The sequence below is a fragment of the Clostridium sp. D33t1_170424_F3 genome (genome assembly GCF_015667585.1).
Lineage (GTDB): Bacteria > Bacillota > Clostridia > Oscillospirales > Acutalibacteraceae > Anaeromassilibacillus.
Genome location: NZ_JADPEG010000002.1, coordinates 115,344 through 173,014, shown reverse-complemented (window position 1 = coordinate 173,014; position 57,671 = coordinate 115,344). Strand labels below are relative to the sequence as shown.

The following is a 57,671-nucleotide window of genomic DNA, read 5'->3' as shown; positions in this document are numbered from 1 at the left end:
GAGGGCGTTCTGGAATCGTTCAGCCTTCCCGGAAAACATGAGATCGACCCCACGTCCATTATGGCAATTTTCTATTATTTTCTATTCGGCATGATGCTCTCGGACGCAGCCTATGGACTGCTGATGGTCATCGGCTGCGGTCTGGCATTGTGGAAATTTAAGAACATGGAGAACGGGATGCGCAAGTCGCTGCGGATGTTCTTTTTCTGCGGCGTTTCCACCACCATCTGGGGCTTTCTGTTCGGCGGCTTCTTTGGGGACGCCACAGCGGTGATTTCCCGCACGTTTTTCGGAAAAGAGATCGTCCTTGGGCCGCTCTGGTTTGAGCCGATCAAGGAGCCCATGCGCATGCTGATGTTCTCGCTGCTGGTCGGCGTAATTCATCTGTTTGTCGGACTGGCAATGCAGTTTATCCAGCTCTGGAAGCAGAAAAAGTACAAGGATGCGCTTTACGACGTCATCTTCTGGTATATGCTTCTGACGGGTGCGATTGTGTTTATGCTGTCCAGCCAGATGTTTGTGGACATCGCACAGCTTGGTTTTATCCTGCCTCCCCTTGCGGGGAATATAGCCGCCGCGGTGGCGGGCATCGGCGCGGTCGGCATCGTCTTTACGGCGGGACGTGAATCCCGCAACCCGGCGAAGCGGCTGCTCAAGGGCTTGTACGGCCTGTACAACGTGACGGGCTATCTGAGCGACATCCTCTCCTATTCCCGCCTGCTGGCGCTCGGCCTGGCCACCGGCGTAATCGCCACGGTGATCAACCAGATGGGCAGTATGGGCGGCGGCGGAGTCGGCGGCGCAATCCTGTTCATCATCGTCTTTATTCTGGGCCATGTGCTGAATATCGGCATCAACCTGCTGGGCGCGTATGTGCATACGAACCGTCTGCAGTTTGTGGAATTCTTCGGCAAATTTTACGAGGGCGGCGGACGCAAATTTTCGCCCTTCGGCATTCATACAAAATATTACAAAATCAGGGAGGAAAAATAATCATGGAAAATTTCGGTGTTGTTCTGGCTTTGCTGGGTGCGGTTTTGGCGGCGCTTATGGCCGGCGCAGGTTCTGCGGTCGGCGTGGGACGCGCGGGCGAGGCGGCCGCGGGCGTTGTGACGGAGGACCCGTCCAAGTTCGGTAAAGTTTTGATTTTGCAGCTGCTGCCCGGTACGCAGGGCATCTACGGCCTGCTGATCGCATTTATCACATTGTCTCAGATCGGTATCCTCGGCGGAAACGTGCAAATGTCCCTGGCAAAGGGCTTCCTGTATCTGCTGGCCTGTCTGCCGATGGCAATCGTCGGCTACTGGTCCGCTCTCAAACAGAGCCGTGCGGCGGTCGCCTGCATCGGCCTGGTATCCAAGCGCCCGGACCAGCTGGGCAAAGCGATTATCTTCCCGGCCATGGTTGAAACCTATGCGATTCTCGCGCTTCTCGTTTCCATTCTGGCAATCACAGGCATCGGCGGCCTGCCGGTATAAGAACCAGCGCCCCGATTGGGAAAAATGAATTGGAAAAGGAGCGCTGCTCATGACTGGACTCGAAAAGATCATCAAACAAATTGAGGACGATGCCGCGGCGTCCGCTGCGGCTGTGCTGGAAGACGCGGAAAATCAGGCGTTTCAAATTCGGCAGGACGCAAAGGTTCAAGGCGCGGTGCAGGGGGAAGAGACCATTAACCGCGCGAAGGACGAGGCAAAGGCGATGCGGGAGCGCGCCGTGTCCGCCGCTGCTCTGCAAAAGAGAAAAAGCGTCCTTGCGGCGAAGCAGCAGATCATCGGCGAGACGATGGAGCGCGCGCTGCAGGCCGCGGTAGAGCTGCCGCCGGAGGAATACTTCTCCAATATTTTAAAAATGGTAAAAAAATACGCCCTGCCTCAGGACGGGGAGATTTTATTCAACCAAAAGGACTTGCAGCGCCTGCCGAAGGATTTTGCCTCCCGGCTGGAAAAGGCGGTCCCCGCCGGCGCAAAGCTGACGCTCTCCGGGGAGACGCGGAACATCGACGGCGGTTTTGTATTGACCTACGGCGGGATCGAACAGAACTGCTCGTTCTCGGCGCTGTTCGACGCCGCGAAGGAAGGTTTGCAGGACGAAATTCACGCGCTGCTCTTCCCGGGAGGGCACTGATATGGCGGAAAAGCAGTATACCTATGCGGTGGCGCGCATCCGCTCCAAGGAGATGTCCCTGCTGAACGGGATGTTTCTGGAACAGCTTCTTGCGGCGCGCACCTATGAAGAGTGCCTTCAGCTTCTGGCGGACAAGGGCTGGGGCGACGGAAGCGCGCAGAGCGCGGAGCAGATTCTCACGGGCGAACAGGAGAAAACCTGGGCGCTGATGGAAGAACTGGTGGACGATCTCTCCGTGTTCGACGTATTCCTCTATCAAAATGATTATCATAATCTGAAAGCGGCGATCAAACTGGTCTTTACCAACACGGAAATGCCGGAGGCCTTTTTTACCCACGGCGCCGTGGAATGGGAAACGATATTGAAAGCCATTCAAGAGCAGGACTACACCCTTTTGCCGGAGGCCATGCGCGCCCCGGCGAAGGAAGCGTTCGACCTGCTGCTGCATACGCGCGACGGACAGCTTTGCGATGTGATTATTGACAAAGCGGCGCTCGACGCGATCCATGCGGCGGGGAAAGCCGCCGACAACGCGGTAATCAAAGAATATGCGGAATTGACAGTGGCCGCGGCGGACATCAAGGTTGCGGTGCGCGCGCAGAAAACCGGCAAATCGCTGGACTTTGTCCGGCGCGCATTGGCGGACTGCGATACGCTGGATACCGCGAAGCTGGCGCAGGCTGCGGTGGAGGGGCAGGAAGCCATCTACAGCTATCTGTCCGCAACGCCGTACGCCGACGCGGTGCAGGAGCTGAAGGAATCGCCCTCCGCCTTTGAGCGCTGGTGCGATAACCTGATTATCCGGCGCATCCGCCCGCAGCAGTACAATCCGTTTACCCTCGCGCCTCTGGCGGCCTATGTGCTGGCCAGGGAGAACGAGATCAAAACGGTGCGGGTGATTCTCTCCGGCAAGCTCAACCAGCTGCGGATGGAATCCATCCGGGAGCGATTGCGGGAAATGTATGTGAACTAGGGGGAGAGCCATGTATAAAATTGCAGTGATGGGGGACCGGGACAGCATTTACGGCTTCGCGGCTCTGGGGCTTGACACCTATCCGGTGGCGGACCCGGTGGAGGCGGCGCGCCGGCTGCGGTCCTTCGCGGAGCAGGACTATGCGGTGGTGTATATCACCGAGGCGCTGGCGGCTTCCCTGGAAACCGAGATCGACCGGTACCGCGAGCAGATGCTTCCCGCAATCATTCTGATTCCGGGCGTGTCCGGCAACACGGGCATGGGCGTCCGCGCGGTGAAGAAAAGCGTCGAGCAGGCGGTCGGCTCCGATATTATCTTCAATCAATAAGTTCCTGCCGGGGAAGCCCGGCGGGTTTCGTCAGCACTCTGGGGCGCAGTCCCACAGAAAGGAAAGATCAGAACAATGAGCAAAGGAACCATTAAAAAGGTTGCCGGACCGCTGGTCATCGCCGAGGGCATGCGCGACGCGAACATGTTCGACGTGGTGCGCGTCAGCGAACAGCGGCTCATCGGTGAAATCATTGAGATACACGGCGACCAGGCTTCCGTCCAGGTTTACGAGGAGACCTCCGGGCTTGGCCCGGGCGAACCGGTGGAATCCACCGGCGCGCCGCTCTCCGTGGAGCTCGGTCCGGGCCTGATCGGCAGCATCTTCGATGGAATCCAGCGCCCGCTGGAGGAGATCATGAAGGCGACCGGCAACAGCCTGAAGCGCGGCGTGGAAATTCCCGCGCTGGATCATAAAAAGAAATGGCATTTTAAACCGCTGAAAAAGGCGGGCGACAAGGTGACGGGCGGCGACATCATCGGCACCGTGCAGGAGACGGAGATCGTCCTGCACAAAATTATGGTGCCGAACGGCCTGATGGGCAAGCTGCGCTCCATCAAGGAGGGCGACTACGCCATTGACGAGACCGTCGCAGTGGTGGATACCCCGAACGGCTTGAGCCAGAATATTGCATTGATGCAGAAATGGCCGGTCCGCGTGGGCCGTCCATATCAGCAGAAGCTCTCCCCGGATATGCCGTTGGTGACGGGCCAGCGCGTCATTGATACGCTGTTCCCGATTGCAAAAGGCGGCGTGGCGGCAGTCCCCGGCCCGTTTGGCAGCGGAAAGACCGTTGTGCAGCACCAGCTGGCAAAATGGGCGGAGGCGGACATCGTTGTCTATATCGGCTGCGGCGAGCGCGGCAACGAAATGACGGACGTTTTGAACGAGTTCCCGGAGCTGAAGGATCCGAAGACGGGTTTCTCTCTGATGGAACGCACCGTGCTGATTGCCAACACCTCCGATATGCCCGTTGCGGCGCGTGAGGCGTCCATCTATACCGGCATCACCATCGCGGAATATTTCCGCGATATGGGCTATTCCGTCGCGCTGATGGCGGACTCCACCTCCCGCTGGGCGGAAGCGCTGCGTGAGATGTCCGGACGTCTGGAGGAAATGCCCGGTGAAGAAGGATACCCGGCGTATCTGGGCAGCCGTTTGGCGCAGTTCTACGAGCGCGCGGGCCGCGTCGTGACCGTCGGCAGCGAAAACCGGGAGGGGGCGCTCTCCGTAATCGGCGCGGTTTCCCCTCCGGGCGGCGATATTTCCGAGCCGGTCTCGCAGGCGACGCTGCGTATCGTCAAAGTCTTCTGGAGCCTGGACTCCGATCTGGCGTATAAACGCCATTTCCCGGCGGTCAACTGGCTGACCAGCTATTCCCTCTATGTGGATACCATGCGGAACTGGTTTAACGATAAAGTGAATCCAGACTGGATGAACCTGCGCGGCCGTTTGATGCGCCTGCTGCAGGAGGAAGCCGAGCTGAACGAAATTGTACAGCTGGTCGGTATGGACGCGCTTTCCGCGCCGGACCGCCTCAAGCTGGAGGCTTCCCGTTCCATCCGCGAAGACTTCCTGCATCAGGATGCTTTCCATGAGACGGACACCTATACGCCTCTTCCCAAGCAGTTCACAATGATGCAGCTGGTGCTGGATTATTATGACCAGGCGGTGGAAGCGCTGGACAAGGGCGTTTCTGTGGACGATCTGGTCAAGCTGCCCGTGCGTGAGCGCATCGGCCGCTTCAAATATATTGAAGAAAAAGAGATGCAGAGCGAATACCAGGCAATTTTGAAAGCGCTTTCCAAACAGATTGAAGAGCTTTCGCAAAAGGAGGACTTCTAAATGCCAAAGGAATACCGGACGATACAGGAGGTTGCGGGTCCTCTGATGCTGGTGCGCGGCGTGGAAGGCGTCACGTACAACGAACTGGGCGAAATTGAGCTGTTCAGCGGGGAAAAGCGCCGCTGCAAGGTCCTGGAGATCGACGGCGGCAACGCGCTGATGCAGCTCTTTGAAAGCTCCACCGGCATCAACCTGAGCAACAGCAAGGTGCGATTTCTGGGCCGCAGCATGGAATTGGGCGTTTCCGAAGACATGCTCAGCCGCGTGTTCGACGGCCTGGGCCGTCCGATCGACGGCGGCCCGGAGATTCTGCCGGACAAGCGCATGGACATCAACGGCCTGCCGATGAATCCGGCGGCGCGCAACTATCCGCAGGAGTTTATTCAGACAGGGATCTCCGCCATCGACGGCCTGAACACGCTGGTGCGCGGGCAGAAGCTGCCGATTTTCTCCGCCAGCGGTTTGCCGCACGCCAATCTGGCGGCGCAGATTGCGCGTCAGGCAAAGGTGCGCGGGACAAGCGAGCCGTTTGCGGTTGTGTTTGCCGCCATGGGTATTACGTTTGAAGAGTCAAACTTCTTTATTCAAAGCTTTAAAGAGACAGGCGCGATCGACCGTACTGTCATGTTTGTCAACCTGGCGAACGACCCGGCGGTTGAGCGTATCGCGACGCCGCGTATGGCGCTGACCGCCGCGGAGTATCTCGCGTTTGAGAAGAATATGCACGTGCTGGTTATCCTGACGGACATCACCAACTATGCCGACGCATTGCGTGAAGTCTCCGCTGCGCGCAAGGAAGTACCGGGCCGCCGCGGCTATCCGGGCTACATGTATACGGACCTTGCGTCGCTCTATGAGCGCGCCGGACGGCAGAAGGGCAAGAACGGCAGTATCACAATGATCCCGATCCTGACCATGCCCGAAGACGATAAGACCCACCCGATCCCCGATCTGACGGGCTATATCACGGAAGGGCAGATTATCCTGAGCCGTGAACTGTTCCGCAAGGGCGTCACGCCGCCGATCGACGTACTGCCGTCCCTGTCCCGTCTGAAGGACAAGGGTATCGGCGAGGGAAAAACCCGCGCCGACCATGCGAATACGATGAACCAGCTTTTTGCGGCATATGCACGCGGCAAGGAGGCCAAGGAGCTCATGACCATTCTGGGCGAAGCGGCTTTGACGGATATTGACAAACTGTATGCCAAGTTTGCGGACGCCTTTGAACAGGAGTATGTCTCCCAGGGGTACGACGCAAACCGCGATATCGAAGAGACGCTGGCCATCGGCTGGAAGCTGTTGTCCATCCTGCCCCGCAGCGAGCTGAAGCGTATCAAGGACGTCTTCCTTGATCAGTATTACGAGGCAAACTGAGTTTGCATGCACGGCCCGCCCTGAACCACCGTGAAAGTCAAAAGCGGTACCGGGCGGGACGGAAAGACAAAGCTCCCGGGCAAAGGGAGTTTGCATGCACGACCCGCCCTGAACCATGGTGAAAGCCAAAAGCGGTACCGGGCGGGACAGAAAGACAAAGCTCCCGGGCAGGGAGAGTTTGCATTCAGAGCTTTTTTAAAACCTGGGAGTGCCCCATCAAGTAACCAATTGCATCGTCAGGGGGGATGAAGACTTTGGCTGCTACCCATGTAAACCCGACGCGTATGGAATTGACGCGTCTTAAAAAGAAACTGATTACGGCCGTACGGGGCCATAAACTGCTTAAGGACAAGCGCGACGAGCTAATGCGCCAGTTCCTCGACCTGGTACGGGAAAACAAAGCTCTGCGTGAGAAAGTGGAGGCCGGCATTGCCGCCGCCAACCAGAATTTTGTGCTGGCACGCGCCGGCATGCAGGATCAGGTTCTCGACGTGGCGCTGATGACGCCCAAGCAGGAAGTATCTCTGGAGTGCGGAAACCGCAATGTCATGAGTGTGGAAATCCCGGTGTTTACCTATCAGACGCGGACGTCGGATGCAAACGACATCTATTCTTACGGCTTCGCCTTTACGTCCAGCGATCTGGACGCGGCGGTAAAGTCCCTTGCGGACCTGCTGCCGGAGATGCTGCGGCTGGCGGAGTGTGAAAAGTCCTGTCAGTTGATGGCCGCGGAGATTGAGAAGACGCGCCGCCGTGTCAACGCGCTGGAGCACGTGATGATTCCGCAGATGCAGGCGAATATCAAGTATATTACCATGAAGCTGGATGAAAACGAGCGCAGTACGCAGATTCGTCTGATGAAGGTCAAGGATATGATGCTGGAGGAAGCGCACCATTACAGCGAGCATATATCGGAACCGGCGTAAAAATTTCTGAATTAAGCAGCAAACCGCACGGAATTATTCCGTGCGGTTTTTACTTTAGTATAATATAATAAGAATAATACAAATTGTATATAGAAAGTCAGGGTCATAATTAAAAATGGCTGTCATGACGCAGATATTCTCAAGTATTGAAGAAGAGTAAATCATTCAGCAAACCGCCGGTTTTGTAGGCAAAGGCGGATGGCCTCCAATTGCATAAGACGTCAGTTATACCGATCCCCATAAAATGCTTTTGCCAGCTTTGTACAGGTTGTGACAAATTCTGTTTTACCGGCGGTGTAGGCGTCGCGGTCGTGCTCGTACTGCATCCATAAATGCAGTTTTAGCGTTTCATAAGCTTTGGCGGTATCCGGGCGATCATTCAGGTAATCCCGGAAATACAGCTCGTCGTGATCGCCCTTGTACCGCAGATGCAGGTGGAAAACCTTCTCCGCAAAGCCGTTGGGTGTGTATCCCCTATTAAAAGATGCGCGCGTATTTTCCGCGTGCATCGAAAGATAACCGGCTTCTCTTAGAATGGGAGACAGACGCTCCATTTTACAGTCGTTTGTTATTTCAATAAGGATGTCAATAATCGGCTTTGCCCGGATGCCGTGGACAGCGGTGCTCCCAATGTGGCTGATGCGGATAACGGTTTCCTTGGGCAAAAGCGTTTGCAGACGCTGCGCTTCTGCATCATACCAGTCACGCCAGATTGCCTGATGTTCTGTCAGGAAGATGGGAAACAACTCCCAAAGCTCCCGCAGGGACATTTTGGAAAGGTCTTTTTTCATATGCTGCTCCTCCGCCGGCGTTTGTACGTAAATTGGCGAATAAAATCGGGCGGATGAACCGATTAAAGTTTTCCGTCCTTTCTCTTTTGCAGTTTTGTGTATTCCAACACGGCTTGACGTCTTCGTTCATTCAGAGAAAATATGTCGCTGCTGAATTGTTCAAAGGTGCAGTGCTTTGTCAGGTAAATATTTTCCAGCGGTTTGTCCGCATTCGCATGGCGGCCGATCAGATAATCCGCAGAGATATTATAGTAATAGGCAAGCTTGATAAAATGCCGGAGCGGCAGCGCGGCGCTTCCGGTTTCGTATCGGGAATATTGCTGCTGTGATACCCCCAGAACCTGTGCGATCGTACGCTGCGTCAGGTCGTTGTCTTCTCTTAGTTCCTTTAACAGTTCGCGTGTTGTCTTCATATAAAATACATTTGTGAATAATGCGCTTTTATGCTTTCAAAAATCGTGTTGCAGCACGGGGCTCAATTGATTAATTGCGGAAGCCATAATTCATCCTGCATCTGGATAAAACCGTATTTTTCATAGAGAGGCTTCCCCATAGCAGTCGCTTCCAGAGAGATCAGGCCGGCGTTCCGCGTCTTTGCTTCCTCGACCAGCAAGTGCAGCGTATTCCAGGCGATACCTTTGCGCCGGAAGGATGGATGCGTGTACATATTCATAATATACGCTTTCAGGCCCGTCGGATTGTGATACGTTGGCATTACACGGTAAAAGCTGACGCCGCCCGCGCCTGCGACCGTTTCCCCGTGAAAAACCAGATAAGCGAGATGGCTTCCATCGGAGAGGCTGGACAAGTAGTAGTCACGGGAAGTTTGTTCGACCAATGAGAGGTCTTCTGTCTCTGAAAGCTGGTTTGCCGCTCTTAAAACCTGTATGCGCACTTTGGTCAGCAGCTCTACATCTGCCAGAGTGCCCCTTTGATATGTAAATTCCATACTGTTTTGCTCCTCAGCGCTCTTTCATTTGCCCACTCCGGTACGCTTTTAACAGCTCCGTCAGTTCTTCAATCTGCCGGGCGATACTTTTGCCGTTGTCGGTATCGTTTACGGTCAGACGGCGCGGCATGATTTCCACAATCTGCATGGAAGGCGCGTTTTTAGAAAGGTTCTGTTTTGCCAGTTCATATGGCTTGTGCTGGGCCAGCGCCAGATGATGCGAGTTGAAAATCAATGTGTAACCGCCGATGCCGGTCTGCTTCTGATACGCTTTGGAGATGCCGCCGTCGATGATAAATAACAGGCCGCCCGCCTTGATCGGACTTTCTCCCTGGCGGATTTTGACCGGAACATGCCCGTTGACAATATGGGAACGGGCTGGGTCCAGGCCGAATTCCCGCAGGATATTTTCGCAGGTGGACCGGTTTTCGATCAGGCTGTAATAGGGATTGCGTTTCTCAATATGGGTTTCCGGTTCCAGAATGAAGTAGCGCTCAAAAGCGGCAAGCTTGCTTTTGCCAAACAGCGGCGATTTCGGCCCGCACCAAAGGTACCATAGAAAGTCGCTGGCGTTTTGCTGCTCGGCAGAACCGGATACAGCGAAGTAGGCGCGATGCACCTGATCGTCAATGTAATCCAGCAGCTCTCTGCCGCAGTGGGAAGCATCTCCAAACGGGATGCAGTCAAAAGCGCCGTCTTCTGTCATCGGAATGCAGCCGTGATACAACAAATTGGAGTTGACGCATTTGTACATGCTGCCGTGGGCGTACAGATATTTGATGTGCTTGGCCAGCCGTTCACTGTGAGCAAACGAAACGGCGAGCGTGTGGATCAAATCTTCCTCCGCCTGCGTCAGCTCCAGCGGATGTTCCGGAGAAACCGTGGGGAAGAGACGGTCCGTCAGTTCGTAGGTTTGTCCCTGAATCAAGATGGTTCCTTTACGAAAATCGATTTTATCCAGAAGGACGCGGTCTTCCATTTGATATTCGGGATGGCGGGCGATGAGCTGTCCTTCCAGCTTAAACTGGATGATGGCAATCGCCTTGTGCATTTTGGCTGCCAGCGGAATGTCCACCGGGTCGTATGTATTTTCATCCAGGATGTGCGGGGTGAAGATGGTGCAGGGATCGTCCTGATAGACCTCCGCGGCAAACATGGAGAGCGCGCGCAGATTGATGCCGTAGCCGTCCTCCAGCAGGTCAAAATTGTTATAGCTGATGCCCAGACGCACCACGTTGGCGACCAGCGCCAGGTTGCCGGTTGCCGCGCCCATCCAGGAGATGTCATGGTTGCCCCACTGAATGTCCACATCATGATAGCCCATCAGCTCGTCCATCACGATGTCCGCGTGCGGACCGCGGTCGAAGATGTCGCCGATGATGTGCAGCATGTCAATGCTGCATTGCCGGATCAGGCGGCTGATAGCGATGATGAAGGGTTCCGCCATATCAGTGCGAATAATGGAATGAATGATCTCCCCGTAATACTGCTCCTTGGTTTCCTCCGTATCGGCGTGCAGCAGCTCGTCGATGATATAAGCGAACTGTTCCGGCATTTTCTTGCGCACCTTGGAGCGCGTATATTTGGAAGAAACAGTCTTACAGACCTGCACCAGCCGGTAAATGGTGATGCGGCACCACTCGTGGTAGGCGTCCGTTCCCTTTTCTTTAGCGCCCAGAACGGGTTCCGGCTTATAAATCAGGTCCGCCAGCTCTTCCCGGTCCGAAAGTCCCACCGATTTTTGAAAGAGCCATTCGATTTTGTCGCGTATGATGCCGGAGGCGCTGTTCAGCAGATAGCCGAAGGCTTCGTATTCCCCGTGCAGGTCGCTGAAAAAATACTCCGTGCCCTTGGGCAGGTATCGGATGGCGTTCAAATTGATGATTTCCGACGCGGCAGCGTCGGCGTTCGGGTATTCCCTTGCCAGCAGGCGCAGATAGTGCGGGTCCACCATGTGCGGCACACCTCTTTTCCATTTTTCTTCATGCTAACACAGGCATTCTGAAAAAGCAAGAAAATGCGTGCGGCGCGTCAGGGGAGACATGCGTCAGAGGCCTTTGCAAAGGGATGGAAATCCTTTTTTCCGGAGGGGAGCGCCGGCTCCTGGAACTCCGTCATGTTTTCCCAATAGCGGTTCGGCATATGCGTCATGCGGCATTTCGGGTTGTAGCGGCCCTCGATTCCGATGGTGTCGTAAAAGCGCTTCCACAGTCTGCGGAACTGTGCCTCTGTGCCGTCCGCTTCTTCCAGCGAAAACCGTTCCAATGGAAAAATCTCTGTTTTGCCCGGCTGATGAACCAACGCCATTTGATGTGTTTTGTCGTAAATCAGAAAGGTTTCCGCGTTGTACCGGCTGCAAAAATGGTCCCTCATCAATGGCAGCACCCAGTTTTTCGGCGTTATGATGGAGGCAAGCGTCCCGTTTTGCTCGGAAAAGCGGACGAAACCGCACAGCATATGCGCTTCATGCGTCGCAAACTGTACCGCTTTGCGCAGGGAGTGGACTGTTTCGTCCGCCAGCCAGTTGACGACTGCCGCGCCGTGCCGGTATCCCATGCGGATAAAACGGTAGAGCAAAAGTTCTTTTTGCGGCAGGCAGGTCAAAAAGCCCAACTGGACCAGTTCACAGGCTTCCTCAGAAATTTTGTTTACCAAAGATGCAAAGACGCGCTCCGCATGCGCCGGATCGGTTTCGATCTGTTTCTCCGGGTACAGGGAGCACTGCGGTTCCTCACATGGGTAGATCAGCGTTGGAACCTCACGCTTGGTGTAGCTTTCAAAGACGCAGCAGAGAAAGCCCTCAAAACTGCCGTCATAGCAATAGGAAAGGTTGGTTCTGGTGTTCATTGGCTATTCCTCATTGTATCAGTTTACCGGAAAATCCCTCCGCGGGATGTCCCTTATTGCTGGATGTGCCAGAGAAAAAAGAAAGCTGTTCCGGCACATCCTCCGCAAGCTTTTGTTTTTCCTCTGAGATGAGGGCGCGGAGCACAGACTCCGGCGTAAATTTAAGTCCTTCGCGCATTTTTCCGGAGCAGGTGATAAAATACTGTGCGCGTTTGAGCACCACGCCGATTTTTTTCAATCCTGCAAAGTCAAGGGAGCCGCTCTGCCGTGCTTTCCGGATGCGCCGCGCGCTGCGCACGCCGATACCCGGGACGCGCAAAAGCAGTTCCAGCGGCGCTTGGTTGACTTCCACAGGGAATTGCTCCATATGGTTCAGCGCCCAACCGCATTTGGGGTCCACCAGCGGATGGAAGCTCTGGTGCTCCTCGTCGAGCAGTTCGTCTGCGGTGAAGCCGTAAAAGCGCAGCAGCCAGTCCGCCTGATACAGGCGGTGTTCCCGCAAAAGCGGCGGCTTGGTCCCCATCGGCGGGAGCAGCGCGTTTTCCGATACCGGCATATACGCCGAATAAAAAACCCGTTTCAGCTGATACTTTTTGTACAGTCCCTCCGTCAGACGCAGGATTTTCCAGTCGGTGTCGGGCGTTGCGCCAATGATCATCTGGGTGCTCTGGCCTGCGGGCGCGAATTTCGGCGCGTGGCGGTATTGAATCAGATCGTGCCGGTTTTCCTGGATTTTTCCAGAGATCAGGCCCATCGGCTTGAGGATCGACGTTTTGGATTTGTCGGGCGCCAGCAGCTTCAGGCTGGTTTCAGACGGCAGCTCAATGTTGACGCTCATGCGGTCCGCCAGCATCCCCAATTGGCTCAACAGTTTTTCATCCGCGCCGGGGATGGCTTTGACGTGGATATAACCGCGGAAGCGGTACTCTTCCCGCAGCAGCTTCAGCGTCTGAATCAACAGCTCACAGGTATAGTCCGGATTTTTCAGAACGCCGGAGCTGAGGAAAAGCCCCTCTATATAATTACGCCGGTAAAAGCCGATGGTCAGGTCCGCCAGCTCGCGCGGGGTGAACGCGGCGCGGGGCGTATCGTGGGACCGGCGGTTGACGCAGTATTTGCAGTTGTAAATACAGGAATTCGTCATCAGCACTTTGAGCAGGGAAATGCACCGCCCATCGGATGCAAAGCTGTGGCAGATACCCGCTTTGACGGCGCTGCCCAGGCTGCCGGCTTCCCCGCCGCGGTCCACGCCGCTGGAGGTGCAGGCGACGTCGTATTTTGCCGCGTCGGTGAGGATCGTCAGTTTTTCCAATGTAGTCATAAGAACCTCCAAATGGAGAATGTAAAACATTTGTTCGATAACATTAGTATAAACGTCATGCAAATGGAAGTCAAGAGGAAATTGCATCCAAACAGGGTTTATGTTATTATATCGGTTAGGTTCACCATTGTTTTTCAAACCATACACGGCAAAAAGGAGCTGGCAAAAATGAGTGAAAAGGGCGAGCGGGCAAAGAAGCTGTTTGAGCAGGGTTACAATTGTGCGCAGGCGGTTGTCGGCGCGTATGCGGACGAGCTGGAGCTCGATTTTGATACAGCCATGAAACTGGTATCCGGATTTGGCGGCGGGATGGGGCGCATGCGCGAGGTCTGCGGCGCGGTGTCCGGGATGGTGTTTGTAGCAAGTATGAAAAAAGGTTACAGTAACCCGAAGGCAGTGCAGGAAAAGAGAGAGCTGTATGCGGAGATTCAAAAGCTTGCGCAGAAATACCGGGAAGAAAACGGATCCATCGTCTGCCGCGAGCTGCTGACGGGTGTGAGCGATGCGGGAACAGATCCGAATCCCAGCGCCCGTACAGGGGAATACTATAAAAAACGCCCCTGCGGTGAGCTGGTCAAATGTGCTGCGGAGATTTTGGAGGAGCTGTAAATGAAAACCATTACTTTGTATCGGACAGAATGTTTCCATGCGGAAGACAGCGCATTGCTGGGCGTGGATTACTCTTTGGTGCCGTGGGATGAAGAGGACATTTGCTGCCGGGGAGAGGACGACGGCGGCAAAGATTACGTACTGCCGGAAGGATATGAGCTGAGCGCGCAGGACGGCGTGCCGATTCTCCTGAACCCGGAAGGAGCGCGCTGCGGGCTGCAAAATCATAACGATTGCCCGCTTTTAGTTGACGAAAAGAAAAAGCTTGCGATTCTGCTCGAACGGGATAAAAAAATCCTGCGTCAAAGGGAGCGGGCCAAGCTGACGCGTGCGGAGCTTGCCGAACGCCTGGAGGTATCGCAGGCGGAGTTGTATCAATGGGAGCACTGCGAGGCGGAACCGAGCGTTCGAGTACTGAAGCGGATCGCGGATGTATTGGAATGTGAAATTTTAGAGCTGATATAAATATTCCTCCGGTGCGGTGGAGCAGGAGAAAAAACAAAAGGCTGCGGGAATGTCTTCCCGCAGCCTTTCCGCGTTTATTGCGGAGAATCTATATTGTTGTCCGGTTTCCGTGTCCGGGCATTCTAATGCGGTAAAGATTTAAACAAAAACTATTAATATATTGAATATAAATAGTGAAATATGTTGACTGTTTTAGTTAAAAATACTATAATAAAATTGGGCTAAAAAATTCAGGAAAGAATATGGGAAAATGTTTAGGAGGGAACAAAATGAAAAAGAGGTTTTCGCGTTCGTTGGTCAGCATGGTGTTGTGTTTCGCAATGGTGGTGGGGATTTGCTTTGTCCCGGCTTCAGCGTCGGCGCGAATTGTATCTGATTCGGCGAGAGTTTGGGTGAACGGTACAGAAATTATGGTGAACAATCGCGACAACGGCCCGGGTACATTTTCCAGGGAATTAGTTGTGATAGGCTACGATCCCGATGCTCAGTATTCAGGAACAAAAGTATATGGACCGGGAGTAGGAAGCGGAGAGACCTATAAACCTGGAACTTATAATGCATTCCCAATGAATATACCTACAACCGACCAGCCGATGGATCTGCGCATAGATTTTTTGGATTCCAATTGGGAAACCAAACAAAGTATTACGGTTCGTTATGATGTTACGAATGATGCTTTGACGGTATTAGAACCAACTAGCCGTACTATCACGGTGGATCAGGTAAATATATCTTTTTATAATTTCAGTTATTATGACGAGATTTTTTATGGCGAGATGCTTGTGGACGCCACAAATAATCCTGCATATGAGCCATATTATATTGTGGCAGAATTCAGCCCTAATTTAGATTCCGTTGGCAGCATGCTTCGTCCGGGAGGCCCGGTCGCGACGTTTTCACTGTCTGGGAGGGTTGGGAATGTAACCAATATTACTTATAGGATTACTTTATATGATCACAATTATCAAAATGCTATACAAGTTTATGCGACATACGATGTGACGCGAAATGATTTTATCCATCCGTTCATGTAATTACCTGTCGGAAGCTGTCAAATGTGCAATGACCCAAAAAGGCGGAAGGACTGCAAATCCTTCCGCTTTTTCAAGTTTTTTTAATAAATTCCGTACGGCATACGGGGCAGGTAATCTGTATTTTTCCCTTGCCCCTCGGCACACGCAGGGTGTTTTTGCATTTCGGGCAGTGATAATATTTGTGCGTCCGGGCGTCCTTTGCGCGTTGCGTCAGGCCTTGAAACCAGGCTTTCACCGGCGTCCAGACCTGCATAAACTGCAGATTTTCCTGGTACCGCTTGCTTCTGTTGCGGGAGAGAATGCGGAATAAGCAGAGAATCAGCACGGCCAGCGCAAGCAGCCGCAGTATCCACGCGCCGGTGAGCGACGCCAAAAGAATAAGAAACAGATAGAAAACCATCAGCGCGATTCCAAGCTGATCCGTACCGTACCGGTCCATCATAAACCGTCTTAGCCAATCCATCGTTTGGTAAAACATTCCTTTCTGCGGAGTACCGCTTTAATAAGCCTACCCTTTTTTTCTGGAAAATACAAGAAAGAATTTGTAAACAATCGTTCATTTGCTTTATTGTATTAAGTGGGTAAAATATTACTTATATGAAGGAGAGATGTCAGACAAAAATTATGCAATTTGTATCAAAAAGGTGTTGCTTTCTTCCAAAAGAGATTGTATAATATAGTTCAAGTCTGTGGTGTAAAATTAGATATTATACCGAACCGGCGCAGAACAAAGGAAAAGGTTGGTAAAATTTTGTGTGTTTTACACGCGAATTTTCATAATGAGGATTTGTTGGAAAGGAGAAAGATGCCTATGCAGTTGGCGCGCCCCTAAACCCTTGGCTGCTTCCATGCCAATCAGAATCTTTGGCAAAAGGTTTGAAAATTTAGGTGAATTTGAGAAGGAGGACCCATGAAGAGAGAAGGAAAAAAACAAGTCAAACGCACCGCGTCAATGGTATTGGCCCTGACAATGGTGCTCAGTTCTTTTAGTGGACTGGCCACGGTGGCTTCCGCCGCTTCCGGCGTACCGGTCAATCCGGAATTCCAGGGACAGGAGTGGTACGATCAGCTCCGGACCTACGAGGTAAACCGCGAGCCCGCGCACGCACAGTTTATTCCTTATGAAAGCAAAGAAAAAGCTTTGCTGAATGAGGCGTCCGCTCTGGATGAGGATGCGAGCGAATCCGCGTACTACCAGAAGCTGACCGGCACCGAGTGGGATTTTGCGCTGGTAACAACCCCGCTGGAGGCGAAGACGAAAGATGAAAGCTGGCTGGCGGAGACGCTGAGCGACGATGTAAAGGGCGATTTCCAGAAGGAATATGTGCCGCAGAGCTGGCAGACCTATCGCAATGAGGACGGTTCCTTTAAGTATGACTCACCGATTTATACGAACCAGTCCTATCCCTGGCAGAACTTTGAAGCAAGAAACGACAACGCGAACGGCTATGCGGCAACCGTGTACAATCCGGTTGGCTACTACCGTACGACGTTTGAGACTCCGGAGAACTTTGACGGCCGCAACACCTTCATCACCTTTGAAGGCGTTGAGTCTGCATACTATGTGTATGTCAACGGCCAGAAAGTCGGCTATTCGGAGGATAGCTACACCGCGCACGATTTCAACATCACGCCGTACCTGCATACGGACGGCACGCCGAATACTCTGGCGGTCAAGGTGTACCGCTGGTCCGACGGAAGCTTCCTGGAGAATCAGGACTTCATCCGTATGAGCGGCATCTTCCGCGACGTCTACCTGTATTCCAAGGACGATGTGGAATTGCGCGACTACTTTGTACATACTACCCTGAAAGATAAAGAAAACCCGAAGGAATCCGATGCAACACTGGCTTTGGATGTGGATGTCAGAAGCCTGAGCAAGGATGTTTCCGGTGATTACACCGTATCCGCAACCCTGTTGGATATGGACGATCAGAAGATCAACACCATGGATATCGCGGTGGCGGGCGTAACAGCGGCCCCGGCGGAATTCGAGGATATGATTCAGACCACCGGCACCCGCGCGACCGGCAGCATGGATATTGCAAACCCGGACAAATGGTTTGCCGATACGCCGAACCTGTACAAGCTCCTCATCGAGCTGAAGGATGCGGACGGCAACGTCATTGAGACGGTTGTCCAGCGTGTTGGTTTCCGCGAAGTGGATAAGGTGATTATTAACTCCAGCAACCAGCAGCAGATGCAGATCAACGGCGAAAAGATCGTCTTCCGCGGCACCAACCGCCACGAGACCGACCTGATGAAGGGCCGTGCGATCGGTAAGGACGAGATCGTTGAAGAGCTGGTCATGATGAAGCAGTTCAACGTCAATGCGATCCGTACCTCCCATTATCCGGAAAATAAGCTTACTTATGAGCTGGCGGACGAGATGGGACTCTACATTTGCAGCGAAGCTAACGTCGAGTCCCACAGCGACTTGGCGTCAGCAAACCCGGTTTTCAACGACATGGTTATGGAAAGAACCCAGACCATGGTGGAGCGCCTGAAAAACCATCCGTCCATCGTAATCTGGTCACTGGGTAATGAAGCGACCTATGCAGATCCGCCCCACACAATGGACGAGAACTACTGTTTCTATAATTCCTCCCAGTGGATTTTGGACCGTGACCCCAGCCGCATCCGCAAGTATGAGCGCGACAACAGGGGCAACGGCATTAACACCACTGACCCGACCGATCTGGATTACAGAAAACAGTGCCTGGTTGATATCTACAGCGTACAGTATTGGGGCCAGGGAAGCGCTGTAAGCTATGCGAACAATAAAAGTAATAAATCCCCGTTCATTTGGTCTGAATATGCGCACGCCATGGGCAACGCGGTAGGCGGCCTGAAGGAATACTGGGATGAAGTTCGCTCCAAGCCCAACGTACAGGGCGGTTTCATTTGGGATTGGATCGACCAGTCCATTGCAACCCCGTATCCGGAAAACACCTATTCTTATGACGTCATTGACGTTAAGACCAAAACAAAAGCTTCCGTAAGCGGTTCTCTGGTAGAAGGCAGAAACGGCACAAAGGCTCTGAATGGTTCCATGTCTCTGCCGGTTGACGACAAGTTCAAGGCAAAGAGCGACGCCATTACGCTGGAAGCATGGATTAAGCCCAATAAGGCCGGCGCTGGCGACGGCGCGATCCTCTGCAAGGGCGACTCCAATGGATATAACCTGAAATACAACGGCACAGGCGGCAACACAAAGATTGAATTCTTTGTACAGGGCTGGAGTGGTGCGACGCTGATGGTGGATGTCCCGGCAGATTATGCGGATGGAAACTTCCATCACCTGGTTGGCACGTATGACGGCGATACCTATAAGCTGTATTGGGATGGCAAAGAAATCGGTACGGCAAGCTATCATCGCAACGGTCCGTTCGATAACAATGATGTTCCGCTTGGCGTAGGCTATGACAGTGACTACGACAACCGGTATTTCGACGGCGTGATCGACGGCGTGGCGGTTTACAACTATGCGCTCAGCGCGGACGAAATTGCAGCTTCCTATGAGGGAGATACAATTGCCAAGGACGATGACAGTATCGTTTACGCAATGGACTTTGATTCGGAAGAGTTCATCGAGAACACCACCGATTATCCGACTGAGGGCTACTTCTACGGTTACGGCGGCGACTGGATCGACGCGAAAACCAACGACAACTGGTTCTGCGGCAACGGTCTTGTCTATGCGGACAGAACCCCCAGCCCGAAGCTTTATGAAGTCAAGAAAGTCCATCAGGAAGTCAACTTCTATGACGACGGTGAAGTCGAGAACGGTAAAGTCCGCGTAGTCAACGAATTTACCAACACGGACCTGAGCCAGTACGATATCACCTGGGAACTGAAGGAAGACGACACGGTAATCAACAGCGGCACACTGGATTTGGATACAGCGGCGGTGACGGAAGAAACCATCACGCTGGATCTGGGCATAGACGCTAATTCTGTGAAAGAGAATTCTGATTATCTGCTGGACTTCAGCGTCAAGTTGAAGGAAGCGACCGAATGGGCGGATGCCGGCTATGAGATTGCACACGAGCAGTTCCAGTTGGATTATACCCCGGCCGTCGCGGCAGAGACGCTTGACACCAGCAAGATGAATCCGTTTGAGTCCATCACCGGGCTGGAAGACGATGCAACTGAAATCGTCGTCTCCGGTACGACGGATGAAAACAAACCCTACAGCATTACCATCGATAAGGAAACCGGCGAGATTTCCAACTATACCGTAAACGATATGGTTCTGATGGAAAAGGGCCCGGTCCTGAACCTCTACAGAGCACAGATCGATAACGACGGCGGCCTGGGCAACAGCCTGAAGGATATGGGAACTACCATGACGAATATCACGGTTGATGTTTCCTCTCCGGAGCTTGCAGCGGCAGAGCGCAAGACGCTTCCGATTTCCGTTACCGGAAACCTGAGAATCAATGCGAGCAACCGTATCGACTATGTGATCTACAGCAACGGTGAAATTGTTGTGACAAACAACCTGCTTCCGAATAACACGCTGGTTGATCTGCCAAGAGTCGGCGTGAAGATGGAAGTCAACGCGGACCTGCAGAACATGGAATACTATGGCCGCGGCCCGGTGGAAAACTACGCGGACAGAAATACCGGTTCCTATGTAGGCGTATACAATACCGATGAAAACGGCAAAAATCTGACGGTGGACGGGCAGGAATTCAAGTACCTCCATCCGCAGGAATATGCAAACAGAACCGGCGTACGCTGGACCTCCCTGACAAACGACGACGGCGACGGCCTGATGATTGCAGCGGACGGTACCATGGACAGCGGCGCGACCCGCTATCAGCCGGAAGCGATGGGCATCGGCAATCGTGCCTCCGGTGCGAATGCAAAGGGCAGACATATTTTCCAAATTGAAAAGAGCGATAATATCGTTCTGACGGTTGACGAGATGCAGCGCGGCTTGGGTAATAACAGTTGTGGTGGTACCACGGCACTGCCGCAGTATCGTCTTGACAGCAGCGCAAATCACACGCACACCTTCCGTATTGTCCCGGTCAGTGCGGATACGGATAAGATGGCAGAGAGTAAACTGACCTATGACGTCGACTTTGACGTACTTAAGTCTATTAAAGTAAACGGAAAAGTACTGAATGGTTTTGACGGCGTTAAGAATTCTTACAACTACACCTTTGCAAAGGGTGATATTATTGGCGTGCCGTATGTGGAGGCCGAGATGGTTTCCGCGGATGCCGGTACGATTGAAGTGCAGCAGGCAGAGACTGTTCCGGGTACTGCTAAGATTAAAGCGACTAACAAAGCCGGTGTTACCAGAGTTTACACCATTAACTTTGCGGAAGCTGAATATTTCTACGCCAGCGATATGGAATGGCTTGTCGACCAGTGCGGTTATGAAACCAACCAGAGAGACCTTTCCAACAGCAAAGGCGCGATCAGCCTGAAGGTTGACGGCACAGAGACGGAGTTTGCAAAAGGCATCGGTTCCCATGCGACTTCTACTATCAAGCTCAGTGTTGATGGCAAGGGCTTTAACCGCTTCCAGGCATGGGTTGGCGTTGACAAAGCGCAGCGCGGCAATGGCAATTCAAGTATTGAGTTCAAGGTCTGGTTTGATGATGACAGAAACAACCCGGTCTTCGCGAGCGGCAGAATGGTTTCTTCTACCAATGCAAAGTTCGTTAATGTGGAAGTACCGGCTGATGCTAAGACCATGACTTTGTATGTCGATGAACTGGGAAGCAATGGCAACGACCATGCCGACTGGGCGGATGCGAAATTCATCGGCGGAACAACCGATGAGAAGGTTATCGGCAGCATCACAGCGCCTGAGAAGGTTTCTGTCCCGGTTGGCACGACCTTTGAAGCACTGACAGCGAAGCTTCCGAGCATTGTAAAAACCACACTCACCAACGGCGATCTGGCATACCTGCCTGTCACCTGGGAGCAGGGCGGCTACAACGGCGACGTTGCGGCGACCTACACCCTGACCGGTAAGCTGCAGGTTCCGGATGGCGTAACCAACAATGCGGGCGACGCATCCATCGAAGTTGTTGTCGAGGGCAGCGCTCCGGAGAGCTCCGTCAGCCTGGATAAGACAGCGGCAACCTTGGCGGTTGGCGAAACCGTCACTCTGACCGCAACCATCACCGGCGACGATGAGGATGCGATCGCATCCTGGACGAGTGACAAGGAAGCTGTCGCCACCGTAGTGGACGGCGTTGTCTCCGCAGTTGGGGCAGGCGAAGCAAATATTACAGTTACCACTGAGAAGGGCCTCACCGCTTCCTGTAAGATCACGGTAACCGATGAGACGGAGCCCACGACATCCTCCCTGTCCGTGAAGTACAGCGGCAAGTATGTGAACCTTCTGGTCAACGGCGAGCCGCAGAAGTTTGCAGATATCGTCGGCATGTTTAAGAAGAATGTGGATTCCGGCACAGAGCTGGAGCTCACGTTTGTCCCGGCAATCGAAGGCAGAACCATCCAGTCCGTCATGATCAATGGCGTACCGGTGGAAGATTTCGCAGGCGCGGAAGAATTTGTCTATGACTTTGTCATGGGCAGAATGGATACCACGCTGAACTTCACGTTTGCAGTGACAGACAGAACGGTCCTCGATACCCTCATCAAGTATGCGGACGGACTGGTCGAGGACGGCACGGTCGATAAGGCCATTGAAAAGGTCCAGAAGCTGTTTAACGAGCGTTTGGCAACCGCAAAAGAAGTCCAGGAAGACCTCAGCGCGGACCAGATGACCATTGACAACGCCTGGATTGACCTGATGGACGTCATCCATGTGATCAACTTTGTCCCGGGCGACAAAACCAACCTGGACGATTTGATTGCAAATGCGGACCTGATTAACAAAGACAACTTTACGCCGGAAAGCCTGAAGGCCTTTGAGAAGGCCCTGGCAGAGGCGAAGGAAGTCAGCAAAGATCCGGATTCCCTGCAGAATGACATTGAAAAGGCGTACGATAAGCTGCACGAGGCGCTGATGGCGCTGGTCGACGTCGCAGACAAGGATACGCTGGATCAGATGATCGCGAGAGCGAAGGAAATCCTTGACAATATCGACGCTTACATGAATACCCAGGCGGAAAAAGATGCTCTGAAGGCAGCTTACGACGCGGCGGTTGTGGTACAGGCAGATGAAAATGCCCAGCAGTCCCTCGTGGATGAGCAGGCTAATATTCTGCTCGACCTGGCCAGCAAGATGATGCTGACGCCGGACAAGAGCGCTCTGGAAAGCCTTACAAAGGAATTGAGCGAGCTCGACCTCAGCAAGTACACCGTTGCTTCCGCCAATAAGGTGAAAGACTTCCTGTCCCGTTCAGCGGCCATTCTGGCTGACCCGGATGTAACACAGGAAAAGATTGACGAGATGTACAAAGAAGGACAGCTTGTCAAGAGCCAGCTGAAGACTCCGGGCACTTCCGGCGGTTCCTCCTCCGGCAGCAAGCAGCCGTCCGGCGGCAAAACCACCGGCGAAGGCACGGCGGTTGTCGGTACCGTGACCGCGGCGCAGGCAGTGGCAAAGGTTGTATCCGACACCACCGTCAACTTCACTGTGAAGAGGGGCAGCGCGTACTGCTTCAAGATGACCGTTGTCAACGGCAACAACCTCGTTCCGAGCTTTACGGTCGGTAACGGCAGCGTCCTCAAGACGCAGTATGTCGCCAAGATTGGCAACGACTACTACTATCGCGTATGGGCAGTCGGCGCACCGGGCGCCAGCACGGGCGTATATACCGCTCTGCCGGGTGCTGCGGCAGTGAAGCACTGCACCGTAACGGTAGGATAAACAAACACAATACCCGCAGTCGCGGAAAATTTGGGAACTCCCGGGCCGTAAGGCTCGGGAGTTCCTTCATTGTTGCCAGAAACAGGATGGGTATAATTTGCAAAAAGTCAAAGATAATGCCTGTACCAAATTATGAAAAATGCAAAAAAACCTATAATAGGGTAGATTTATTATATATTAGGTTGGTTTGTCATAGTATTTGAATAAAATAACGGTTGTTTTTGTGTGGAACGATCCAACCAATCTGGAGGAGGGCCGGATTTGAAAGTCATTTTTGCTTTGCTGACCGCGGTGCTTGTTATTTTGACCAGCATGGTCGGCTGGCTGTATTTTTCCCAGTCGGATGCAGAAAAAAGCGTTTCCAAACAGGAGCAGCCGCTCCGGCATATCCAGCTGGTTACGCAGAACTCCAATGAACATTTCTGGTCCATGTTTAAGGACGGTGCTCTGGAGGCGGGCGAGGAACTCAATCTGTATGTGGAGTTTGTGGACGTGCCCACTAAAAATCCCGATACCATCGCGGAGACGGCGGAGCAGGCGATCTACGCATCGGTAGATGGGCTGGCGCTGCAGGCAGCAGACACCGAGCGGACGGCGTTGGTTTTGGAGGAGGCCTCGAAGGCCGGCATACCGGTGATTACCTACGAAAATGACATCTTTCCTATATCGGATGTTCCAACCGTCGGATCCAACGGATATGACGCGGGCTATTCGCTGGGGCAGATGGCGGCGGAAGCCTGCCAGGGAAAAGCGACCGTGGCGGTCCTGTTGGAATCCTCGACGGCCGGTGCAAAGACAACCTATAAGAATTTAAAATTACAGGGCATTATGGATGCGCTGTCCGGATACCAGAAAATTTCCGTTAAAGAGACGTATTCGATCAGTGCGGACAGCTTTGAAGTAGAAAAACTGTCCAACAGCATTCTGACAGAGCGGCCGGAAATCGATCTGATCCTCTGCGCGGGAGAAACCAGCACGCCGGGCGTTGCACAGGTATTGGTGGACGCCAACCGCGTTGGGGAAATTCGTGTGGTCGGTTATGGAGCCATGCCCCAAACGCTGGATTACATTGAACGCGGCGTCATCTATGGGACGGTCTGTCCGGATGCCTTTGAAATTGGAAGCAGCACGGTGCGCCAACTGAAAAACCTGCTGGAAGGGGAGCAGATCAGCAATTCACTCAATACCGGTATGTATACGGTAACAGCGGAGAACCTGGGGGAATTCCGGGAGAAAACCACACGTCAGCTCTCCTGAAAGGAGGCGCCGCTTTGAAAAAAAAGATCAACTTTCAATATCGCACCAAGCTGATGGCGTTCCTCCTGCTGGCGGTTGGGATTGCCATGATGGCGGGACTGTATACGTATCTTTCCGCGCAGGTGTTAATGCGGGACAGCGTGGAAATGCTGGAAAAAAACTATCAGCTGACAAACGCCTATAAAGAGATCAATCTGATGCAGCAGGAGTTTGAGACATATTTTTTTACCAGCAGCTCCGACAGCCTGGTTTCGTTTTATAATCATTCCGCCGCAGTCAGCAGCAATACGGACAAGCTGAAAAAAACGGCCTCTTACACGGAACGCGGTATCCGGATCAAAAACGTTGCGAATATGATGGCCCATTATGTGCAGCAGGCGGACGACGCCATCCGCGCCAAGCGTGGGCGCATGGTGGGCAGCTATACGCAGGGCTATGCCGACACAGTTAAAGAGAACCGCTATATTACCCAATACATCGAAAAAATGATGAGCGCCGACCTGATCAGCAGTTCGGAGAATTATGCAGCGATCAGCCGCAATGTGCAGACGATCACGTTATTTAACAATGTGCTAATCGCCGGTATCTCAGTTTTTATGTTGTTTGCCATTGTCCTGTTCAGCGCGCAGATGACGAAACCGCTCAGCCGGCTGGCAACCTATGCGGAGGAAATTTCCAATGGGAACTTTGACGTGCAGATTCCACAGAACAATACGAGTAAGGAAATCCATGTGCTGTACCGGGCCTTCCGCCTGATGGCGGCCAACATCAAAGAGCACGTAGATCAGATCCAGCAGAAGCGCCGGATTGAAAAGGCGCTGCACGAGCAGAAGATGAACAACCTGAAAATGAAAAATGCCCTGCGGGAATCGGAGCTTCTCGCGCTGCAGTCCCAGGTCAACCCCCATTTCATTTTCAACACCATTAATATCGGTGCGAAGCTGGCGATGCTGCACGGCGACGAGGTAACCTGCGCCTACTTTGAAAACGCCGCGGATATTTTTCGCTATAATTTAAAGGGTTTAGATACCAATACGACGCTGCAACAGGAATTTGAAAACGTCAGCGCCTATATGAGCCTGCTGCAAACCCGGTTCGGCGACGCAATTTGCTTTAAAAGTGAGATTCAGGAAAGCCCGGAGCTGCTGCACTTTGTGCTTCCCAGGATGACGCTGCAGCCGCTGGTAGAAAATGCGTATATTCACGGGATCAGCGAAAAAGAATCCGGCGGAGTGATCCGCCTGCTGGCCTGGGAAGAGGCGGAGCAGATCTGCATCGCTATCTGCGATAACGGAAAGGGAATGAGTGAGGGGAAGATTGAGCAGCTTTTGCAGGCGCAGCCTGGAAGTCCGGCGCAGCCGGGCCGCGCACCCAGGGGGCATGTTTCCGGAATTGGCGTGGATAATGTCTTAAAGCGGCTGCGACTGTATTTTGGCCGCGACGATGTGATGGAAATCGTTTGCGAACAGGGAGAGACGCGCTTTACTTTAAGGCTGCCGAAGAGCAGGGAGGGGGATGAAGAATGATTCGCGTGCTGATTGTGGATGACGAACCAATTGCGATTGATTCCATGGAATATATGATCCGCAAAAATATGGACGACGTCGAAGTGGTGGGGAAGTCCCGTTCCGGCCGGGACGCAATTGAAAAAGCGTACAACACCCGCCCGGACGTCGTGCTGATGGATATCAATATGCCAGGGATCAACGGGTTGGAGGCGATGCGGCAGATCAAGGAAGCCAACCCGGTTATCCGCTTTATCATCGTGACGGCGTTTGATTATTTTGACTATGCGGTGGAGGCTGTCGCCTTGGACGCGGAGGAATATCTGCTCAAGCCGGTGCGCGAAGCCAAGCTGGTGGAAACCCTTCGCAAGGTAACCGGACAGGTGGAGCAGCAGCGGGAAAAGCTGCGCAAAGAGCTGGAAATCAAGGAAAAATTTGAGATGATTGTCCCGATTATGGAGACCGGCTTCATCAATGCGCTTTGCATGTTTGAAGACAATGCGGAGGAGCTGAAAAATTTCAGCCGCCTGCTGGGAAACGAATCCACCGGCGGTTATGTAATGATCATTGCGTTTGACGATAAGGACAGCGGGGGCGGCAACAATCGCATCGGCGCCGGCGTCAAAGGGCAGGCGCTTTACAATCGGTACCGCGAAGCGTTGAAATCAATGAGCCGGTGTATGGTTGGTCCCATCATGCTCAACCGTCTGGTGGTCTATGTTTGCAGCGATTTTCCGGAGCCTTCCTTTGAACAGCGTCTTGCGGCCCTGAAGCTGGCGGAAAATCTGTACGACCGGGTGGGAAGTTTGCATCCGGAGATATCCATTGGCATCGGGCGCAACTACGGCCGCCTGGACGAGGCAAAGAAGAGCTACCGGGAGGCTTTGCAGGCGCTGGGTATGGCGGACAGCCGTTCGGAGGTCACCAACATCCTGCATTTTGACGATGCGGTGGAGGGGATGGAAGACAGCGACGCGTTGTATGAGGACCAGATGGTTCGTCTGGTATTCGCAAAGGCGGCGGAAGGGGATTCCGCAGGAGCGGTTCTGGCATTTGAGCGCATGTTTTCCGGATTGTGTAAAAGTGAACCGCAGGACTTTGACATGATAAAAAATAAAACGATCGCCCTGGTTGTGGAATTTGGGAAGCGTTGGGGGAACGTAATCGGCAATTCCTGCAACACGTTGTCCGCGCTGCTGCAGGCGGAGCACATGGATGTACTTCACGAGCTCTGCCGCCGCTTTATCCGGGATGCGGTGGAACGCATCGATTCCGGCAAACAGCGAAAAATCAGCGCAATTATCGAGCAGGCGGACCGCTATATGGAGGAACACTTTGACCAGGATATCGCCCTGGAAAGCGTAGCCCGTGCAGTCAACCTGAGCCCGTACTATTTCAGCCGGTTTTACAAGGATGAGACGGGAACAAATTTTATCGACCGGCTGACGGCGATCCGGATGGAGAAAGCCAAGCAATATCTGGCGCGCGCCGAATACACCGTCAAGGATGTAGCGCGCATGGTAGGCTATGCAGACCCGAATTATTTTTCCAAGCTGTTTAAGAAAATTACGAATATGACGGCGACGGAATACAAAGAATCCTGTGGGAGGTGAGGGCATGAAGAAGCAAAAGCATTTGTTCCGCCGCTGCGCGCTGCTTGTGCTGGCGGTGCTGCAATGCACGATGGCGCTGGCCGCGTGCAGCGGCGATACGTCGCCGCCGGAGCCGGAACAGGAAAAGCGCTTACTGGTGGGCTTTTCCATGGCGACGCTCAAAGAGGACCGCTGGCTGCGCGACCGGGATATCTTTTCCGCAAAGGCCAAGCAGGAAAATATCGACGTTATCATTGCCAACGCAAACAACAGCACAGAACGGCAGTATGAGCAGGTGGCGGATATGGTGGAGCGGGGAATCGATGTGCTGGTAATCGCGCCGCACGACAGCGACAATTCCGCGCAGTGCGTCACGCTGGCCAAGCGGGAGGGAATCCCCGTAATCTCTTATGACCGCCTGGTCAAGAACGCCAATGTGGACGTTTATGTCTCCTTTGACAATTACAAGGTTGGAGAGCTGCAAGGGGAAGCGATTCTGGAGGAAGTGCCGGAAGGCGGTTACGTTTTGCTGAACGGGTCCGAGGACGACAGCAACAGCCAGATGTACCATCAGGGCTGTATGGACCGTCTGCAAGAGGGAATTGACAGCGGAAGGATTCAAATTGAGGCGGAGACCTGGGTGGAGGACTGGCGCAGAGAAACGGCCTTTGACTTTATGTCCAACGTCCTGAAGGAAAAGGGCGACAGCGTCAGCGCCGTGATTGCGGCAAACGATTCTCTGGCATGGGCGGCGATCGACGCTTTATCCGAAGCGCGGCTGACGGACAAGGTAAAGGTGGTAGGCCACGACGCGGATCTGGCAGCCTGCCAGCGCATTGTGGTGGGAACGCAGTTGATGACCGTTTATAAACCGATTTCCAACCTGGTGGACCGGACAATCGAAGCCTGTCAGACGCTTGCCGCGGGAAAAAGGATCGATTGTGACAAGACCATCGACGACGGTACCTATCAGGTTCCTTATCTCATGTGCGACGTCATCAGCGTAACAAAAGAGAATATAGACGACACGGTGATCAAGGATGGCTTCCATTTAAAGGAAGATGTCTACCGGCGGGAAGAATGAGGAAAAGGCTCTGGATTTTTTTACCCAGGGCCTTTCTTTTTTTGTTGCAAAATAATACAGATGAAAAATAAAAATGGTGTATATGTTAAAAAAGACCTGAAAAAGTGCAAGAAAATTTATTGATTCTCATTCAATTCCATTGTATGATGAATACAACAAGGAGTGTTCAAATCTCCTATGAGAAAGGTGGGAACGAAGAGGTCATAGAAAGGGAGAAGAAGGCAAAGATGGCATTTCCCGGCGTATTGCAGCCGGAAATGCAGACAAGAAAGGGGTTTGTATGAGAAAGAAAAGATTACTCAGCCTGCTGTTGACTGTAGCGATGGTTTTCTCCATGATGGTCCTGCCGGCGACGGCGGCTCAGGGAGCGACCTTAGCGCAGATCGGCGACATGACGGCGTTGGCGGAGGACGGCAACGTGCTGACCTTCAGCTGCGACAAACAGGAAGTGACGGTTGAGCTTTGCACAGACCGCACCGCGCGCATTCAGCTTTCTCTGGATGGCGCGAACGGGTACCGGCCGGAGGATCCGCAGTACTATATGGTACAGAAGAACATCTGGGATCCGGTGGACCGCACCGTGACGGAGGAAGACGGAACCATAAAAATCCGTACCGACGCCATGGAAATCCGTGTGCAGAAAAGCCCGCTCCGCATCGGCATGTACGATCTGGAAGGCAACCTGCTCAGCAAGGACGCGGACGACCAGGGAATCTATTGGGATGATTCCGGCGTGCGCGGCGTCAAGCGTGTGGAAGGCGCCAAAAATGCCGGCGGCATCTTTGGGTTTGGGTCCGGCGACCACGGCCGCCGTTCCAACCTGAACCGCTACGGCAGCGATTTCACGGAATTCAGCATGAGCCACGGCCGGCTGATCGCACCGTTCTTCATGAGTACGGTCGGCTACGGCGTGTTCCTCAACACCATTGAGAAGGAAACCAAGTTCTTTAAACAGGGCGGCGGTTTCCAGACGAAGGGCTATCTGGATTATTTCTTTATGTATGGCCCGGACTTCAAGACCATTCTGAACGAGTATGCGGAGATCACCGGCCGCATGGAACTGTATGGCAAATGGGCGCACGGTTTTATGCTCTCCAAGTACGGCAATGACAACGCGACGCAGAAGGAGTTCCTGGAGTGGCTCCATCGCCTGCGTGACGAAGGATATCCGACCGACTGCTATGTGTTCGACTACGGCTGGCGCGGCGACGTTGCGGATAACGGCAACCCGCAGCATGGCGCCGGCGAAAAGTGGGGCAAGCAGATGTGGAGCAACGATACCAATAAGTTCCCGGATATCGACGCCATGTTCAAAGAAGCGGACGAGCTGGGATTCCACGTCGGCCTGCACAACAACGCGGGCACGCCGGAAGCTTCCGGCGGCAAGGAGCTCTACAAGCCGGAGTATGAGGAACCATGGGTCCAGTCCTATATGGACAGCGTAATCACCACCGGTTACGGCGACTGGTTCTGGCCGGACGAGTTCGACGTTCTGGGTTCCAACACCGCTCCGACGTTCTCCTCCAAGGGCGCCTATGAGGCATGGCAGGCATATACGGACGAATCCCGCCCGATGTTTGTGACCAGAGGCAGCTATGCGGGCCAGCACTTTGCAACCGCATGGTCAGGCGATATCAACAATACCAGCGCGGAGCTGGATAACCAGATCGGTTTCAGCATCGACGCGGGCCTGGTCGGCTACTGGACGTCCTCTAACGACCTGGGCGGCTTTATGAAGCGTCCGAGCAACGAACTGTACACCCGCTGGGTTTCCGAGTTCGGCGCGTGGAGCGGTATGATGCGTACGCACGGCCACGACGGCCGCGAGCCCTGGACCTTTGACCAGACCGCGCAGGACACGCTCAAGCAGAACCTGCAGGTTCGTTATGCGCTGTACCCGTACACCTATTCCCTGGCATGGCAGGGTTACAGCCAGGGCGTGCCGATGATGCGCGCCATGCTGCTGGAAGATGGCAGCCAATACAATCCGGCTGCCTGGGACATCAACAAGCAGTACTACTACGGCGATTGGTTCCTGGTCGCGCCGGCCTCCGCCACGACGGACACCACCGTCAAGGTATGGCTGCCCCCGGAAACCACCTGGTACAATTATTATACCGGCGAACGCTATGAAGGCGGCCCTATTGGCAAGAACATCACCGTGGCGGCGGCGCTGGAAGAAATCCCGGTATTTGTCAAGTCCGGCGCAATCGTCCCGATGGGTCCGGACGTCAACTATGCGGATGAAAAACCGCTTGACCCGCTCACCCTCGACATCTATCCGAAGGGAAAGACCTCCTTTACCCTGTACGAAGACGACGGGCAGAGCAGAAAGTACATCACAGAGAATGCGTACAGCACCACAACTTTTGAAAGCATTCAGGATGGAACCGATATCTCCTTCAAGATTCATGAGAGAGTGGACAACAACCCGGCGGTCTACACCCCGGACGCGCGTTCCTACAATCTCAAGTTCAACCACATCGCAGAAATCAGCGGCGTGACCATCAACGGCACGGCGATTGAAGCTGCGGATTCCCTGGAAGCATACAATGCCGCGGAGCAGGCTTACTGGCTGGATACGGACGCCAACACCGTCTATGTCCGCACCCCGGATACCGGCAAGGCGATCGACGTAGTCTTTGCGTCCGGCGGTATCGTGGAGCCGGAGCTGGGCGACGAGAACGAAGGAAACCCGCCGACCAGAATTACGGACGGCAGCGTCATTGAACTGGAAGAAACGGAAATGCTGCCTGCGAGCGGCGGTGAAGTAAAGCCGGACAATGAGTGGAAGGGCTACACCGGCAGCGGCTTTGCCAAGGGCTTCAAGGCGGTTGGCGACGCAGTGCAGTTCGACGTCAATGTTGAGACCGCCGGAACCTATGATCTGGTGCTGCGTGTCAACAACGGCAAGAAGAACGCGCCGCAGTACGACAGCACGCCGCGCACCGGCGGCCTGTATATCCAGAACCAGAAGGCGGCGGACCTCGCCTTTGCAGTGACCGATAAGTGGGGCGAAACGGTGGACGGCGTCAAGCAGGGCGTTTGGGTGGATTACACCTACCGCGTGAAGCTCGAGTCGGGCGTCACCACCATGAAGATTCGCGCCGAGGGCAGCAACCCCGGCAACTACAATCTGGATTCCCTGACGTTCCGCTATGTAGACACCTCTGTTAACGCGTTCAGCAAGATCGAAGCGGAAACCGCATCGCATCTGGAAGGCGGCGCCGCGGTTGCTGCGGATACCGCAGCCTCAGGCGGAAGCAAGCTCGCCGTGACAGAGAACGGCGCGTGGGCGCAGTTTGACGAAGTGCGCGGCAGCCAGAAGAGCGGACTTGCGCTGCGCGTCAAGAGCACCACAGGCGGCAGCATTGTCGTCTATGAGAATGGCGTGGGCGACAAGATCCTTGCCACGCTGGAAATTCCGGCAGATGGCAAGTGGACCACACTGACGTCTGTATCGAAGGATACAGATGCGATGACCAGCAACATTTATCTGTCCTTTGTCGCGAAGGAAGGCGCGGAACGCTTTGATTGCGATGTGGACTGGTTCCACTTTACGACCGATAAAGCGACCATCGATGCGTACAGCCAGATCGAGGCGGAGACCGCAAACGAGCGCCACGGCATCGATACCACCACAAAGACCATCAGCGGACAGCGCTATACCCTGCTGAACCATATTGAGGACGGCGACTGGGCAAAATTCAGCGACGTCAACTTTGGAGAAGGCGGCGTAGTGAGCTTTGAAACCCAGGTGGCGGCCGGCCTGCAGGGCGGTATGCTGGAAGTCCGTCTCGACTCTGTGAACGGCGTCAAGGCGGCGGAAGTTGAAATTGCACCGACCGGCAACTGGGATACTCTGAAGGTATATTCCGGCGACTGCATGGAGATCACCGGGATTCACGATGTCTATCTCAAGTTTGTCAACACCTTTACCACCAGCTCCATCTGCGATATGGACTGGATCAAGTTTATTTCCAACCGCAAGGTTATCGACGCTTTCAGCCAGATTGAAGCGGAAACCGCAGATGAACGGCAGGGCATCGACACCACATCCAAGACGGTTGATGGAAAGAAAATTACCCTGTTAAACCACATTGAGAACGGCGACTGGGCGAAGTTTAACAACGTCGACTTTGGAGACGGAGACGCGGCGAGCGTGGAAGTCCGCGTCGCGGCCGGCCTGCAGGGCGGCACGATGGAAGTTCGTCTCGATGCTGTGGACGGCGAGAAGATCGCAGAGGTGCAGATTGCGAATACCGGTGACTGGAATACGCTCAAGACGTATACCGGCGCGTGCGGTACCGTTGTCGGCACGCACGACGTCTATCTCAAGTTCGTTAATACAGAGACTGCCAGCTCTATCTGTGACATGGATTGGTTCCGCTTTAAGAGCGGCCGTTCCTCTGTTTCCACAGGAGTAACCGGCGGCAGCGCGACAGTAACCGTTACGCCGGAGAGCGTAAAAGTGGGCGATACCGCGACCGTGCGCATTTCCAATATCGAGATGGGCAAGAAGTTTCAGTCCATTTCCGCGGTCAATGCGGAGGGCGGCGCCGTTGCGCTGACCGAAGTGGTAGCAGGTAAGGAATACACCTTTGTCGTGCCGGACAGTACGCGTGTAGATGTTACCGTAACGCTGGAAGAGGGCGAGAACGACATTGAGTCCGGCAGCGTCTTTGAACTGGAAAACGCCAGAGGCGATACCAGCAGCAACAACGGCGACGGCAGCGGAAAAGTCCGTGTGGATACCGAATGGAAGGGTTACACCGGCAGCGGCTATGTAGCGGGCTGGAAAGCGGTAGGCCACTTTGTTGAGTTTGACGTCAATGTCAAGCAGGCCGGCATGTATGACTTGGTGCTCCGTGCGGCCTGCGGCAAAAAGAACGGCGCACAGTTTGACAATACGCCGCGCACGGGTGCACTGTATGTGGACGGCGTCAAGGTGAAAGATTTTGCATTGGAAATCCACCAGACCTGGGGCGAATGGTTCGATGAAGTTCTGTCCGGCGTTGTCCTGACGGAAGGCAAGCATACCATTAAGATCCGTTCCGAAGGTTCTGCAAACTCCGGCAACTTTAATCTGGACTCCCTGCGGTTTGACCGCGTTTCCGGTTTGGAGAAGCAGGTTCTGACCGTGCAGTATGGAACAAACGCAAAGCTGTCTGTAGAGGGCGCGTACGAAGCGCTCATCGAGAGAGACGGCATGCTCGGCGCAACGGTCTATGCGGGCGATAAGCTTACCCTGACCTTCACCCCGGCGAACGGCCCGTTTGCAAGCGCGCAGCTGAACGGCGAGGATATCCCGTTTGAGGCGGACGGCTGCACCTACACCTTCACCATGCCGAACGACAAAGCGTCCCTGCGCTTTGTGTTCACCAGCGTGAACAAGGACATTCTGGAAACCCTGCTGGAGAAGGCAAACGAAGTGACCGACGAGCAGCTTGACAAACTGGTTGAATCCGTCCGTGCAAAGTTCATCGCGGCGCGCGACAACGCACAGAAGGTCTTTGAAAGCGACAAAGCCACCCAGGACGAAGTGAACGAAGCCTGGAAGGAACTGCTCGACGCGATGCATTACCTCTCCTTTGAGGAAGGCACGAAGGACGAGCTGAAATACTGGCTTGACTACGCGGCGGAGCTCGACCTGGATAACTTTACTCCGAAGAGCCAGGAAGGCTACGCGGAAGCGCTCGCCTATGCAGAGGAAATCTACAACGACGAGGGCGAGACGCTGAAGGCGGAAGTCGAGAAGGCGGCAAAGAACCTGCACGAAGCGATTCTGCGCCTGGAGTTCAAGGCAAACACGGAAACACTGGAAGCCTTCGTGAAGCAGGCACAGGAGATTGAAATTGACAAGTATCTGGACGGCCCGGAAAAAGACAAGTTTAATGAGATCCTCCCGCAGGCGGAAGCCCTTCTGGAAGACGCGAACGCGACCCAGAATCAGGTGGACGAGATGGCGGACGCCCTGTACGAGGCAATGATGAACCTGCGTATGATTCCGGACAAGGAAGCGCTGAAAGCCCTGATCGACGAGTCTGAAGCGCTCAACCCGGAGGATTACACCGCGGCAAGCTATGCGATCCTGCGCGCGGCGCTGAACAACGCGCTAAACGTCTACGAAGACGAGAGCGCCACGCAGGAGGAAATCACAGCGGTTTGCGCAACGGTGGAGAAGGCCCGCGCGGGCCTGGTTCCGGCGGACAAGCCGGAGGAGCCTGCGAAACCCGACAACAAACCCAGCAACAAGCCGTCCAACAGCGGCAGTTCCGGCAGCAAGAAGCCGGCTGGCAACGTTTCCGGCACGGGAACGGCAGTCGCCGTGACCAACCCGGTCATCAGCGCGGCACAGAACGTGATGGGCCAGAAGTCCGTGCGTTCCGATACCACAGCAAACTTCACCTTAAAGAGAGGCAGCGCCTACTGCTTTAAGATGACGGTTGTCAACGGCAGCAATACGGCCCCGAGCTTCACCGTGGGCAACGGCAATGTGCTCAAGACCCAGTTTGTGGCGAAGATCGGCAACGACTGCTATTACAGAGTCTGGGCGGTCGGCACACCCGGCGACAGCACGGGCGTGTATACCACCATGGCGGGTGAAAAAGCCCAGCAGCATTGTGTGGTAACGGTTGGCTAAAGCCAGATAATAGTTGCCTGAAAGGATCACCGAAGGTGTGTTTTGACCGGAAGTCCACCGCAGGTGTGCTGGACCCTTTAAGTCTGTGAAAGACGATGATAACGCACATTCGTGTTCCGACCGGAGGTTCGTGAAAGAGCAGCCGGCCCTGTGAAAAACAGGGCCGGCTGCTTGTTTTTTTACCTTATAATTCCAAAGCAGATACAAGTAAATATGTTGTAAAATTATTAATAGTATAAATATATTATGTATATTTTATGGAGAATTCTATTGACAATCTCTTCCAGTTGTAGTTTAATAAGGTTATAGGTTCAACGGATTAATAACTATAGTGAGGTTTTCATTAGGAAGGAGAGATGGTATTACATTCAATGTAACAAAAGGGTTGCTTATGGAGCTATTTCCATAATAATACAACTGGTAAGAAGGAGGGAGGGGCAAAATACAGAATCGGGCAAATGACTGGAATAAGGAGTTTATGAAACGAACGGGGGTTTAAAAATGAGTTTGAGAAGAAAAGGCGCAGCCAAGAAAATTCTGGCGGTCGCTCTGACCATGAGCATGGTCTTTGGGACCATGCCTGCAGCGACGATTGCCAGTGCGAAGTATTCACCGGGCAATCCGGAACTGGCGCGTCAGGCGGCCAGCGAAGGTATGGTACTGCTGCAGAATAAGAACGACGGCCTGCCGATTCCGCAGGGCGGTTCGGTGGCGCTGTTCGGGCAGGGACAGATTGATTACGTGAAGGGCGGCTGGGGTTCCGGCGACACAAGCGTGGATTATCTGGTCAATATTCTGCAGGGAATGCAGAATAAAGAAAAAGAAGGCAAGATTATCCTGAACAAAACGTTGGTTGACGCTTATACAGCAAACAAAGAGTTGACGCTTACCGCCGATATGGCCAACACAGCAGCAGCCGAGTCTGATACGGCGGTTGTAGTCATCAGCCGCAATTCGGGTGAAGGCTCTGACAGAACCGCTGGAAAGGGAGATTATCTCTTAAGTGATACCGAATCCAAAATGCTGGACTTGGTCTGCGCGGCAGGCTTTGAGCATGTTGCTGTGGTTCTGAACATTGGCGGTATTATCGATACCAAGTGGATCACAGAGCGTCCTGAGATCGACTCCGTTCTGATCGGCTGGCAGGCCGGTATGGAAGGTGGCAACGCCATCGCGGACGTACTTTGCGGAGACGTCAACCCCTCTGGCAAACTGACGGATACCTGGGCTAAAAATTACGAGGATTATCCGTCTTCCAATAACTTCAGTAATAACGCATATGTCAACTATGAAGAGGATGTCTTTGTAGGATACCGTTATTTTGAAACCTTTGATAAAGAGTATGAGAAGGTCAACTATCCGTTTGGTTACGGCCTTTCCTATACTACATTTGATATGACCGATGTAAAGGTCACGTACGATGAAGAAAATATCAATGTGGAAGCAACGATCACCAATACCGGTGATGTGGCAGGTAAAGAAGTGGCGCAGGTCTATTTCAGCGCGCCGCAGATGGGTACCGGAACCGCTGTTTTGGGTAAGCCCGCGAAAGAGCTGGCGGCTTATGCAAAAACAGGGCTTTTGGAGCCGGACACTTCCGAGACTCTGAAAATGTCTTTTGCAATCGAAGATATGTCCAGTTATGACGATACCGGTATCACCGGCCATAAATCTGCTTATGTGATGGAAGCCGGCGACTACGACGTTTACGTGGGCAATTCCATTAAGGAAGCCGGCGAAAAGGGCGTGCGCGGCACCTATACGGTAGAGGAAACGTATGTAACAGAGCAGCTCTCTGAGCAGGCGGCTCCGAAGCGGCTTCCGAAACGTCTTTTGGCGGACGGCAGCTATGAGGATATGCGCAGCGAGGTCGTCAAAAAGATTTCCGCCACAGCGCCGACAAAGGTGGAGGCGGAAGACTATGAATCCGCACATACCAGTGTCCGTGTGGAATCTTTCAGCGGTGGTTCCTGTGTTGCTTATATGGACAGCGCGGAAGATCATCGTTGGGTTTCCTATAGCCTTAACGTTGAGGAAGCCGGCGTATATTCCGTTCAGCTTCGTATGGCAAACGGTTATGCAGATATCAAAGATATGGTTACGGTAGAAGTAGAAGGCCGCAATCAGGGCATTGTCATCGATATGCCGCAAACCGGTGATGGCAGTGGGAAGACCGAATGGTACAACTTTATTGATCTGGAACCGTTTGAGATAAAGCTTCCCAAAGGCGCCTGTACGTTAAAGCTGACCTGTAAGGGAACAAAGTTTGGTAATTTCGATAATATGACCTTCAATATGGTGAAACCGGAAGAAGGCTTTGCAATCTCCGCAACCGAAGTTTCCCGTGTAGAGGCAGAGCAGTTCTTTGGCGCGGCGGGCAACGTCCGAATTGAAAACTGTGTGCCCAACCATCCGCTGGGTTATGTGCCGCAGCCGGGTGACGAAGAAATCAGTACATTGGCCTACATGAACTATGAAGGCAACTGGGTAACGTATTACCTCAATGTGGAAGAAGAAGGCGAATACGACGTTTCCTTCAGCATGTCCAACGGCCGCGTTGAGATTCCGGATATGATGCGTGTTTACGTGGACGGCAAGCTGCAGCAGGGCGTCAATTTTAGTCTTCCGCAGACCGGCGACGGCGACGGCAAGAGCGAGTGGTATAATTTTGAGACCTTTGGACCGATCCAGGTGAATCTGCCAAAGGGGCTCTGTGAATTCAAACTTGTTTCCACCGGATTGTTCGGCAATGTCGATTATATGGATTTCTCCAAAGCAGAAGCTGAGGAGCCCGCTGCGGCAGCCTTCCGTGCTTCCTCTGCGGCACGCGGTACGGCTGCGGGCAGCCGTGCGGTTTCTTCCGCAAAAGCGGCTGATGAGGAACCGACGGATAAAATTATGCTGATCGACGTCTATCATGGGACGGCGACTATGGACGATTTTATCGCGCAGCTCTCCAACGAAGACCTGGCGTATTTGTCCCAGGGGCATCCCGGCGTTGCGACAGGTATCATCGGCGGACTGGACGAGTATGGCATTCCGGCGGCGCAGACCACCGACGGACCGGCCGGCATTCGTTCCGGTACAGCCACCGCATGGCCGTGCTCTACGAACCTGGCCAGCGCGTGGGATGTTGAGCTAGCACAGAAGGTTGGTAAAGGCGTGGCAACGGAAGCGTTGGAAAAGAAGCTGGATATCTGGCTTGCACCCGGCATGAACATCCACCGCAATCCGCTGTGCGGCCGTAACTTCGAGTATTACTCCGAAGATCCGCTGCTCACCGGTAAAACGGCGGCCGCTATCACCGAAGGTGTGCAGGGCGAAGGCGTTTCCATTACGCTCAAGCACTTTGTAGCAAATAACAAGGAAAACAACCGAAACGGAAGCGACAGCAGGATGTCCGAGCGCGCCCTGCGTGAAATCTATATGAAGGGCTTTGAAATCGCGGTAAAGGAAGCGGACCCGTGGTGCATCATGTCCTCCTACAACTATGTAAACGGAACGGAAGTTTCCGAAAACTACGATATCCTGACCAATATTCTCCGCGGCGAGTGGGGATTCAAGGGTATGGTCATGTCCGACTGGGGCAATGACAGCACCCATTGGAAAGAGGTCAAAGCGGGCGACGACGTCAAGATGCCGAATGGAAGCTCCGACAGCATCCTGACCGCTCTGGAAAACGGCGATCTGACCCGTGCGGAGCTGGAACGCAATATTGCCCGTACGCTGGAAATGATCATGAAGACCCCTGTTATGGATCGTGAAATCGTCAATCCGCCCACGCCGACCTATGTGCCCATCAGCGCAACGGAAGAGACGACCGTTAAAGCAATCGATTACTTCAAAGCCCTCGGTATTGGCGAAGAAGCCTGCGAGGACGAAGGCGGCGGTACCAATCCGACCCATACGGACAAGGGCAACTGGATGAAGTACTACTTTGATATTGAGGCTCCCGGCACCTATGATTTCTATACCAGAGTGGCGGTCAGCACCGATGGCGGATTTGACCTCCGTCTGGACGGCAAGAGCATCGGCGGCGTTTCCAGTATGGCTCCTACCGGCGGCTGGCAGAACTGGACCACCTTGGAGCCGTTTGAAATCACGCTTCCCGCCGGACGCCACGAGCTGCAGTTCTATTGCACGGTTACCGGCTTTAATGTCAACTGGTTTAAATTCGTACCCAAAGTGCTGGAGGATGTTTCCTACACAGTCAACTATGCCGGCAGAGATGCTTCCCTGTTGGTGAACGGCGAAGAGCAGAAGTTTGCGGATAACATCAGCCGCTACGACGGTATTGCAAAGCACGGTGAAACCGTAGCGCTCAGCTTTATTCCGCGCGTGGACGGCAGGGAATTCAGCAAAATCCTGCTGAACGGCGAACCCGTTGCAGTAAAGGACCCGATGCGCTTTGACTATGAGTACACAGCGGATTACCAAAACAATACATTGAATTTCTCTTACACCCTGCTGAACAAATCTACCCTGCGCACCGTACTTGCCATCGCGGAGGAATGCCTCACGACCGACGAGTATAAGGAAGCGGTTCCGGCGGTGCAGAAGGCCCTGACCAGCGCCATCGCGGCGGCGGCGGCCCTGCTGGATAATCCGGAAGCGACACAGGCGGAGCTGAATGACGCAAGCTTCAAGATGATTGATGCCATCCAGATGCTCAGCTTCAAGGCCGGAGATAAGACCTATTTGACCTATCTGATCGGTATTTCCGAAGACATTGATACGGAAGGCTCCCTGCCTGGCGATATCGAGGCATTTGAGAATGCCCTGGAAGCGGCAAAACTCGTTGTTGCGGACGAAAACGCTCTTGTAGAAGAAGTAGAAGACGCGGCAACCACGCTTTACGACGCCATGATCGCTCTGTTGAATAAGGTGGATAAGACCTACCTGAACTCCGTGGTGGTCGAGGCAATGGCCATTGCGGAAGAAATTGAAGCGGGCGCGTTCCTGCCGGATAATCAGGAGGCGTTCCAGGCGGCGCTGACAGAGGCGAAAAAAGTCATGGACGATGATGAAGCGACCCAGAGCAAGGTCAACGCAGCAGCGAAGAAACTGGCGGACGCAATGGCGCAGCTGCGCAGAGTGCCCAACAAAACGGCTCTGGAAACCCTGATTGCGGACGTAGAGAATATGGACCTCAGCAAATATGAGGCTTCCGGCGTCAATGCGCTCCTGAGCGAAATCAAAGCGATTAAGAACTTCCTGAATACAGATCTCGACGCAGAAGACCAGCCCGAAATCGACGCGAAGGCAGCAAAGATTAACGACCTGCTTGATGCGTTGGTTGAAAAGGGCAAGGACAACAACAGCCATGGCAGCTCCGGCGGCAGTTCCGGAAATAAGGGCGGTTCCTCCGGTAAGGTTTCCGGCGATGGAACAGCTGTAGTTGCACCGACGGCCCCGATCGTAACGAATGGAACGACTGTGGCAAAGGCCGCTTCCGTCGTTTCCGACACCACTCTCCCGTTCTCCGTTAAGAGAGGCGCGGCGTACTGCTTCAAGATGACGGTTGTCAATGGAAGCGATACAATGCCGAGCTTCACTGTCGGCAACGGCAATGCATTCAAGACCCAGTTTGTCGCCAAGATCGGCAATGCGTATTATTTCCGCATCTGGGCAGTGGGCAAGCCCGGTGAATCCACAGGCGTCTACACGCAGATGCCGAACGAAGCGCCGCAGAAGCATTGTGTTGTCACCGTCGCTTGATAACGGATAGAATCCGGTGAGAAAACAGCGATAGAAAAGTTGATTAAAAGCCATGCAGGGCGTCCGGTTCCATTGGTATGGGGCCGGACGCCTCTTTTTCAGCAGCCATTTTCCCCTTTACCAGTCCCGGTTCAATGGGATTCGGATTGAATTTCCATCAAAAGTATGGTATGATAAAGCCAGTTAAAGGATGGTGGAGAGGATGGAAGTAGGTCAGCGAATTAAGGCGCTGCGGACCTCCCGCGGCCTGACGCAGGAAGAACTGGGACGGCTGCTGGGCGTAAAGAAGGCGGCGGTTCAAAAGTATGAAAACGGCAGTGTGGAGAACCTGAAACGGGCCACGATTGCGAAGCTGGCGGAGGTTTTTGAGGTGACGCCCTCCTATCTGATGGGATGGGAAGAAAAAACGGAAGGGCTGGCGCCGCAGATTGACGGCGTATACCTGAACCTTGCCAAAACGGCGCAGGACTTGGAGCTGGACCCGGAGGACGTGGAACTGATCATGCAGACCGTTGCGCAATTAAAAAAACGGGGCAGCCGGAGTAAGGGCTGAAACAATAAAAAAAGCAGTTTGGAAAAATCATGAAAAGATTTTTTCAAACTGCTTTTTATTTTGCCGTTTAAGTGAGTGGATAAACATGTAATTATGCAAAATAAAATACTTCCATTATATAGCAATAGTATAAAAAAGAATTAATAACATGGATAATTTATATATACTATGTTGGTAAATTATATTTAAATATATAATAAGCGGAGCTGAAAGGGAGATAATCGATCTCCCTTTTAGATATAAAATGGGGAGGAAGGAGGTTCAATTGCATAAAATCTCGGAAGAATGAAGGACAGTTAAGAGTTGAAAAGGAGTGATTTTATGAAAACACGGCTGGGCAAAAAGCTCGCCGCAGCGGTATTGGCGTGTACCATGCTGTTCTCGGCAGGGCCGATTGGCGCGGTCGCGCAGGCACAAGCGTTTGAACCGGTGGATACGTTCTTCACGGTCGACAAGGAAACCAACGGTTCGTTCAACGGTGTATATGGTTTGGATGGCTATACGCTGCCCGCCTACGACGGTACGGGTACCAGCAACCGGACGCCGCGGGACAATTATCCCGACTATGTGGAAGGGGTTACCTATTCTTACTTTGCGCGCCATGGCACATGGCTGAAGAGCGGCGCGCCGGACGTATCCAAGATCGCGGTAGAAGGCGAAGAGAAACGTCTGGGTTACATTTTTGACGATGAAAAGATAGTTATGCATGTGGACGTCAACGACGAGGAAATGCATACTATTACAATTTATGCGGCGGAGGGCCAGGACCGCGAGCAGAGCTATCAGATTTTTGAGGCTGGCACGGACCGCGCACTTTCCGATAAAGTAACCATTTCGAACTTTATCAATGGCCAGTATGCTTCCGCGGAATTCTGCGGGGATGTCGACGTGGTTATTTTGAATGAGAATATTAAAGAACTGGTCACAAACGTCGTGATCAGCGGCGTCTTCTTTGACACACTGGCCTATGACGATGTGCCGGTGCGCAAAGTTACCGTCAGCGCGCCAAATGGACAGACTTCGTTTGACGAGTCGGACTTCCCAATCCAGATGAGTGCTTCCGTTGCGCCGTCCTATGCGGCCAACAAAGAGGTTTCCTGGTCTGTGGAGGCCATGCAGGCCGAAAACGAAGGAAAAGCTGCAATTGACGAGACCGGCCTGCTGAGTGTCGAAGCGCCGGGCAATTACAACGTGATTGCGACAGCGAAGGACGGCACCGAAATCAGCGGCAGCTGCGTGCTCAGCGTGGTTGAGGGCGAAGCTTCCGAATGGACGGTCGACGAGACAACGATGGGTGACTGGACCGGCACTTACGGCGGGGACGGATATGTGCTGAACGCTTGGAATACCGGTTCCGTCGACGTGGAGAAGCTGCCCTATTATGTGGACGGCATTACTTACGGCGTGGAAGACCGCAATGGCAACTACACCGCGAAAACCGGCACGGCGGCAACACTGCCGTATGGCCTCGTTAATCCAGACGACGAAACGGGCGCCCGCAAAATTTCCTACCGTTTTGACGACAAGTGCCTGACGGTGCGCATCCGTGTAAATGATACGGATACGCATACCCTCACGTTCTACGCACTGGCAGAAAATGAAAACGGCAGAGCGGTCAGCTACCAGCTTTTCCAGCCGGGAACGGATATTCCGATATCCAAAAAGACGGAAATCGGCACCATCTCCAAGGGCAAATATGTGACCATTCCGTTCAGCGGCTCTGTTGACGTCAAAGTCAATAATGAAAATTACAGCCCGGTTAAAACGAACGCGGTGGTCAACGGTATCTTCTTTGACAGCGACTACGGCGAAGTGGTCCCGGTTAAACGGTTGGTTATTGCGCCGGAGGACGGCGAAACCATCCGCCAGGAGCTAGGCTCCGTGCAAATGAAGGCGACCGTCTATCCGATCATTGCGACGGACAAGTCCATCATCTGGTCTGTGCAGTCCGATGATCCGGATGTGGCGACTATTGACGCGGACGGCTTGCTGACGATTTTAAAGAGCGGCTCATTTAAGGTGGTGGCAACCGCGAACGGCGGCGAAAACATTACGGCGGAAGTCGGTTTTACCAGCCTGGGAGACGTCGCGGTTCCGGAAAAGACGGAAATTGTAAAGCTGGGCGATACATTCGCCATGATTCAGAACGACCTGGTCCGCGTTGTATATGATGAGTTGACCGGCCGCTATTCAGTTTATGAGCAGGAAAGCGGCTTGCCGTATGTGCTCAACGCCTATACACAGGTCAATGACGACAAGAGCACCAACGGGTATGTATTCCGTATGGAAGACGTAACGGAGAACGGCTTTGCGGGCAAAACCATGCGTATGATCGGTGAAAAAGACGGCGTAAACAGCATCGTGCTGGATATCACGCTGGAAGACGGTAGCGGCGATATCATCCTGACCGCCGGTATGGTCAACAACACCAGCGCGGGCGTCAAGCTGATGCAGATGTACCCGATCATTGCCAATTATGCCGGCAGCGGTGGTATTTTTGTTGGCCCCGACCCGGCCGAAGACCATACGATTCTGACCGGCGAAGGCAACTGGACTGTGCCGCGCGTTGTGAACGGCGCGACGGCAACCTCCAAGAACAATACCATGCTCTCCTACCGGAACGACCCGGAGAAGGAAAGCTTCCTCATCGGCGGCCTGACCACCTATGAGTTCCAGAACACCATCGACACCGCGTACAACGCGGGCCTGTCCCTGGAAAACAACGGCAGAAAGAGCGTGGATGCGAAAATCCGCATTTTTGACAATACGGGCAAGCTGGTCGACGCCGGACAGCTCTATATGGGCGACAAGGCGCTGATCAACTTTACAGAAAAGAACCCCTACGATTCCCTGGACGCCTATGCGACCAAGCAGGCGGATGCGATGGAGGTCGATCTGATCGACTTTGACCCGTATTACTATGAGTGCCTCTGGTATGTCAACTGGCTGACCCCGGGTTCCAATAACGCGGACTTCGCGGTACAGGAGGTCAAGGATCTCGTGGACCGCGGCATGGCAAATTATGCGATCCCGAACCTGCGCGTGGAGCCGGATACCTATGTGAACCCGAACGAGCAGCTCTGGTGGGACGATGCGCACTGGAAGCAGTTTGGCCATATGACGGATTCCTATCCGACCATTAAAGACTGGAACAAGGCGATGAACAATGCCGGCGGCGAGGGCGGCCTTTATATGCAGGCTTCCTATCGTTCCGACGACTACTGCGAGCAGTATCCGGAGCACATGCTTAACAACGATGCGTTGGAAGGGCCCGACTACACCGATCCGGATTTCATTGCCCATATGGCGGATGTGTACGCCAACATCAAGGACGCGGGCATTCGCTCTCTGTTCTTTGATTATGCGGGACAGTACCATGGCAAGAGCGGCGGCTATCTGCTGGATAAGACCGGCGGCTTTGAGGACCCGTATGCGACGACGGTATCCGCATACCGCAATATTTTTGCGCTGCCGAAGAAGTATGTCGGACCCGATATGCGCGTGTCCGAAAACTCCTGGGAGCACAGCGGCTCCGACTTGGCGATCGGCCTGATCGATATTCAGCGCACCATCGGCGATACCAACCAGTTCTCCCCGGAAATCGCCCGCACGGCGATGTACCAGTGGTACCGCCACAGAAAAACCAAGCTCCTCTATTCCGACGTTAAGGTCTTTGAGGACAACGATCTCGACCTGCGCCGCGCGCAGATCACCGGCACCGCGTTCCTGTTTGGAAAAATGACCATCGGTGAGAGCGTTACCCGTATGGATGATCAGAAAATCAAGGATATCGGCCGCTCTGTTCCATTCCCGATTGACGGCATTTCCGCCCGCCCGGTCGGACTGTTCGAATGCGGCACAAACATTCCGGAGTACTTTGATTACAAATTTGATTCCGAATATGACGACCATATCCTGATGTTCTGGAACCAAAGCAGCCAGACCAAGACCATGCAGGCGGATCTGGGCAAAGATACCGCGTTCGGCGGCGTCGGTCTTGACCCGGAAAAAGAATACGAGGTTTGGGACTTCTGGAACTGGGATTACATCGGCAAATATCAGGGCAGCGAGATCCTGAGCCAGCGCGTCAGAAAGAACGAAATGCGTACTATGGCCGTCCGCGAAGTCCGTGACGACCCGTACCTGCTTTCCACCAACCGACATGTCCTGCAGGGCGCGTTTGACGCGAAGAACATTGCATACGATGCGGCCAGCAAGACCATGACCGGTACGTTTGAGGTAGTCGGCAACGATACCTACAAGGCGATCATCCCGCTGGACGGCCACGAGCTGATTGCAAAGGATCTGAAGGTCGACAATGAAAATGTAACGGCGAGCTTTGTACACAGCGCGTTTGGCAATTATGTGGAATTGATCATGGACGCTGCGGAAAACCAGACGGTCAACTGGACGCTGACCTTTGAGGAAGGCTCTGTAGAGCCCGATACCGAGGCGCCGGCAGACGTAACAGGTCTGAAGGCTTCTGCGGATTACGACGGCCTGGTCTCTTTGACCTGGCAGCCGTCCACGGACGACAGCGGCTTTGTGCGCTACAACGTTTACGGTTCCGACAAGGCGGACTTTGTACCGTCCGAAGATACTCTGATTGTCACTATAAATGAAACCTCCTTTGTGGACGAAATCGTCCGTGACGGAAACTATTACTTCGCAGTCGCAGCGACGGATGCGTCCGGCAATGTCGGCGGCGCGGCATGCGTCCGCACCCAGTCCGTACCGGAGGCGATCCCGATCAGCAAAATGACTGCTACAGCGGGAGATGCAAACTCCACCAGTGAAGCGGCCTCCAAGGTTTTGGATAACGATCCAAGCACCATGTGGCATACCAACTGGAGCGGCGTTTCCAGAGATAAGCAGTGGATCGATATTAAGTTCAATGCACCGACCGTCGTCAACACCTACCGGTATCTGCCGAGATCCGGCGCGGGCAATGGTACCATTAAGCAGTTTGAACTGCTTGCCAGCAAGGACAATGGCGCGACCTATGAAAAGATTGCTTCCGGCGAGTGGAAGGCAGAGGACGGCTGGAAGGAAGTCCATTTCCCGGCTACAACCGTAACCAACCTCAAGCTGATGTCCATCACCTCCGTCGGCAACTATTCTTCCGCGGCGGAAATCCGCGCATATAATACGCCGGATATGACAGAAATCGTCATGCGTGATGCAGCGCTTACCCTGGATGTAGATGACAGCTATACGCTTCTGGCGGATATCTATCCGACGAATTTGAGCGAAACGGCACTTACATGGATCTCCTCTGCTCCGGATGTGGCGGCAGTGGACGAAAATGGCGTGGTCACCGCGCTGAAGGAAGGCATAGCAGTTGTTACAGCGAGCGTTCCGGGTACGGAATTCCAGGCAAGCTGTGAAGTAACGGTCGGCACGCCGATTCCGGAAGAGCATACCATCACGGTCCGTTACACAAAGAACGCGAGCCTGTCCATCGACGGCGAGGTGCAGAAGCTGGCAAATCTGCTTGGCAAGTATGAAACAAAGGTACTGGCTGGGACAACGCTTACGCTGGACTTTACACCGTTTGTAGAGGGCAGAAGCTTCGCAGGTGTTACCGTCAATGGCGAGGCAGTGGAATTTGACACAGACGCTTATACGTATACCATCGATATGCCGAACAAGGCGGTTGAAGTAGACCTCAGCTTTGAAGCAGTCGATAAGAGCATTTTGGGTGCAACGATCTCTTATGCGGAATCCTGTGCGGAAGAAGCGGCGCAGGCCGTTCCGGTGGTAAAAGCAAAGTATGAGAAGGCGCTCAAACAAGCCGAAGAAGTTTATGAACAAAAGACCGCCACCCAGAAGGAAATCAATGATGCGTGGGGCGAGCTGCTTGATGCACTGCATCTCCTCAGTTTCCAGCCGGGCGACAAGACCGCGCTGCAGGGTCTGATCGACATTGCCAAGGCGGTTGATCCGGAACTGTACACGGAAGCCAGTATGGAAAAAATTGCGGCGGCAGTTGTAATGGCGGAAGAGGTCATTGCAGATGAAAACGCAATGGACGATTCTATCCAGGAGGCTTACGACGCGCTGATGAAAGCCCTGGATGAACGGCAGATGAAGGCGGATCTGAGCGAGCTGGAGAAGATGATCCAGCAGGCAAAGGACATTATTGCAAACAGAGACAGCTACATCGACAGCGGCTTTAACAAGCTGCAGGAAGCGCTGGATGCGGCGGAAGAAATGACCGCAGAGAATACGCAGAAGGAAGTCGATGCGGCGGTCAAGACGTTGACAGAGGCAGTTGCAAACATGCGTCTGAAGGCGGATAAATCGAAGCTGGCAGAGCTGATTGCGGAGATGGAAAAGGTCGATACCTCCCGCTACACGGCAAGCAGCGTCCGCGTGTTCCTGGATGCCCTCAAGGATGCAAAGAATGCGTTGGCAAATGAGAAGCTCAGTGAAGACGATCAGCCATTTGTGAACGAGAAGTGCAACCGTTTGCAGGCCGCGAACGCGCAGTTGGAGCGCAAGGGCAGCGGCGGAAGCAGCGGTTCTTCCTCCGGCAATAAGAACACCTCCAATTCCGGAAAGACCTCCGGAGAAGGCACGCTGGTTGCCGTTACTACTCCGGGCGTCGTTGCAGGCGGCACGACAGTTGCACAGGCGGCGTCGGTTATTTCCGATACAACGCTGCCGTTTATCCTCAAGAGAGGAAGTGCGTATTGCTTCAAGATGACCGTTGTCAACGGCAACAACCTTGTTCCGAACTTCACGGTCGGCAACAGCGGCGTTTTGAAGACACAGTTTGTCGCGAAGATTGGCAACGATTATTATTACAGAGTGTGGGCAGTCGGCGCACCTGGCACAAGCACCGGCGTCTATACCCAACTGCCCAACAATGTACCGCAAAAGCATTGTATTGTCACAATTGCCTAAAATGGACTTTGCTGGAAGCGGAGACCCCGGATCAGGTGGCACAGAACCGCTGTGTGGTTACCGTGGGCTGATCTGAAACAGCACTAAAAAGTGAACCAACTGAGAGTCCCCCGGCCATTTGGCCGGGGGACTCCGTTATTTTAGAGAGGAGGGAAGGAAGAGAGTGGTCGTGCAGGTCTTGTTAAGTGGTCGTTTGCAGTAACTGCCATCTGTAAATTCTGGCAGTCATTTGCTGGGCTTGTCGAATTTCTTTTTTAAAGCAAGCAGCGCTTTCTTTTCAATCCGGGAAACATAGGAACGTGAAATTTTTAATTTTGACGCTACCTCGCGCTGGGTCAGCGGAAGGTCGCCGTTGAGTCCGTAGCGAAGCTCGATGATGGTTTGTTCGCGGGGCGAAAGAGTTTCCAATATGTACCGTTTCAGCTGTTCAGATTTGATTTTCCAATCCAGGTTGTCAACGATGTTGTCCTCCGTTGCCATAACGTCCATCAGCGTCAAAGCGTTGCCGTCCTTATCGGTGTCAATCGGTTCGTTCATAGAAACATCCTGCGCGCTCTTTTTGGAGGCACGGAAAAACATCAGCACTTCGTTTTCAATGCAACGCGCGGCGTAACTGGAAAGACGGATTCCCTTGGAGTTGTCAAACGTGTTGACTGCTTTGATCAGGCCGATGGTACCGATGGAAATCAGGTCGTCCTGATCGTTTGTGTTTGAGTAGTATTTTTTAATGATATGTGCAACCAGCCGCAAATTGTGCTCAATCAGTTCGTTGCGGGCTGTCTGATCCCCGTTTTGCAGGCGTTCCAGACAGTCTTTCTCTTCTTCTGCGGTGAGCGGTCTTGGGAAAGAACCGGCTCCGGTGACATGCAGAACCCAAAAAATCAGTCCGGAGAGCGCACAGGAGAGCAGAGCCGTCAGCATAGAATCGCCCCTATCCAATTTGTATTAAGGAGGCATTATATCAACAATCAGTATATAACCGGCTTGTAAATAGGCTAAATAGCCGTGTGTTGTGATGCCGCCTTTTGTCATACCTCTATTCTATGGACAGAATGCTTGTTTGTTGCCAGTCCGTTTGGGGAAATAATGAGTCCGCAAAACAGCGTCCCTGTTGGTCATTCTTCCAAAATTTTTCTGTGTGGTAAAAATCAACAGTTTTTTCGCCGGAGAAAGAAGAAAATCTGGGAACAGGGGATGATGCTAATTGATCCGCCGCAATTAAATCTTTTTTGTGGTTGCGTATACTATAGACGTTATCTGAATTTGAGAAAAGAGAAGGAGTGGCAGAAATTGGCGATTCGGTTGGTGGCTCTGGATATGGACGGCACGATACTTCTGGACGATCATCTGACGGTTACCCCGGCGGTACGGCAGGCAATCTGTGCAGCGGCGAAAAAGGGGGTACAGGTGGTTCCCGCTACGGGGCGGGTGTTTTCCATGCTGCCGGACGTGTTTCTGCGGATGGACGAAGTCCGTTATGTGATCAATTCCAACGGTGCGTCGGTGCGCGATATGCGGGAAGATAAAGTGATTTATCAAAAGTGTATCCCGGTTGAAACTGCTGCAAACATTTTAGATATGCTGGAGCCCTACGGCTTGTTGATACAGTTCTATTGCGAGGGAAACATTTATACGGAAAAACGTCTGATGAAGCATGTGGATGAACTGCCCTTTTCAAAAGCGTTCATTACAGAAATTCGAAAGACACAACATGAGGTGGACAGCCTGCGCACATTCATACAGGAGCATCCGGACGGCATTGAAAAATGCAACCTGGCGCACGTGCCGTCTCCACTGCGTGAAGAGCTCTGGAAGACATTTGACGCCATTCCGGAGCTTGCCGTTGTCTCATCCGCGGGCAGCAATTTGGAGTTAAACCACAGGGATGCAAGTAAAGGTGACGCGCTGCGCCACCTTTGTGAGCAGCTGCGCATCGCTCCGGAGGAGGTGATGGCGGTGGGCGACAGCGGCAACGATATTGAAATGCTGCGGTTCGCCGGATGTTCTGTCGCCATGGGGAACAGTACGCCGGATGCAATGGAAGCCGCCAGATACCGGACCACTTCCAATCAGGACGACGGCGTGGCGTTGGCGATTCAAAAGTATATTTTGGAGGGCTAAAAAAGAGGTTGATTATACAAAGATACACAGGCGGACAGCCCCAAATGATATGAAAAAGCCCGTACAATCCAAATGAAAAATGGATTGTACGGGCTTTTTGTAAGACAGTTAAGAGAACTTGTTCTCTTAACTGTCACATGAATGAACGTAAAATCTGCGCTTGTATGGAAATTGCTGGGAGATGCTGCATATATCAGGAGTTTGTATACTCAATGTATTCATCGTAGGTGCCCATGCGGTCGATGACGCCGTCTTCAGTGATTTCAATGATGCGGTTTGCGATGGTTTGAATAAATTGATGGTCATGCGAAGCAAACAGTACAATCCCCTTAAAATCGATCAGGCCGTTGTTGACCGCCGTAATGGATTCCAGATCCAGGTGGTTGGTGGGCTGATCCAGCACCAATGCGTTGGAACCGAACATCATCATACGGGAGAGCATACAGCGCACCTTCTCGCCGCCGGACAGCACATTGACAGGCTTTTGCACGTCGTCACCGGAAAAGAGCATTTTGCCGAGGAAGCTGCGCAGATAGGTTTCCGTGGTATCCTGCGCGTATTGCTCCAGCCATTTGATAATGCTGAGATCGCAGCCGTTGAAATAGGCGGAGTTGTCCTGCGGGAAGTAGGATTGCGTTGTGGATACGCCCCATTTAAAATAACCTTCGTCGGGCTCCAGCTCCTCCATCAGGATTTTAAACAGCGTGGTCAGGGCAATATCGCTCTTAGCCAGGAATGCAATTTTATCGCCTTTATTGACGCGGAAACGCACGTTGTTTAATACCTTTACGCCATCCACGGTTTTGGAAAGGCCTTCGACCTCCAGAATTTCTTTGCCGGGCTCGCGGTCCATTACAAAACCCACATAGGGATAGCGGCGGCTGGAAGCCGGCATTTCCTCCACGGTAATTTTGTCCAACAGCTTTTTGCGGGAAGTTGCCTGCTTGGACTTACTTTTGTTGGCGGAGAAGCGCTGAATAAAGGCCTGCAGTTCCTTGATTTTTTCCTCCGCCTTTTTGTTCTGATCGCGCATGACGCGCTGCATCAACTGGCTGGACTCATACCAGAAATCGTAGTTGCCTACATAGAGCTTAATTTTATTGTAGTCAATGTCCACGATATGGGTACACACGTTATTCAGGAAATGCCGGTCATGGGAAACGACGATCACGGTTCCGATGTAGTCCGCAAGAAAATCCTCCAGCCAGGAAATGGATTTCACATCCAGGTCGTTCGTCGGCTCGTCCAGCAGAATAATATCGGGCTGCCCGAACAGAGCCTGCGCCAGCAAAACTTTGACCTTTTCGCTGCCGGTGAGAGAATCCATTTGCGAATACAGGGTCATATTGTCTACGCCGAGGCCCTGTAAAAGTTTCCCGGCTTCCGTTTCTGCTTCCCAGCCGTTCAGCTCCGCGAACTCCGCTTCCAGTTCCGCCGCGAGGTCGCCGTCCGCGTCGGAGAAATCCTCTTTTTCATACAGGGCGTCCTTTTGTTTGAGAACCTCATATAAGCGCGGATTGCCCATCAGGATGGTTTCAAATGCGGTATATGCGTCGTAGGCATGGTGGTCCTGTTTCAGGACGGACATGCGCAACTTTGGGTCAATGACAACATCACCCTTGCTGGGCTCCAGCTCCCCGGAGAGAATTTTTAAAAAAGTAGATTTTCCCGCGCCGTTGGCGCCGATGACGCCATAGCAGTTGCCTGCCGTAAACAGCAGGTTGACGTGGGAAAACAGCGGCTGGCCGCTGAAGCTCAGGCCAAGATCGGAAACGGTAATCATGTGTTTTTCTCCTTTATCTGTCCGTTTGGTAGTTTTGTTATTTATTATACTATTTGTATATAAAGGGCTGCGGAAAAGCGAACTTTCCTGCAAACGCCTTTTATTTTACCATAAAGCGCGCGTTTAAAATATAGCGAAAAAGATGAAGGAACGGAATCTCTCTTGTTATTTTTGAGGAAAACTGCTACAATTAAAAAGATACAATCACAATGACACAGGAGGTGTCTTATGAAAATTCAGGAATCAGGCGAGAATTACCTGGAAACCATTTTAATTTTAAAGAATCGGAACGGATTTGTGCGCTCTGTGGATATAGCCAACGAGCTTAATTTTACAAAGGCGAGCGTCAGCCGCGCCATGAGTATTCTCCGCAAGGCGGAGTTGATCGTCATGGAGAAAAACGGAAATATTGTTTTAACGGAGGCGGGGGTGAAAAAGGCCGGCGCCGTATACGAGCGCCATACAACGCTTTCCCGGTTTTTGCAGCTTGCGCTGGATGTCTGTGCGGAAACCGCCGCACAGGACGCCTGCCGGATGGAGCATATCCTCAGTGAGGAGACGTTCGACAAGATCAAGGAATATGTGCAGGCGCGTCAAAGCGATTGCGAATAGAGGTGCGGAAAATGCGTTTTATTACGGCGGAATGTCCCCACTGCGGCAAGGTGCTGCAGCTGCCGGACGATGCGGAGCAGGTTGTCTGCATGTACTGTGCAAAGCCGATTGATGTATCTTCGGTTTTAAAAGGACGGGACGGATCGGAGCAGGATGAAGAGCTGTTTGTCTATTGGATGGGAGAGGCCAAGCGTTTGATGGACGGCGATCTAATTGCGTTCCGCGCGGATATGCGGCAGTTTACGGCGGAAAAATATCCGCCGGCCTTCGAATCTTACACGGTCCGGCTTGCGCCGGTCATCAACACGTACTGTAAGGCGGCGGAAAACGGTCCCATGGACCGCGCGGCGGCGGAGTTCAGCGAATTTTTAATGGGTAAATATTTGGAGCACTTTCAAAAAGAGGGCGTAAAAAAGAACGACTCCAAATTTTTTGACTACCGCTATACGGTCGTTGCGTTCCTGATTCCAGGGATGCTGGAGAGCAGGCACAAGGCGGCGGACGTTCTGGCGGATCACTTTTTGGAGCGCTGGAACAAGGAGTATCCCAAGAACCCGCTGGGGAAAGCGGACTTTGCCGGCATCAGCCGCGGCTTTAAAAAGAAGCTGTGCTTCATTACCACGGCGGTCTGCGAATCCCTTGGCAAGGGAGACGATTGTGCGGAACTGAACGCGTTCCGCGCATTCCGCGACCATTGGCTGCTGGCGCAGCCGGAAGGGGAACGGAAAATCCGAGAATATTATCTGTTTGCGCCCATGATTGTAGAGCGAATTGAGAGGGACCCGGAAAGAGAAGCGATTTACCGCTGCATCTGGCGGGAGGATCTGGAGCCCTGTCTCAAAGCTCTGGAGGCGAACCGAATGGAAGATTGTGCGCAACGCTACGAAGCGATGGTTGGACGGCTGGAACAGCGTTTTCTGCCGTGCTGAATCGAAAGGAGTGCATCTGAAAATGGATACAGGCAGATTGGAACGGCAGCTGCGATTTTTGGTGGAGGTCGACAAGATGAAAAGCGTTTACCGGCGCACGATTCTGATCGATAAAACCCGCCGGGAATCGGATGCGGAGCACTCCTGGCATTTTGCCCTGATGGCGATGCTGCTGTTGGAATATGCGCCGGAAAACGTCAGCTGTGAACATGTGATGCGTATGGCATTGGTGCATGATCTGGTGGAGGTCTATGCAGGCGATACCTTTGCTTATGATGAACAGGGGTATCTGGATAAGGAACAGCGCGAACGGGAAGCGGCGGACCGGTTGTTTGCTCTGTTGCCGGCAGATCAGGCGGCGGAGCTCCGCGCACTGTGGGAGGAATTTGACCGGGCGGAGACGCCGGACGCGCAGTTTGCCGCGGCAATCGACCGGCTCCAGCCCTTCCTCAACAACTATTTGACGCAGGGGCATACCTGGGCATTGGGCGATGTAAAGAGCGAGCAGGTTTATAAACGAATGGACATGATCCGCATTGGTATGCCGGAAGTATGGCCGTTTGTGGACCGGATGATTCAGGAGAGTATTGAAAAAGGCTATTTGCAGGAATAAGAGTGGAAGTAACGAATGGGCTGCCAGCTTTTTACGCTGGCAGCCCACTTTTGCAATATGATAAGTTTACCTAATAGTTGTTTTAATAGCGCGCTTTAAAAAGTTCTGTTCCGGCTCCGTTGCGCTGCGCGCCTTTCTCCTCGGGAGCTGGCAGAAGATCGACAATAACAAGTTCCGGAGGATTGAAGACGCGCGGTCGGTGATTCCGGCAGAGCCCGCGGCTGACGATCAACGTCGTACCGCCCAACTGATAGCGCCCACCCGCATAGGCGGGAAAAATGCCTTGGTGCGGAGCGAACAGACCGTTCAGGATACCGGGAATGCGGACCTGACCGCCGTGCGCGTGACCGGCCAGGATCAGGTCGAAACCGCTGTCCTGATAATACGAAATCAGCTCCGGGTGGTGCGACAGCAGTACGGTGTAGACGCCGTCCCCCACAGCCGCCTGGCAGGCTTGAAATTGCTTTTTCCAACCGGCGGAGATGCGGTCCTTGCGAAGGCTGAAGCCGCTTGGGTCGTCAACGCCGCAGATGCGGAGCGGCTGTTGATTTAACATTACGGTTTCCGCTGTGCCCTCCAAAACGGTGACGCCGCAGGAGCGAAACATCTCTTTGATTTTTTCCACTTCACCGGTGCGGAACTCGTGGTTTCCCGTTACATAATAACAGGGATAGCGGTTCCCAATCGCCGCAAGGAGCAACTTGGTGTTGTCGTGCGGCAGTTTATCGTCCGCAATATCCCCGGCAAATAAAACGATGTCTGGATTCTGTTCCTGAATGGCATGGATCAGCGTTTCCTGCTTGCTGCCGTACCGGCTGCTGTGCAGGTCTGTCAAAACAGCCAAACGTACGGCGGCGGAAACCTTTTCCGTTTTAATGGGATAGGGCCTGACGGTCAGGCCCTGCCAAAAGGCGGCGATAAAAAATGCGGGTACCGCGAGAGCAAGAACAATTTCAATCAGAACACCCATATACTTTCCTTTTTGGCTTGATAGTCGTTCGGTTTGTACTGGTGGGACGCGTGGAAGAAACGGCTTGCATTACTTCCGCGCCTTAGCAGGCTGCAGCTGGAAAAACTGCTCGTACCACAGGATGAAGGAATAGACGGACCAGATGCGCTGCATATTGGCGGCTTTGCCTGCTTTGTGGTCGTTGAGAAGCTCCATAATGGATTCCTGGTCAAAAAACATCGCAGCTACGGGGCCCTCAAATTTTTCCCGCACCATGTTGTAGTATTTGTCCATGCGCAGCCAGTCGTTCAGCGGGACAGGAAAGCCCAGCTTCTTTTTGTTGGCGGTGCGCTCCGGCAGCTGTTTAATCGCCGCGCCGCGCAGCGCAACCTTGGTGACGTCTCCGTGCACGCGATAGCGGGAGGGAATCTGCATCGCCAGTTCCAGCATCTTTTTATCCAGAAACGGCACGCGCAGCTCCAGAGAGTTTGCCATGCTCATGCGGTCGGCCTTTTGCAGGATGTCAAACAGCATCCAGGTATGGATGTCCACGTATTGCAGCTGGCTCGGTTCGTCCAGGTCTTTGACCTTGTCAAAATACGGCTTTGCATAGTCAACCGGATTCTTCTGGTGATAGTCTTTTTTCAAATAGCGGTTGACGTCGCCGTAGGTAAAGACAAAATTGCTGCGCATAAAGCGCTGGTAGGGTTCCATGCCGCCGCGCACAATAAAATTTTTGCCCTTAAAGCCCGGTAATTTTTTGGCAGCGGAAGCGGCGGCGCGGCGCAGACCCGCGGGAACCTTCCGATACGATTCAAAGTGCATGCCGGCTAAATACATCGGATAGCCGCCGAACAGTTCATCCGCGCCTTCTCCGGAGAGCACCACTTTCACGTATCTGCGGGCATTCTGCGCCAGGAAATACAGCGGTACTTCGGAAGGATTTGGCAGAGGCTCGTCCATGTAATACTGGATTTCCTTGTTGGCCTCAAAGAATTCGTCCGCGCTGACCTTGTTGCTGATGTTCTGTACGCCGACGGTTTTGGAAAAATCCTGCGCATAGGGCAGTTCGCTGTATTTTTCCTCTTCATAGCCGACGGAAAAGGTCTTGACGTCCTTCGTCACTTTGGAGACTTCTTTTACCACGTAGCTGGAATCTACGCCGCTGGAAAGGAAGCAGCCGACCTCCACGTCGCTGATCTGGTGCGCTTCCACGCTCCTGGTGAATTCCTCCGTGATGCGCTGTTCCCATTCCTCCAATGTTTTGGATTCGTCGATCCGGTAGTGGATGTCGTAATATTTTTGAATGGTCATTTTACCGTTCTGGTATTCAAAATAGTGCCCGCCCAAAAGCTTATAAACATTGCGGAACATGGTTTCTTCGTCCGGGATATAGGAATAACACATATATTCCGGCAGGCGTTCTTCGTTCAGCTCCGGTTTGAAGGCGGGGTGCTCCAAAAAGCTCTTGACTTCGGAACCAAACAAAAAATCGCCGTCTTTGCGATAGTAGTAAAACGGTTTAATGCCGAAGATGTCGCGCGCGCCGAACAGCTTTTTTGCCTTGCTGTCCCAGATGACGAACGCATACATACCACGCAGCTTCTGCAAAAAGGCTGCACCATATTGCTCGTACCCGTGCAACAGGACTTCAGAATCCGTGGCGGTCTTAAAGATATGGCCCTTTTCAACCAGGTCTTTGCGCAGCTCCTGAAAATTGTAAATTTCTCCGTTGAAGACCAGCGCCATCGTGCCGTCCTCGTTGAGAATGGGCTGGGAGCCGCCGGACAGGTCGATGATGCTCAAACGGCGGAAGCCGAGTGCGACGTCGTCGTCCACGTAATAGTCATCCTGATCCGGTCCGCGGTGCCGGATGCGGTCCGCCATTGCGCGAATGACTGCATTGCGGTCCCCGCCGTATCCGTTTGTAAAAAATCCTACAAAGCCACACATGGGCAGTCCCTCCTTATCGTTGGGCAGTTTATTCTCTTGTAATTAAAGTATTGT

36 protein-coding genes (2 of these 36 cut by a window edge) are annotated in these 57,671 nt (G+C 53.3%); 24 read left to right on the top strand and 12 right to left on the bottom strand.

Features of this window, described 5'->3' with window-relative positions; genetic code table 11:
* From I4V53_RS02110 to I4V53_RS02075, 8 genes are all read left to right on the top strand, one after another.
* Positions 1 to 993: the end of a V-type ATP synthase subunit I gene (locus I4V53_RS02110; RefSeq protein WP_195983757.1), read on the top strand. 1,020 nt of this gene lie to the left of the window's left edge; 993 of the gene's 2,013 nt are visible here — the last part of the coding sequence; the start codon falls outside the window, past its left edge; the stop codon is at positions 991 to 993.
* A 2-nt stretch (positions 994 to 995) separates the two neighbouring features.
* On the top strand, positions 996 to 1,478 hold the full coding sequence (locus I4V53_RS02105; protein ID WP_195983756.1) for a V-type ATP synthase subunit K: 483 nt from the start codon (positions 996 to 998) through the stop codon (positions 1,476 to 1,478).
* 49 nt (positions 1,479 to 1,527) lie between these two features.
* Positions 1,528 to 2,127 (top strand): V-type ATP synthase subunit E, encoded by a 600-nt coding sequence (locus I4V53_RS02100; RefSeq protein ID WP_195983755.1) that lies wholly within the window; start codon positions 1,528 to 1,530, stop codon positions 2,125 to 2,127.
* A 1-nt stretch (position 2,128) separates the two neighbouring features.
* Positions 2,129 to 3,100, top strand: a complete 972-nt coding sequence (locus I4V53_RS02095; RefSeq protein WP_195983754.1) for a V0D/AC39 family V-type ATPase subunit — start codon at positions 2,129 to 2,131, stop codon at positions 3,098 to 3,100.
* A 10-nt stretch (positions 3,101 to 3,110) separates the two neighbouring features.
* A complete protein-coding gene (locus tag I4V53_RS02090; RefSeq protein ID WP_050698885.1) occupies positions 3,111 to 3,428 on the top strand; it encodes a V-type ATP synthase subunit F in 318 nt (105 codons plus the stop codon).
* 75 nt (positions 3,429 to 3,503) lie between these two features.
* Entirely contained in the window at positions 3,504 to 5,273 is a 1,770-nt protein-coding gene (locus I4V53_RS02085) for a V-type ATP synthase subunit A (protein WP_195983753.1), read from the top strand.
* Entirely contained in the window at positions 5,274 to 6,647 is a 1,374-nt protein-coding gene (locus I4V53_RS02080; protein ID WP_195983752.1) for a V-type ATP synthase subunit B, read from the top strand. It begins immediately after the preceding gene.
* A gap of 254 nt (positions 6,648 to 6,901) precedes the next feature.
* Positions 6,902 to 7,573: a V-type ATP synthase subunit D gene (locus tag I4V53_RS02075; RefSeq protein ID WP_195983837.1), complete on the top strand. Its 672-nt coding sequence runs from the start codon at positions 6,902 to 6,904 to the stop codon at positions 7,571 to 7,573.
* A 221-nt stretch (positions 7,574 to 7,794) separates the two neighbouring features.
* Here I4V53_RS02075 and I4V53_RS02070 read toward each other — a convergent pair whose 3' ends face one another.
* The 6 genes from I4V53_RS02070 to I4V53_RS02045 form a co-directional block, all read right to left on the bottom strand.
* Complete coding sequence (locus tag I4V53_RS02070; RefSeq protein WP_195983751.1) at positions 7,795 to 8,364, bottom strand: GrpB family protein; 570 nt, start codon at positions 8,362 to 8,364, stop codon at positions 7,795 to 7,797.
* Positions 8,365 to 8,426: 62 nt separating this feature from the next.
* Positions 8,427 to 8,777: a helix-turn-helix domain-containing protein gene (locus I4V53_RS02065; RefSeq protein WP_195983750.1), complete on the bottom strand. Its 351-nt coding sequence runs from the start codon at positions 8,775 to 8,777 to the stop codon at positions 8,427 to 8,429.
* A gap of 62 nt (positions 8,778 to 8,839) precedes the next feature.
* Positions 8,840 to 9,313, bottom strand: coding sequence for a GNAT family N-acetyltransferase (locus tag I4V53_RS02060; RefSeq protein WP_195983749.1), 474 nt, complete (start codon positions 9,311 to 9,313; stop codon positions 8,840 to 8,842).
* Positions 9,314 to 9,326: 13 nt separating this feature from the next.
* Complete coding sequence (locus tag I4V53_RS02055; RefSeq protein WP_195983748.1) at positions 9,327 to 11,267, bottom strand: fructose-1,6-bisphosphatase; 1,941 nt, start codon at positions 11,265 to 11,267, stop codon at positions 9,327 to 9,329.
* Between the two features lie 77 nt (positions 11,268 to 11,344).
* Positions 11,345 to 12,160: a TIGR03915 family putative DNA repair protein gene (locus tag I4V53_RS02050; protein WP_195983747.1), complete on the bottom strand. Its 816-nt coding sequence runs from the start codon at positions 12,158 to 12,160 to the stop codon at positions 11,345 to 11,347.
* A gap of 10 nt (positions 12,161 to 12,170) precedes the next feature.
* Positions 12,171 to 13,481 (bottom strand): putative DNA modification/repair radical SAM protein, encoded by a 1,311-nt coding sequence (locus I4V53_RS02045; RefSeq protein WP_195983746.1) that lies wholly within the window; start codon positions 13,479 to 13,481, stop codon positions 12,171 to 12,173.
* A 168-nt stretch (positions 13,482 to 13,649) separates the two neighbouring features.
* Between I4V53_RS02045 and I4V53_RS02040 the strand changes: the two genes are divergently transcribed.
* The 3 genes from I4V53_RS02040 (at position 13,650) to I4V53_RS02030 (ending at position 15,589) form a co-directional block, all read left to right on the top strand.
* Positions 13,650 to 14,090 carry a C-GCAxxG-C-C family protein gene (locus I4V53_RS02040; RefSeq protein ID WP_195983745.1) on the top strand — a complete coding sequence of 147 codons (441 nt, stop codon included), beginning with the start codon at positions 13,650 to 13,652 and terminating at the stop codon, positions 14,088 to 14,090.
* Positions 14,091 to 14,555 carry a helix-turn-helix domain-containing protein gene (locus tag I4V53_RS02035; RefSeq protein WP_195983744.1) on the top strand — a complete coding sequence of 155 codons (465 nt, stop codon included), beginning with the start codon at positions 14,091 to 14,093 and terminating at the stop codon, positions 14,553 to 14,555.
* A 269-nt stretch (positions 14,556 to 14,824) separates the two neighbouring features.
* Positions 14,825 to 15,589: a hypothetical protein gene (locus tag I4V53_RS02030; protein ID WP_195983743.1), complete on the top strand. Its 765-nt coding sequence runs from the start codon at positions 14,825 to 14,827 to the stop codon at positions 15,587 to 15,589.
* Between the two features lie 70 nt (positions 15,590 to 15,659).
* On the opposite strand, the gene I4V53_RS02025 is transcribed toward I4V53_RS02030, so the two are convergent.
* On the bottom strand, positions 15,660 to 16,052 hold the full coding sequence (locus I4V53_RS02025) for a hypothetical protein (RefSeq protein ID WP_195983742.1): 393 nt from the start codon (positions 16,050 to 16,052) through the stop codon (positions 15,660 to 15,662).
* A gap of 447 nt (positions 16,053 to 16,499) precedes the next feature.
* Here I4V53_RS02025 and I4V53_RS02020 point away from each other — a divergent pair, with 447 nt between their 5' ends.
* The 9 genes from I4V53_RS02020 (at position 16,500) to I4V53_RS01980 (ending at position 48,657) form a co-directional block, all read left to right on the top strand.
* Complete coding sequence (locus tag I4V53_RS02020; RefSeq protein ID WP_195983741.1) at positions 16,500 to 23,396, top strand: glycoside hydrolase family 2 TIM barrel-domain containing protein; 6,897 nt, start codon at positions 16,500 to 16,502, stop codon at positions 23,394 to 23,396.
* Between the two features lie 261 nt (positions 23,397 to 23,657).
* Complete coding sequence (locus tag I4V53_RS02015; protein WP_195983740.1) at positions 23,658 to 24,653, top strand: sugar ABC transporter substrate-binding protein; 996 nt, start codon at positions 23,658 to 23,660, stop codon at positions 24,651 to 24,653.
* Positions 24,654 to 24,667: 14 nt separating this feature from the next.
* Positions 24,668 to 26,179, top strand: a complete 1,512-nt coding sequence (locus tag I4V53_RS02010; protein WP_195983739.1) for a sensor histidine kinase — start codon at positions 24,668 to 24,670, stop codon at positions 26,177 to 26,179.
* Positions 26,176 to 27,771, top strand: coding sequence for a response regulator (locus I4V53_RS02005; RefSeq protein WP_195983738.1), 1,596 nt, complete (start codon positions 26,176 to 26,178; stop codon positions 27,769 to 27,771). The genes I4V53_RS02010 and I4V53_RS02005 overlap by 4 nt, the downstream gene beginning before the upstream one ends.
* Before the next feature lie 4 nt (positions 27,772 to 27,775).
* On the top strand, positions 27,776 to 28,834 hold the full coding sequence (locus tag I4V53_RS02000; protein ID WP_195983737.1) for a sugar ABC transporter substrate-binding protein: 1,059 nt from the start codon (positions 27,776 to 27,778) through the stop codon (positions 28,832 to 28,834).
* Between the two features lie 280 nt (positions 28,835 to 29,114).
* Positions 29,115 to 35,477, top strand: a complete 6,363-nt coding sequence (locus I4V53_RS01995; RefSeq protein WP_195983736.1) for a carbohydrate-binding protein — start codon at positions 29,115 to 29,117, stop codon at positions 35,475 to 35,477.
* Positions 35,478 to 35,978: 501 nt separating this feature from the next.
* Positions 35,979 to 41,195: a glycoside hydrolase family 3 C-terminal domain-containing protein gene (locus I4V53_RS01990; RefSeq protein ID WP_195983735.1), complete on the top strand. Its 5,217-nt coding sequence runs from the start codon at positions 35,979 to 35,981 to the stop codon at positions 41,193 to 41,195.
* Between the two features lie 202 nt (positions 41,196 to 41,397).
* Entirely contained in the window at positions 41,398 to 41,748 is a 351-nt protein-coding gene (locus tag I4V53_RS01985) for a helix-turn-helix domain-containing protein (protein WP_195983734.1), read from the top strand.
* Between the two features lie 321 nt (positions 41,749 to 42,069).
* Positions 42,070 to 48,657: an Ig-like domain-containing protein gene (locus I4V53_RS01980; protein ID WP_195983733.1), complete on the top strand. Its 6,588-nt coding sequence runs from the start codon at positions 42,070 to 42,072 to the stop codon at positions 48,655 to 48,657.
* Positions 48,658 to 48,882: 225 nt separating this feature from the next.
* On the opposite strand, the gene sigK is transcribed toward I4V53_RS01980, so the two are convergent.
* Entirely contained in the window at positions 48,883 to 49,578 is a 696-nt protein-coding gene (sigK, locus tag I4V53_RS01975) for an RNA polymerase sporulation sigma factor SigK (RefSeq protein WP_050698864.1), read from the bottom strand.
* A 369-nt stretch (positions 49,579 to 49,947) separates the two neighbouring features.
* Between sigK and I4V53_RS01970 the strand changes: the two genes are divergently transcribed.
* On the top strand, positions 49,948 to 50,778 hold the full coding sequence (locus I4V53_RS01970) for a Cof-type HAD-IIB family hydrolase (RefSeq protein ID WP_195983732.1): 831 nt from the start codon (positions 49,948 to 49,950) through the stop codon (positions 50,776 to 50,778).
* A 193-nt stretch (positions 50,779 to 50,971) separates the two neighbouring features.
* Here the strand turns inward: I4V53_RS01970 and I4V53_RS01965 are convergent, their stop codons facing one another.
* Complete coding sequence (locus I4V53_RS01965) at positions 50,972 to 52,561, bottom strand: ABC-F family ATP-binding cassette domain-containing protein (protein ID WP_195983731.1); 1,590 nt, start codon at positions 52,559 to 52,561, stop codon at positions 50,972 to 50,974.
* Positions 52,562 to 52,789: 228 nt separating this feature from the next.
* Between I4V53_RS01965 and I4V53_RS01960 the strand changes: the two genes are divergently transcribed.
* The 3 genes from I4V53_RS01960 to I4V53_RS01950 are packed head-to-tail and all read left to right on the top strand — an operon-like array spanning position 52,790 to position 54,715.
* Positions 52,790 to 53,173, top strand: a complete 384-nt coding sequence (locus tag I4V53_RS01960) for a metal-dependent transcriptional regulator (RefSeq protein ID WP_195983730.1) — start codon at positions 52,790 to 52,792, stop codon at positions 53,171 to 53,173.
* An 11-nt stretch (positions 53,174 to 53,184) separates the two neighbouring features.
* Positions 53,185 to 54,102 (top strand): CFI-box-CTERM domain-containing protein, encoded by a 918-nt coding sequence (locus I4V53_RS01955; RefSeq protein ID WP_195983729.1) that lies wholly within the window; start codon positions 53,185 to 53,187, stop codon positions 54,100 to 54,102.
* A 22-nt stretch (positions 54,103 to 54,124) separates the two neighbouring features.
* On the top strand, positions 54,125 to 54,715 hold the full coding sequence (locus I4V53_RS01950; RefSeq protein ID WP_195983728.1) for an HD domain-containing protein: 591 nt from the start codon (positions 54,125 to 54,127) through the stop codon (positions 54,713 to 54,715).
* 82 nt (positions 54,716 to 54,797) lie between these two features.
* Here I4V53_RS01950 and I4V53_RS01945 read toward each other — a convergent pair whose 3' ends face one another.
* The 3 genes from I4V53_RS01945 to cuyB form a co-directional block, all read right to left on the bottom strand.
* Positions 54,798 to 55,685 carry a metallophosphoesterase gene (locus I4V53_RS01945; protein WP_195983727.1) on the bottom strand — a complete coding sequence of 296 codons (888 nt, stop codon included), beginning with the start codon at positions 55,683 to 55,685 and terminating at the stop codon, positions 54,798 to 54,800.
* A gap of 69 nt (positions 55,686 to 55,754) precedes the next feature.
* Positions 55,755 to 57,617: an asparagine synthase (glutamine-hydrolyzing) gene (gene asnB / locus I4V53_RS01940; RefSeq protein ID WP_195983726.1), complete on the bottom strand. Its 1,863-nt coding sequence runs from the start codon at positions 57,615 to 57,617 to the stop codon at positions 55,755 to 55,757.
* 28 nt (positions 57,618 to 57,645) lie between these two features.
* Positions 57,646 to 57,671 carry the 3' portion of a cysteate racemase gene (gene cuyB, locus I4V53_RS01935; RefSeq protein ID WP_195983725.1) on the bottom strand. Its footprint extends 697 nt past the window's final position, so 26 of the gene's 723 nt are visible here — the last part of the coding sequence; its start codon lies beyond the right edge, outside the window; the stop codon is at positions 57,646 to 57,648.

What these genes read in the sequence shown, in the direction of transcription:
- I4V53_RS01990 (WP_195983735.1), top strand. Translation starts at nt 35,979, where the DNA reads ATGAGTTTGAGAAGAAAAGGCGCAGCCAAGAAAATTCTGGCGGTCGCT.
- I4V53_RS01950 (WP_195983728.1), top strand. Translation starts at nt 54,125, where the DNA reads ATGGATACAGGCAGATTGGAACGGCAGCTGCGATTTTTGGTGGAGGTC.
- I4V53_RS01985 (WP_195983734.1), top strand. Translation starts at nt 41,398, where the DNA reads ATGGAAGTAGGTCAGCGAATTAAGGCGCTGCGGACCTCCCGCGGCCTG.
- I4V53_RS01945 (WP_195983727.1), bottom strand. Translation starts at nt 55,685, where the DNA reads ATGGGTGTTCTGATTGAAATTGTTCTTGCTCTCGCGGTACCCGCATTT.
- I4V53_RS02060 (WP_195983749.1), bottom strand. Translation starts at nt 9,313, where the DNA reads ATGGAATTTACATATCAAAGGGGCACTCTGGCAGATGTAGAGCTGCTG.
- I4V53_RS02100 (WP_195983755.1), top strand. Translation starts at nt 1,528, where the DNA reads ATGACTGGACTCGAAAAGATCATCAAACAAATTGAGGACGATGCCGCG.
- I4V53_RS01995 (WP_195983736.1), top strand. Translation starts at nt 29,115, where the DNA reads ATGAGAAAGAAAAGATTACTCAGCCTGCTGTTGACTGTAGCGATGGTT.
- I4V53_RS02055 (WP_195983748.1), bottom strand. Translation starts at nt 11,267, where the DNA reads ATGGTGGACCCGCACTATCTGCGCCTGCTGGCAAGGGAATACCCGAAC.
- sigK (WP_050698864.1), bottom strand. Translation starts at nt 49,578, where the DNA reads ATGCTGACGGCTCTGCTCTCCTGTGCGCTCTCCGGACTGATTTTTTGG.
- asnB (WP_195983726.1), bottom strand. Translation starts at nt 57,617, where the DNA reads ATGTGTGGCTTTGTAGGATTTTTTACAAACGGATACGGCGGGGACCGC.
- I4V53_RS02090 (WP_050698885.1), top strand. Translation starts at nt 3,111, where the DNA reads ATGTATAAAATTGCAGTGATGGGGGACCGGGACAGCATTTACGGCTTC.
- I4V53_RS02035 (WP_195983744.1), top strand. Translation starts at nt 14,091, where the DNA reads ATGAAAACCATTACTTTGTATCGGACAGAATGTTTCCATGCGGAAGAC.
- I4V53_RS02070 (WP_195983751.1), bottom strand. Translation starts at nt 8,364, where the DNA reads ATGAAAAAAGACCTTTCCAAAATGTCCCTGCGGGAGCTTTGGGAGTTG.
- I4V53_RS02040 (WP_195983745.1), top strand. Translation starts at nt 13,650, where the DNA reads ATGAGTGAAAAGGGCGAGCGGGCAAAGAAGCTGTTTGAGCAGGGTTAC.
- I4V53_RS02105 (WP_195983756.1), top strand. Translation starts at nt 996, where the DNA reads ATGGAAAATTTCGGTGTTGTTCTGGCTTTGCTGGGTGCGGTTTTGGCG.
- I4V53_RS02045 (WP_195983746.1), bottom strand. Translation starts at nt 13,481, where the DNA reads ATGACTACATTGGAAAAACTGACGATCCTCACCGACGCGGCAAAATAC.
- I4V53_RS02065 (WP_195983750.1), bottom strand. Translation starts at nt 8,777, where the DNA reads ATGAAGACAACACGCGAACTGTTAAAGGAACTAAGAGAAGACAACGAC.
- I4V53_RS02020 (WP_195983741.1), top strand. Translation starts at nt 16,500, where the DNA reads ATGAAGAGAGAAGGAAAAAAACAAGTCAAACGCACCGCGTCAATGGTA.
- I4V53_RS02050 (WP_195983747.1), bottom strand. Translation starts at nt 12,160, where the DNA reads ATGAACACCAGAACCAACCTTTCCTATTGCTATGACGGCAGTTTTGAG.
- I4V53_RS01955 (WP_195983729.1), top strand. Translation starts at nt 53,185, where the DNA reads ATGCGTTTTATTACGGCGGAATGTCCCCACTGCGGCAAGGTGCTGCAG.
- I4V53_RS02085 (WP_195983753.1), top strand. Translation starts at nt 3,504, where the DNA reads ATGAGCAAAGGAACCATTAAAAAGGTTGCCGGACCGCTGGTCATCGCC.
- I4V53_RS02095 (WP_195983754.1), top strand. Translation starts at nt 2,129, where the DNA reads ATGGCGGAAAAGCAGTATACCTATGCGGTGGCGCGCATCCGCTCCAAG.
- I4V53_RS02025 (WP_195983742.1), bottom strand. Translation starts at nt 16,052, where the DNA reads ATGGATTGGCTAAGACGGTTTATGATGGACCGGTACGGTACGGATCAG.
- I4V53_RS01960 (WP_195983730.1), top strand. Translation starts at nt 52,790, where the DNA reads ATGAAAATTCAGGAATCAGGCGAGAATTACCTGGAAACCATTTTAATT.
- I4V53_RS01980 (WP_195983733.1), top strand. Translation starts at nt 42,070, where the DNA reads ATGAAAACACGGCTGGGCAAAAAGCTCGCCGCAGCGGTATTGGCGTGT.
- I4V53_RS02080 (WP_195983752.1), top strand. Translation starts at nt 5,274, where the DNA reads ATGCCAAAGGAATACCGGACGATACAGGAGGTTGCGGGTCCTCTGATG.
- I4V53_RS02030 (WP_195983743.1), top strand. Translation starts at nt 14,825, where the DNA reads ATGAAAAAGAGGTTTTCGCGTTCGTTGGTCAGCATGGTGTTGTGTTTC.
- I4V53_RS01965 (WP_195983731.1), bottom strand. Translation starts at nt 52,561, where the DNA reads ATGATTACCGTTTCCGATCTTGGCCTGAGCTTCAGCGGCCAGCCGCTG.
- I4V53_RS02005 (WP_195983738.1), top strand. Translation starts at nt 26,176, where the DNA reads ATGATTCGCGTGCTGATTGTGGATGACGAACCAATTGCGATTGATTCC.
- I4V53_RS02000 (WP_195983737.1), top strand. Translation starts at nt 27,776, where the DNA reads ATGAAGAAGCAAAAGCATTTGTTCCGCCGCTGCGCGCTGCTTGTGCTG.